The organism is Methylobacterium carpenticola, from assembly GCF_042748905.1.
In the GTDB taxonomy this organism is placed as follows: Bacteria; Pseudomonadota; Alphaproteobacteria; order Rhizobiales; family Beijerinckiaceae; genus Methylobacterium; species Methylobacterium carpenticola.
On the sequence record NZ_JBHZEO010000001.1, the window covers coordinates 2,244,821 to 2,298,499 of the forward strand.

Genomic DNA, 53,679 nt, shown 5'->3' on the forward strand with positions numbered 1-53,679 from the left:
GCCACCTGCCTGATGGCGAGCCTGAACTCGGTCGGCCTCGTCGGCATGATCGAACTCGGCCGCTTCAGCGCGCTGCCGATCCACGCCCACCGCAACGGCTGGGGCGCCCTCGCCCGCCACCCGCTGCTCGGCTGGTCCTACGTGGCGTGGCAGAAGATCTGGCGGCTCGCGGGAGCCGACCACATGCACGTGAACGGCCTCGCCAACAAGTTCGCCGAGGACGATGCGAGCGTCGTCGCCTCGGCGCGCACCTGCCTCACGCCGCTCTTCCCGGACAAACCCTGCCTCGCCATGCCGGTCTTCTCCTCCGGCCAGGGGGTGCGGCAGGCGCCCGGCACCTACGCGGCGCTCGGCTCCACCGACCTGATCGTCACGGCGGGCGGGGGCATCATGGCGCATCCGGGCGGGCCGGCGGCGGGCGTCGCCGCCCTGCGGGAGGCCTGGGAGGCGGCCGTCTCCGGCATCCCCCTCGACACCTACGCGGGCGAGCGCCCGGACCTGCGGGCGGCGCTGGGAGCCGCCGCATGAGCGCCGCGCGCGCGGCGAGCGCGCCGCAACCCTTGCCGGCGGGTCCCCTCGTCGCCTTCTACGGCGACGACCTCACCGGCTCCTCGGCCGCCATGGAGGTGCTGGCCTTCGCGGGGCTCGAGACGGTGCTGTTCCTCCAGCCGCCCTCCCCCGAGCGGCTCGGCGCCTTCCCGGCCGCCAGGGCGGTGGGCATCGCCGGCATGGCCCGCTCGCAGCCGCCGGACTGGATGGACCGCGCATTGCCGCCGGTCTTCCGGCTCCTCGCCGGGCTCGGGGCGCCCGTCCTCCACTACAAGGTCTGTTCGACCTTCGATTCCGCGCCCCATATCGGCTCGATCGGGCGCGCGGCGGAGATCGGCGCGGCGCTCCTCGATCCGGCCTGGATCCCCATGGTGGTGGCCGATCCGGGCATGGGCCGCTACCAGAGCTTCGGCAACCTGTTCGCGATGGACGGCGCGACCGGCCACCGCCTCGACCGCCACCCGACGATGGCGCGCCACCCGATCACGCCGATGGACGAGGCGGATCTCGGCCGTCACCTCGCGCGCCAGACCGCCCTGCGCACCGGCCTCGTCGACTTCGTGGCGATGAAGCGGGGCGAGGCGGCGCACCGCCTCGACCGCGAGCGCGCGGCGGGCGCCCGGATCGTCTCCCTCGACGTCCTCGATCCCGAGACCCTGGCCGAGGCCGGGCGGCTGATCTGGGAGCAAGGCGGCCGGCCGGTCTTCGGCATCGGCTCGCAGGGCTTCGAGGCGGCCCTGGTGGCCCATTGGCGCGCGGCCGGGCTTCTCCCCGCGGAGGCCGCCCTGCCCCGCCCGCCCGCGGTGGCGCGCATCGCCTGCGTGTCCGGCTCGGTCTCGCCGGTCACGGCGGGGCAGATCGCCTTCGCCCTCGATCACGGCTTCGCGGGGATTCCGCTCGACCCGGCCCGCGCCGTCGACGCGGTGGAGTGGGAACGCGAAACGGGGCGTGCGGCGGAGCGCGCGCTCGCCGCCCTCGGCGAGGGCCGCGATCCCCTGGTCTACACCGCCGCGGGCCCCGACGATCCCGCGGTGGCGGCCCTGCGCGCCGCCTTGCCGGGGGCGGGGCTCTCGGGCGACGCGATCAACGACCGGATCGGCGCCGGGCTCGGCACGATCCTGAACCGGGTCGTGCGGGAGGGGCGCCTCACCCGCGCGGTGATCTCCGGCGGCGACACCTCGGGCCGGGCCGCCGCGCGGCTCGGCATCGACGCGCTCACCGCCCTCGCCCCGGTGGCGCCGGGCTCCCCCCTCTGCCGCGCCCACGGGGCGGCGGACGCCCCCGCGGGGCTGGAACTCGCCCTCAAGGGCGGCCAGGTCGGCCGGCCCGACTTCTTCCACGCGGTCAAGCGCGGCGCCTGATCGCTCTCCAACCGGACGGACAGCACGATGAACCAGAGACTTGCGTCCAAGGTCGCCGTCGTCACGGGCAGCGCGCGCGGCATCGGGCTCGCGGTGGCGAAGGCCTTCGCCCGCGAGGGCGCCGCGGTGGTGATCGCCGACGTGAACGCGGGCAGCGCCGAGGAGGCCGCCGCCGGGCTCCGCCGCGACGGCGGGGACGCCATGGCGGTGGCCGTCGACGTCGCCGATCCCGCCTCGATCGCGGCCATGATCGAGGCGATCCTGGCCCGCCACGGGCGCCTCGACATCCTCGTCAACAATGCCGGGGTCGGGGGCAACACGCCCTTCCTGGAGACGCGCCTGGAGGATTGGAACCGCATCATCGGCATCAACCTGACCGGCGCCTTCCTGGTGGCGCAGGCCTGCGCGCGCGAGATGGTCAAGGGCGGCGGCGGCAAGATCGTCAACATCGCCTCGCTGTCGGGCCAGCGCGGCGGCAACGGGCGCGCCGCCTACGGCTCCGCCAAGGCCGGCCTCGAACTGCTCACCAAGGTGATGGCGGTCGAACTCGCCGAGCACAACATCAACGTCAACAACATCGCGCCCGGCGCGATCGAGACCGAGATGGCGAAGTTCGCGCACGACGCCGCGACGCGGGCCGCCTACGGCTACCTGATTCCGATGACGCGCTACGGCACGCCGGAGGAGATCGCCGACGCGGCGGTGTTCCTGTGCTCCGACGAGGCCCGCTACGTCCAGGGCCACACCCTCAACGTCGATGGCGGCTTCCGGGCGGCGGGGCTGATGTTCAAGCGCGACGCGCCCCCGGCCGCCTGAGCCCCCTGCCCTGCGATTGAGGATGCCGAGGATGACCGACATCGCGAGCCGTTTCGCCGACCTCGACGGCGCGACCCTGCACTATCTCGACGCCGGCGCGGGCGATGCGGTCGTTCTCGTGCACGGCATTCCGCAGACCTCGCACGAGTGGCGCCACGTGATGCCGCGGCTCGCGGAGCGCTACCGGGTGATCGCGCCGGACCTGCGGGGCCTCGGCGATTCCTCCCGGCCGGCGACCGGCTACGACAAGAAGACGCTCGCCGACGATCTCTGGCAGCTCCTGCGCGGTCATCTCGGCATCGAGCGCTTCTTCCTGGTCGGGCACGATTGGGGCGGGCCGGTGGCCTTCTCGCTCGCCGCCCAGCACCCGGACGCCGTCGCCCGCCTCGCCATCCTCGACGTGGTCATCCCCGGCGACGGCGCCGATTTCTCGCAGGGCGGGCGGCGCTGGCACCACGCCTTCTTCCGCACCCTCGACCTGCCGGAAGCGCTCTGCGCGGGCCGCGAGGACCTCGTGGTGCGCTGGCTGTTCGACCATTACGGCCACCGGCCGACCAGCATCCCGGAAGCCGATCAGCGCGAGTACCTGCGCACCTACACGACCTTCGGCGCCTTCCGGGCGATGCTGGCCTTCTACCGGGCCCTGCCGGTGGATGCCGAGGACAACCGGGCCCTCATCGCCCGCGGCGGCAAGCTGCGGATGCCGGTGCTGGCGCTCGGCGGCGAGAAGAGCTTCGGGCGCGGAATGGAGTGCATCGAATCCCTGCGGCGGGTGGCCGAGGACGTGCGCGGCGGCATCGTCGAGGATTGCGGCCACTGGATTCCGGAGGAGCAGCCGGAGGTCCTCCTCGACGAACTCTTCCGCTTCTTTGCCGAGGAGGCGGGGTGACCCCGCCCCCGTTCCCGGATCTCCTTCCGCTTCGCGTCATACGGTTTCCGGATGATCGCTTCGCGATGCGGAAACCGGCCTCGCTCAGGCGCCGCGCGGGCTCGTGATACGGTTTCCGAAAGTGATCTTCCGGAAACCGTATCAGTCGTCCGGGAACGGGGTGGCGATGAGCGAGGCGAGTCCTCAGGCGGACCCGAGCGCCTGCCGGATCTCCGCCGCCGTCGCGGGGCGTCCGCCCTCCAGGGCGACCAGCGTCGCCATCTCCTCGACCAGGGCGGCGTTGCTCGTCTGCGTGCCGAAGGGCGCGTCCTCCAGCCCGACCCGCAGGTGCCCGCCCCGCGCGACCGCGAGGGGAACCAGCGGCCGGATGTCGACGCCGAGACCCGCCACCATCCAGGGGCTCCCCGGCGTGGTCGCCTCCATGAGCCGCAGATAGGCCTCGAGGGCGTAGGGCGCCGGCGGGAAGCCGAAGGTGAAGTGGTCCGAGAACATGAAGCGGTAGAGCGGCGGCGGGCAGCCCGGCAGGCTGCGCGCCAGCGCCGCCCCCAGGCGCAGGAAGCCCGGCTCGTAGACGGCGTAGCTCGGCACGAAGCGGTGTTCGACGGCGAGTCGGAGGCCGCGCAGCACGTGCTCGCCCGGGTTGAGATAGACCGAGCCCGGCTCGGCCCGCGCCGCTTCCGCGACGGTCACGAGGTTCGTCGAGCCCGGATCGACCACCGCCCATTCGAGCAGGCCGCGACGGCCCAGCACCTCGACGGCGGCGTAGCGCGCCTCCAGGGCGCCCGGCCGGAAGGCCTCGGCGGATTGCACGAAGGGCAGCGTCGGATAGACGATGACGTCCGCGGCGGCGCGGATGCCCTCGATGATCGCCGCGTAGGTGTCCGGATCGTCGTTCTGCCGGCCCGTGGCCGGGTCGTAGGCGTGGACGTGGATCACGGCGGCCCCAGCCTGCGCGCAGGCGACGCCCTCCGCCACGATCTCCGCGACGGTGAGCGGCATGCGCGGCTGGCGGGCCCGTGTCCAGGGCCCGTTCAGCGCGGCCTCGATCCAGACCTGCATGGGCTCGCTCCCGCGACATCGTCAGGCGCAGTCATGACACCCTTCCGGGGCCGGTCCAAGGTCCGGAACTCGGACCCTCAGCGGCGCTCGGGACGGGGCCCGCCCGCCTCAGCGGGTGTCGCCCGCGATGCCGCCCGCCGGGCCGCCCGTGCCGGGCGGGCCGGCGGTGGGGCTGCCGCCGATCCAGACGCCCGGATTGCTGCCCGGAACCGAATTGCTGCTGGGATGTCCGGGCAGGTTGCGCGGCGGGCGCGAGACGGAGCCGGTCTCGCCCGGTCCCTCGACCCGGCCGCCGCCCGTCCCCGGTCCCGGCGCGCCGAGGGCATCGCTCGGCGGGGGAAGCCGCGCGGTCTGGGCCTCGGCCGCCCCGGCGAGCATCAGGCCGAGGCCCGCGGCGAGGGCGAGCGTGAGACGCGTCATGGGAGTGTCCTGTGCGGTTGCGGTCGGACCCACAACCCCCGGACCCGCCCTCGGGTTCGGCCCCGGCCGGAGACGGGACGGGCGCACCGGCTCCCGGTCCCGGCCCACGCTCACCGTCCCCGCGATCCGGGCCCGGCGCGGCCCGGTCGGGCCGACGGCCGTGTCCGCCCGGTCAGTAGCCGCGGGCGAGATCGACGGTGGGCGGCAAGGTCCCGGTCTCCCGGTAGCGCGCGATGTTCTGCGCCACGATGCCCGCCGCCGTCTCCATGTTGGTGGGCGCGGAGATGTGGGGCAGGACCGTCACCTTCGGATGGTCCCAGTACGGGTCCGAGGCCGGCAGGGGCTCCGTGTCGAACACGTCGAGCACCGCATGCGTGAGCGGGCCGCGATCGAGCGCCGCGATCAGGTCGTCCCGCACGACGATCGGCCCGCGGCCGAAATTGATCAGCGCGGCGCCGGCCCGCATCCGGCCGAAGGCCTCGCCGTCGAGGAGCCCGCGGGTCTGCGGCGTCAGGGGCAGCAGGCAGACGAGGATGTCGGCGGCGCCGAGAACCGATCGGAGCCCGTCCTCGCCGGACGCCGTCTCGATGCCCGCCACGCGCTTCTCGCTGCGGCTCCAGCCGACGACCCGGAAGCCCGCGTGGCGGAGACGCTCGGCCGCGGCGGTGCCGAGTTCGCCGAGCCCGAGGAGGCCGATCGTGGTCTCGCCGGGACGCCGGCAGGGCAGCTGCCGCCAGAGGCGCTGCCGCTGCTGCGCCGCATAGGCCGGCATGTCGCGGAACAGGTAGTAGGTCCAGGCGAGGACCGCCTCCGCCATCGTCCGGCTCAGCTCGGGATCGACGAGGCGCACCAGGGGCAGCCGGGTGACGGCCGGATTGCCCACCAGCCGCTCGACGCCCGCCCAGACGCTGTGGATCCAGCGCAGGCCGGGAAGCTGCCCCAGTTCGTCCGGAGACGGATTGGCGACCACCGCGATGTCGACGGCGGCCCGCGCGCCGGGCGGGATCTCCCGCAGGGCGGCGATGGCCTCGCCGGGCATGGCCGCCCGCAGCGCGCCGAGCCACGGCGCCTCCTCGTCCGGCGCGAGTTGCGAGACGAAAGCGATCCGGCTGCTCATCGTGAGTCCCTTGGTGAAGCCCTCGCCCCGGGGCGCTCCGCGCCGGCACGGTCGGGGCGTTCCGTCCTGCACCGATCCGGACCGGCACGCCATCGTCAAGACGGGCCCGGCCGTGCCGGCGCGGATCGCGGGGAGGCATGCCGCCGCGGTGCTCGACAACCGGGGCGTTCCGCGCACCATGGCGGTCATGCGCGACCGGAGCGGTCGCCGCTTCATGGAGAGCCCATCCCGATGATCGTCGATCTCAACTGCGACATGGGCGAGGGCTTCGGCGTCTACCGCCTCGGCGACGACGCCGAGATGCTGACCATCGCCACCTCGGCCAACATCGCCTGCGGCTTCCACGCGGGCGATCCGCTGGTGATGCACGAGACCCTGAGCCTCGCGGCCCGCAACGGCGTGCAGGCCGGCGCGCATCCGGGCTTCCTCGACCTCTGGGGGTTCGGGCGGCGCCCGATCCATGGCGAGCGCCCGGCCGATGTCGAGAAGCTGATCCTCTACCAGGTCGGCGCGCTGCTCGCCCTGGCGCAGGATGCCGGCTGCCCGGTGCGGCACGTGAAGACGCACGGCGCCCTCGGCAACATGGCGAACGAGGATGCCGACCTCGCCCTCGCGGTGGCGCGGGCGATCCGCACCCTCGACCGCGACCTGATCTTCGTGGTGATGCCGGGCCTGGAGACCGAGCGGGCCGGCGAGGCCCTCGGGCTGACGCTGGTGCGGGAGATCTACGCCGACCGCGCCTACGCGGATAACGGCAACCTCGTCTCGCGCAAGCTCCCCGGGGCGGTGCTGCACGAGCCCGCCATGGTCTCGGAGCGGATCCTGCGGATGCTCGACGACGGGGCCATCACCTGCCTGTCGGGGCGGCGCATCCCGACCCGCATCGATTCGATCTGCGTCCACGGCGATTCCCCCGGCGCCGTCGCGATGGGGGCCCGCCTGCGGTCGGACCTCGCCGCGCGGGGCGTCGCCCTGCGGCCGATGGCCGAGGTCGTCGGTGCCTGAGCCGCCGTCCCGTCGCCCGGTGAGCCGCGCCAGCAACGGCCGCCGATGCGATCGCGTGCGATGAGAGCGTCCGCCGTCGAATATTGTACAACTGGAAATATCGGCGTCCCGAAAGAGCGCGACAGGACCGGTATCGAGTGATAAGATCTTTCACGTCACATTCGAAAGCTTGGCTTTGCGAAGTGGTGATTGGTCGAATTCACGGCCATGTCGCGGGGCTGAGTCTTCCGAGCGGAGGGCCGAGCGATGGCGATGCTGCATGCTGCCACTCCCCATCAGGCGATGGCGCCCCCGCACCTGCGCAGGATCACGGTGCAGGACATCCGGGCCGCCCTGAGGGAGGGGCTCGACGATTTCATGGCGATGCCGACCCACGTGCTGTTCCTGGTCGTCATCTATCCGATCGCCGGCCTGATCATCGCGACGCTGACCTTCGACAACGACCTCATTCCGGTGCTCTTCCCCCTCGCCTCGGGCTTCGCGCTGATCGGGCCCTTCGCGGCGATCGGCCTCTACGAGCTGAGCCGGCGGCGCGAGCAGGGCCTCGACACCGCCTGGACCCACGCCTACGAACTCCTGACCGGCCGGCATGCCGGGGCGATCGCGGCGGTGGGCTTCGTCCTGACGCTGATCTTCGTCGCCTGGATCGTTGCGGCGATGGGGCTGTACTGGGCGCTCTACGGCAGCACCACGCATGATTCGGTGCTCGCCTTCGTCGCGGAGGTGCTCACCACGCCGCGAGGCTGGATGCTGATCCTGTTCGGCAACCTCGTCGGCGCCGCCTTCTCGCTGGTCGCGCTCGCGGTCAGCGCCGTGTCCTTCCCGCTGATCATCGACCGGGGCGCCGATGCCGGCACGGCGATCGAGACCTCGGTCGCGCTGCTGCGGGAGAACCCGCGCACGATGCTCACCTGGGGCCTCGTCGTCGCGGGCCTGCTGGTCGTCGGCATGCTGCCGCTCTTCGTCGGGCTCGCCCTCGTGCTGCCGATCCTCGGCCACGCGACGTGGCACCTCTACCGGCGGGCCGTGGCGCCCTGAGAGAGCCGCCGCCGTCTCGCGAGGCGGCGACCACCGTGACCAGAGTGGAGCGCAGGGGACGGCCATGCCGCTCATCCTCGTGCTGATCGCCTTCGGTTCCGTCGCCTTCCATCTCCTCAGCCCGTGGTGGTGGACGCCGATCGCGTCGAACTGGGGCACGATCGACGTCACGCTCATCATCACGTTCTGGATCACCGGCGCCGTCTTCACGGTGATCCTGCTGTTCATGGCCTATTGCCTCGCCCGCTTCCGGCACCGTCCCGGGCAGCGTGCGGCCTACGAGCCCGAGAGCCGGCGCCTGGAGGGCTGGCTCACCGCGGTCACGGCGCTCGGCGTCGCGGCGATGCTGGCCCCGGGGCTCGCCGTCTGGGCGCAGTTCGTGCGGCCCCCGGCCGAGGCCTCCGCGGTGGAGATCGTCGCCCAGCAATGGCGCTGGAGCTACCGCCTGCCCGGGGCCGACGGGCGCCTCGGCGCCGTCGGCATCGAGTACGTCAGCGACGAGAACCCCCTCGGCCTCGATCCGAAGGATCCGGCCGGGCGGGACGACGTCATCGTCGATGGCGGCGATCTGCACCTCCCGCTCGGGCGGCCCGTGAAGGTGCTGCTGCGCGCCTTCGACGTGGTGCACAATTTCTACGTGCCCGAGTTCCGGGCCAAGATGGACGCCATCCCCGGCATGGTGACCTCGGTCTGGTTCACGCCGACCCGGACGGGCACCTTCGAGGCGATCTGCAACGAGGTCTGCGGGGTCAACCACTACGCCATGCGCGGGCGCGTGGTGGTGGATGCGGAGCCCGCCTACCGCTCCTGGCTCGACCAGCAGAAGACTTTCTCGACCTTCGCCGCCCGCCCGCTGCCGGCGCCGCGCGATGCCGGCCTGCGGCGGCGGCTGGCCGAGGACCGCTGAGAGGACACATCATGGTCGATACGCCCATCGGAACGGCCGCTCCTTTCCCCGGTTCGGAGACGGACGACGCCGAACTGTATCATCCCCACAGCTGGCTGACGCGCTACGTCTTCAGCCAGGACGCCAAGGTCATCGCCATCCAGTATGCCGGCACCGCCCTGGCGATCGGCTTCGTCGCCCTCGTCCTGTCCTGGCTGATCCGGCTCCAGCTCGGCTTCCCGGGCGTCTTCTCGTTCATCGGCCCGTCCGAATACTACCAGTTCATCACCATGCACGGGATGATCATGGTGGTCTACCTGCTGACCGCGGTGTTCCTCGGCGGCTTCGGCAATTACCTGATCCCGCTGATGCTCGGCGCTCGGGACATGGTGTTTCCCTACGTCAACATGCTGAGCTACTGGATCTACCTGCTCGCCGTGATCGTGCTGGTGGCGAGCTTCTTCGCGCCGGGCGGGCCCACTGGCGCCGGCTGGACGCTCTACCCGCCCCAGGCGATCCTGGCGGGCACGCCCGGGCAGGAATGGGGCATCGTCCTGATGCTCGTCTCGCTCATCCTGTTCATCATCGGCTTCACCATGGGCGGGGTGAACTACGTCGTCACGGTGCTGCAGGCCCGGGCGCCGGGCATGACGCTGATGCGCATGCCGCTCACCATCTGGGGCATCTTCACCGCAACGGTCCTGGCGCTGCTCGCCTTCCCGGCCCTGTTCGTCGGCGCCGTGATGATGCTCCTCGACCGGCTGCTCGGCACCAGCTTCTTCATGCCCGCGATCATCGAGGCCGGGCAGCGCCTGAAATACGGGGGCGGCACGCCGATCCTGTTCCAGCACCTGTTCTGGTTCTTCGGCCATCCCGAGGTCTACATCGTCGCGCTGCCCGCCTTCGGCATCGTCTCGGACCTCATCAGCACCCACGCCCGCAAGAACATCTTCGGCTACCGGATGATGGTCTGGGCGATCATCGCGATCGGGGCGCTCAGCTTCGTGGTCTGGGCGCACCACATGTACGTCAGCGGCATGAATCCGTATTTCGGATTCTTCTTCGCCACCACGACGCTGATCATCGCGATCCCGACCGCCATCAAGGTCTACAACTGGGTCCTGACGCTCTGGCGCGGCGACATCCACCTGACGGTGCCGATGCTGTTCGCGATCGGCTTCATCGTGACCTTCCTCAATGGCGGCCTCACCGGCCTGTTCCTCGGCAACGTCGTGGTCGACGTGCCGCTCTCCGACACGATGTTCGTGGTCGCGCATTTCCACATGGTGATGGGCGTCGCCCCGATCCTCGTGATCTTCGGCGGGATCTACCACTGGTATCCGAAGGTCACCGGGCGGATGCTCGACGAGCGCCTCGGCCGGCTGCATTTCTGGGTCACCTTCCTCGGCGCCTACGCGATCTTCTTCCCGATGCACTATCTCGGGCTGCTCGGCGTGCCGCGGCGCTACTTCGAGATCTCGGGTCTCGACTTCATCCCGGCCTCCGTCTCGCCCCTCAACGCCTTCATCAGCGTGGTGGCCTTCGTGGTCGGGGCCGCGCAGGTCGCCTTCCTGGCCAACCTGATCCACAGCATCCGGCACGGCGTGCCGGCCGGCGGCAATCCCTGGCGCGCCACCACGCTCGAATGGCAGACGCCCGAGACGCCGCCGGCCCACGGCAACTGGGGCGCCCACCGGCCCGTCGTCTACCGCTGGCCCTACGATTACAGCGTGCCCGGCGCGGCCGAGGATTTCGTGCCGCAGAACCAGCCCGGGCTGGTGCCGGCGGGGGCGTCGCCGTGAGCCTCGTCCTCCTCTACCTCGCGGCCCTCGCGATCGTGTCGGCGCGCTGGCTCGCGCGCCAGCACCTGACCGCCAAGCCCTGGCTGGGCGCGGGCCCGCCCGCCGCCGTGGCGGGGCCGGAGCGGGGGCCTGCGCCCGCCATGCTCGGCCTCGCGGTGTTCCTGGCGGCCGTGGGCCTGCTGTTCGCGCTGCTCACCGCCTCCTACGGCATGCGGGTGCCGCCGGGCGGCCGCATCGCCCTCGACCCGCGGCTCCTCTGGATCACCACGGGCGCCCTCGCGGTCGCCAGCGTGGCGCTCCACCTCGCCTCTGCGGCGGTCCGGCGCGGCGAGCCGGGCGAGGCGCTGGGCGGGCTCCTCCTCGCGGGCGCCGGCAGCCTCGTCTTCCTCGGCGGGCAGGGGCTCGCGTGGCGGCGGCTCTGGGCGGCGGAGGCCGGCCGCACGGCGGACGCGGCCGGGTCCTTCTTCTACCTGATCACGGTGCTCCACGCCCTGCATCTCGCGGGCGGTCTCGTCGCCCTCGCGCGGACGACGCGCCGCGCCGCCCGGGCGGAGCCGCCCGCGCCGCTGGGCCGGAGCATCGCCCTCTGCACCCTCTACTGGGACGCGCTCCTGGCGATCTGGCTCGTCGTCTTCGGCCTCCTGTTCCGGACGCCGTGGTCGGGGCTGGTCGACGCCCTGTGCCGGCCCGCCTGATCGCCGCGAGGCTCGCATGACCGAGACCGTCTTTCGCCCGCTGCCCTCCACGGATCGGCCCCCGGCCCGGCCGCCGACCCGGTGGCGGCGCCTCTCGGGCGAGTGGGCCGCCGACCGCCAGGCCTTCGCGGGCGCCTCCTGGCGCAAGGCCATGATGTGGATCTTCCTCCTCAGCGACACCTTCGTGTTCGGCTGCTTCCTGATCGGCTACATGACGGTGCGGATGTCGACGGAGGTGCCCTGGCCGAATGCCAGCGAGGTGTTCTCGCTCGAGATCGCCGGCACCAAGCTGCCCCTGATCCTGATCGCCATCATGACCTTCGTGCTGATCTCCAGCAGCGGCACGATGGCGATGGCGGTGGCCTTCGGCTACCGGCACGCCCGGCGCCGGACGGCGCTGCTGATGCTCGTCACTGCGCTCCTCGGCGCCACCTTCGTGGGCATGCAGGCCTTCGAGTGGACGAAGCTGATCCACGAGGGCGTCCGGCCCTGGACGAATCCGTGGGGGGCGCACCAGTTCGGCTCGGCCTTCTTCATGATCACCGGGTTCCACGGCACCCACGTGACCATCGGGGTCATCCTCCTCCTGGTCGTGGCCCGCAAGGTCTGGCGGGGGGATTTCGAGACCGGCCGGCGCGGCTTCTTCACGAGCCAGCGCGGGCGCTACGAGAACGTCGAGATCGCGGGCCTCTACTGGCACTTCGTCGATCTCGTCTGGGTCTTCATCTTCGCCCTGTTCTATCTCTGGTAGGAGGGATCGGATGCACGCGGTCGCGGGCCACGGGCCGACCGAGAGCCACTCGACGGGCGAGAGCCACTCGGTCCGGCTCTATCTCCTCGTCTGGGGCTGGCTGTTCGTGCTGAGCGCCTGCTCCTACCTCGTCGATTTCTTCCACCTCCAGGGCGCCCTGCGCTGGAGCCTCATCCTGCTGTTCATGATCGTGAAGGCGGGGCTGATCGTGGCGGTGTTCATGCACCTCGCCTGGGAACGGCTCGCCCTGATCTACGCGATCCTCGTGCCCCCGGTGGCGATCCTGATCTTCGTCGTCATCATGGCCGCCGAGGCGGATTACACGCTGCTCACCCGGATCGCCTTCTTCGGCGGGCCCTGATCCGCGCGGCCCGGCCGTCACGCCGGCAGGGGCAGCGGCCGGCCGACGGCGAAGCCGCCATCCTGCCAGAGCAGCGGATCGACCGCGGGGGCGACGGCCGCCCCGGCCAGCCGGCCGACGAACAGGGTGTGGCTGCCGTAGGACAATTCGGCATCGACCGCGCAGACGAGGCTCGCCTGCGCGTCCGCCAGGAGCGGCAGCCCCTCCGGCCCGCTCCGCCACCGGCCCTCGGCGAAGCGCTCGGCCGGGGCGCGGGTGAAGGCCAGTGCGAGCGCGTCGTGATGGCTGCGCAGCAGGTTCACGCCGAAGAGCCGCGTGCGCCGGATCGGGTCGTGGATGCTGGCGGACCGGTTCACGCCGACCGTCAGCGCGGGCGGCTCCAGGGAGGCGGCGGCGACGGAGGTCGCGACCATGCCGAACCACGCCCCCTCCTCCGCGCAGGTGAGGATGCAGACGGTCGCGGCGAGGCGGCGCATCGACAGCCGGAAGTCGTCGGCGAGGGAATCGGCCATGACGGGTCCCCCTTCTACCGGACCGGGCGGGCGAGGCCGAGACGGTCGCGCAAGGTCGTGCCCGCGTAGTCCCGGCGAAACAGCCCGCGCTCCTGGAGCCGCGGCACCACGAGATCGACGAAGTCGGAGAAGCCCTCGTGGAAATAGGGCGGCATCACGTTGAAACCGTCGGCGGCTCCGGTCTCGAACCAGTGCTGGAGCGTGTCGGCGACGGTGTCGGCGGAGCCGCACAGCACCCAGTGGCCGCGGGCCGCGGCGGTGAGGTTGTAGAGGTCGCGCAGGGTCATGCCGTCCCGGCGGGCCTTGGCCAGCATCACCCGGGCGAAGCTGTGGTAGCTGTCGGGCAGGGCGATGTCCGGGATCGGCCCGTCGAGGTCGTAGGCCGACATGTCCTGGCCGAGGCGGTCGGAGAGCAGCGCGAGGGCGTTCTGCCCGCTGACGAAGCCCTGGAGCACCGCGAGCTTGTCGAAGGCCTCCCGCTCGGTGCGCCCGACCACCGGCATCACGCCGGGCAGCACGGTCACGTCCTCCGGGCGCCGCCCGTGGCGGGGCAGGCGGGCCTTCAGGCTCGCATAGGCGGCGCGGGCCTCGTCGAGATCCTGCACCACGGAGAAGACCACGTCGGCGGTGCGCGCGGCGAGGTCCTGGCCCGCCTCCGAGCCGCCGGCCTGGAGCACCACCGGGTGACCCTGCGGCGAGCGGCCGATGTTGAGCGGCCCCTTGACCGTGAAGAACGGGCCGTCGTGATCGAGGGCGCGCAGCTTGGCCGGGTCGATGTAGAGGCCGGTTCCGCGGTCGGCCACCACGGCGTCGTCGGCCCAGCAATCCCACAGGCCCCTCACCACGTCGAGGAACTCGCCCGCCCGCTCGTAGCGGCGGGCATGGTCCGGGTGGGTGGTGCCGAAATTGGCGGCGGTGGCCGGGTTCGCCGTGGTCACGGCGTTCCAGGCGGCCCGGCCGCCGCTCAGGTGGTCGAGGGAGGCGAAGGCCCGCGCCACCGTGAACGGGTCGGCGTAGGTGGTCGAGACCGTGGCGCCGAGCCCGATGTGGCGCGTCGTGACCGCGAGCGCCGAGAGCAGGGTCAGGGGTTCGAAGCGCAGGGTGTAGGAGGGGTGCGCCGCCGGATCGGCGTAGAGGTTGTCGCCGATGAAGATCAGGTCGAAGCAGCCGCGCTCGGCGGTGCGGGCGATCTCCTGGATCGCGGCCAGGTCCTGGAAGCTGTCGACGGCGCCGGGATAGCGCCAGCCGGCGACGTGGCTGCCCGTGCCGAGGAGGAACAGGCCGAGATGCATCTGGCGGGGCTGGGTCATGCGGCTTTCCAGAACAGCAGGCGGCGCTCGGCGAGGCTGACGAGGCCGAAGAAGGCGAGGCTCGCGGCGGAGGCGACGACGATCGCCGACCACACCTGCACGAAGTCGATCTGCAGCACCGCCTGGTAGATCACCCAGCCGAGGCCGCCATAGGCGCCGAGCATCTCGGTGACGATCGCCACGATGATGCTGCGCACCGTCGAGACCCGCAGGCCCGCGAGGATCAGCGGCAGGGCGGTGGGCAGGCGCAGGCGCCAGAGCAGGGCGAGGCGCCCGGCCCCGAAGCTGCGCATCAGGTCGACGCTGCGGCGGTCGACCCGGTCGAGCCCGGCGAGGGTCGAGAGGAACACCGTGAAGCTGACGGTGAAGGCCACCATCACCACCTTCGAGGCGACGCCGATGCCGAACCACAGCAGGATCAGCGGCGAATAGGCCACCACCGGCACCGAGTTCACCGCCGTCACCGCCGCGACCACGCCGCCGCGGACCTGCGGCAGCAGCGAGAGGCCGACCGCGAGCCCGATGCCGATCAGGCTGCCGAGGACGTAGCCGAGGAGCGCCTCGGACAGGGTGTAGGCGGCGGCCTCGGTGAGGAGCGCGCGCTGGGACCAGACGCCGGCGAGCACGTCGCTCATCGCCGGCAGCATGTAGGCCGGCAGGGCGAAGCCGCGGGCGACGCCCTCCCACAGGCCCATCAGCAGCAGCGCGCCGAGGATGCCGCGCTGCACGGCGCGGGACGGGGCGGCGCTCATTGCTCGGCTCCCCAGAACACGAGGCGGCGCTCGAGGAACGCCACCGCGGCGTAGAAGCCGGTGCCCAGCAGCGCGCAGACCAGCAGGGCGGCCCAGATCGCCACCACGTTCTCGGTGTACATCGCCTGGAGCAGCAGCACGCCGAGGCCGGTCGTGTCGCCGAACCACTCGCCGACGATGGCGCCGACGAGGCTGAGCGAGGCGGCGAGCCGGAGCGCGACGAAGATCTGCGGCAGGGCGCTCGGCAGTTGCAGCCGCAGCAGGATCTGGCGCGGGGAGGCGCCGAAGCTGCGCATCAGGGCGATCTGGCGCGGATCGACGGATTCGAGGCCGATCAGCGCGTTCACGGTCACGGGGAAGAAGGTGAGGTAGAAGGCGATCACCGCCTTGGCGAGGAGCGTGTTGCCGAACCACAGCACCACCAGCGCCCCGAAGGCGATGACCGGAATGGTCTGCGACACCACGAAGAGCGGGAAGACGAGTTCGCGCACGGTGCGCATCCGCAGGAAGGCGAGGCCGATCAGCACCCCGAAGGCGCCGCCGGCCACGAAGCCGATCAGGGTCTCGGCGAGCGTGCGCAGGAAGCCCGCGGCGTAGGCCCCCGGTGTCGCCGCGATGGCGGCGAGCACGCTCGACAGGCGCGGCAGGTAGAACGGCCGGATGCCGAGGAGGAGCACCAGCCCCTCCCAGGCGAGCGCCACCGCGAGGAGGGCGAGCACCCGCCCGCCGATCCGCCGGGCGAGGAGGCCGCCGCCGGCCGGCGGCGCGACGGCCGCGAGGGCGGGGGCGGCGCTCACAGCTGGCGGTCCGCGGCGGCGAGGCCGTCGATGATGCGGGCGTCGAAGGCCGCCTTGAGATCGACCGGCTTGGCGATGACCTTGGCCTGGAGCAGGAGGTCGTGGGCCTTGGCGATCGCATCCGGGTCGATGGCGAACAGGCCCTTCTCCTTGGCGGCGCCGGCGGTCATCAGGCGCTTCACCTCGGTGAGCATGAAGTCCTGATGCGCCCGGTCGAGGGTCGGGGCGATCGCCATCACGGTGTCGACCGCGCCCTTGGGATCGGCGAAGGCGTCCCTCCAGCCCCTGATCGAGGCGCGCAGGAAGCCCTTCACCAGATCGGGCTTGTCCTTCAGGGTCGCCTCGGAGACGATCAGCGTGTCGCGCGGGAAGGTGATGCCGTAATCCTCGGGCACGAAGGTGCGCAGGTTGTCCCGGCCGACGCGGCTCTGGATCGTGTAGAGTTCGTTGTAGTAGGTGGCGGTGGCGACATCGACGGCCCCGTCCACGAACGGGGTGACGCTGACCTGCTGGGGCTGGATCTTCACCTCGTCGGGCCTGATGCCCTCCTTGGCCAGGACGGCGTTGAGGACGTGGTTGGCCCCCGTGAACCACGTGGTGACGGTGCGGCCCTTGAAGTCGGGAAGCGTCTTCACCGGCCCGTCCTTGCGGGCGACGAAGACGAAGGCCGTGATCTGGTGCGCGACGCCGATGCAGACCACCGGCAGGCCCTTGTCGCGGGAGGCGAGCACGCTGTCGCTGCCGCCCGAGAGGCCGAAGGTGTCGGCCCCGGTGGCGACGAGGTTCTCGGCGAGCAGGTTCGGCCCGCCCGGGTTGATGGTGAGGTCGATCCCCTCCGCCTTGTAGTAGCCTTTCTGGACTGCGACGTAGAACCCGGCGAACTGGGCCTGCGGCAGCCATTTGAGGCGCAGCGACGCCTTGACCGGCTCGGCGGCGGCGGCGGGGCCGGCCAGCATCAGGGCGGCGCAGGCGGCGAGGAGGTGGCGGCGCTTCAGCATCGGGGCTCTCCGGGTCGGTCAGTGGCGGTAGGAGGGATCGGTGCGGTCGAGCTGGCGCATCAGCGCCGGCCATTCGCGCTCGCCGGGGATCAGGATGTCGCCCTTCAGCTCCCAGAACTGGCGGGCGGCCCGCTCGCAGACCTCGTGCGGCGGGATCACCAGGGCGGCGCCGGCCGCGGCCGCGGCCTGCATGGCGAGCTGGATGCGGGCGGCGCGCTCGAAGTAGTAGAGCAGCATGAACGCCTCGCCGGGCGTGCGGCCCACGGTCAGGATGCCGTGGTTGCGCATCAGCATGACCTTGTGGGGCCCGAGATCGCGCACGAGGCGCGTCTGCTCGTCGAGGTCGATCGCCACGCCCTCGTAGTCGTGGAAGGCCTGCCGGTCGTAGAACCGCATGGCGAACTGGCTCAGGGGCAGCAGGCCCTTCTCCTGGCCCGAGACCGCGACGCTCGCATCCGAATGGGTGTGCAGCACGCAGGCCGCGTCGTGGCTCGACTTGTGGATCGCCGCGTGGATCACGAAGGCGGCGAGGTTCACCGTGTGCGGCGTCTCGTCGAGGATCTTGCCGTCGACGTCGATCTTCACGAGGCTCGACGCGGTGATCTCGTCGAACAGGAGGCCGTAGGGGTTGATCAGGAACGCGCCGTCCTGCCCCGGCACGCGCGCCGAGATGTGGTTGTAGATCAGGTCGTCCATCCCGAGCTTCGCCACCATGCGGTAGCAGGCGGCAAGCGCCACCCGGGCTTCCCACTCGGCGGGGGCGCAGCGGCGCGCGGCATCGGACGGGCGGAGGTCGAGACCGGCACTCATCGGGCCTTCTCCTGCGGCATCTGGAAGGATTTCATGCTCTCCTCCTCGATGGCTTCGAGGAGGGTGCGCTTGAGGCGGATGAATTCGGGGGCGGTGACGAGGTCCGCCCGGCGCGGGCGCGGCAGGTCGATGCGCTGTTCGAGCTTCACCGCGCCCGGCCGGGCGGTCATCACCAGCACCCGGTCGCCGAGGAAGATCGCCTCGTCCACGTCGTGGGTGATGAACAGGATGGTGCGGCGGTGGCGCTGCCAGACGTCGAGCAGCCAGCGCTGCATCATCGTGCGGGTGAGCGCGTCGAGCGCGCCGAACGGCTCGTCGAGCAGCATCAGGTCGCGGCGGAACAGGAAGGTGCGCATCAGCGCCACCCGCTGGCGCATGCCGCCGGACAATTGGTGCGGGTACTGCCCCTCGAACCCGGCGAGGCCGAATTCCGGCAGGAGCCGCAGGGCCTCGGCGCGGGCCGCCTTGCGGGGCGTCCCCTCGACCTCCAGGGCCAGGATCGCGTTGTCGATCACCGTGCGCCAGGGCAGCAGCAGGTCGCGCTGGGGCATGAACGAGACCTGCCCCAGGAGGTCGGCGGCGTGGCAGCTCCGCCCCTCGAAGCGCAGCGCTCCGCCGGGATCCGGCTCCTCCAGCCCCGCCACGATGTTGAACAGGGTGCTCTTGCCGCAGCCGCTCGGTCCCACGACGGTGACGAACTCGCCCCGCCCGACCGTGGCCGAGAAGCCCGAGAGCGCCTTGACCGGCCCGAAGGTCTTGCCGACGGCCTTGAGCTCGATCAGCGGCGCGGCCCCGGCCGCCGGGGGCGGCTCGGCGATCAGCGCGTCGTCCTTGTGTCGCAGCATGGCCCGCACGAGAGGCACCTTTCCGCTTCTTGTATAACGAGGGCCGCTTCAGGCATGCCTGACGGGCGGCCGTGCTGGCGCTGTCTCTGCAACGGATGTGCCAGGATGGGGAAAGACGGGCGCGGTACGGTTCTGGCTAGGCGTCCTCGGCGGCCCGCAAGGGCGCGCAAGGGCGGTGGCGGGGGCGGAGACGATCCGGTGATGGCTCCTATGTATACAAACACTGACATAAGAGATGCATGATATGGCACCGCGTGCACAAAATGGCGCCATCCGGATCGAGGAGGGGCGCCAGCCGGCGGCTCCGGTCCCGGGCCTGACCCTGGCCGAGAGCCTGCGCCAGCAGCTCGAAGCCGCCATCGCGGCCGGGCATCTCGAACCCGGCAGCCGCCTCGACGAGCAGGAGATCGCCCTGCGCCACGGGGTGTCGCGCACGCCGGTGCGGGAGGCGTTCCGGCTGCTCGCCGCCAGCAACCTCGTCGAGCTGCGCGGGCGGCAAGGCGCGGTGGTGCGCACCATCGGGGCGCACGCGCTCATCGAGATGTTCCAGGTCATGGCGGAGCTGGAGGGCCTGTGCGCCCGGCTCGCCGCGCGGCGCGTGGCGCCCGGCTGGCGGTCGACGATCGAGCCGATCCATCAACGGCTTGCCGCCCTGGTGGACGGGCAGGACGCCGACGCCTTCTACGACGTGAACCAGGAGTTCCACGAGGCGATCTACGAGGCCTCCCGCAACGCCTTCCTGGCCGACCAGACCCGGCGCCTGCGCAACCAGGTCGCCGCCTATCGCCGCCGCGTCACGCGGATGCCGAACCGGATGGGCGACACGATCCGCGAGCACGAGGCGATCATGCGGGCGATCCTCGCCCACGATCCCGAAGCCGCCCACAAGGCGATGCGCGATCACGTCGCCCTGCTCGGCGACAACCTCCTCGACTTCCTGGCGGCCTTCGAGTGACCGGCGGCACGGTTGGTATGCAAATTGCTGATCTTTGCATACCGAACTCGCGCCCCGGGAGACCCGCGTGCATCTCGACCTCACCGACAAGACCGCCCTGATCACCGGCGCCTCGAAGGGCATCGGCCTCGCCGTCGCCCGGGTGCTCGCCGCGGAGGGGTGTCACCTCCACCTCGCGGCCCGCAACGGCGCCGCCATGGAGGAGGCCAAGCGCGCGCTGGAGGCCGAGCACGGCGTCCGCGTCACCGTCCACGCCCTCGACCTCTCCAGCACGGCGGCGATGGAGGATCTCGCCGCCGCCGTGGGCGACATCGACATCCTGATCAACAATGCCGGCGACATCCCGGCCGGCTCGCTCGAGGTGCTGGACGACGCCGCGTGGCGGCGGGGCTTCGACCTCAAGGTCTTCGGCTACATCACGCTGTCGCGCCTGTACTATCCGCGCCTGAAGGGCCGCGGCGGCGTGATCCTCAACGTGATCGGCAATTCGGGCGAGAACTGGGACGCGAGCTACATCGCCGGCTCCACCGGCAACGCGGCCCTGATGTCCTTCACCAAGGCGCTCGGTGGCCGCAGCCTCGACCACGGCGTGCGCGTGGTGGCGGTCAATCCCGGCCCGGTCGCCACCGACCGCATGCTCAAGATCATGAAGCGCAAGGCGATCGACATGCTCGGCGACGAGGCGCGCTGGCAGGAACTGTTCGACAAGTATCCGGGCAAGCGCCCCGCCACCTCCGAGGAGGTCGCCGACCTCTGCGCCTTCCTGGCCTCGCCGCGGGCCGCCTACATCACCGGCACGGTGGTCACCATCGACGGCGGCATCGCCGCCCGCGGCTCGGTGATCTGAGGGATTCCCGCCGATGTCCGCCGCGCTCACCCGCAACCGCTACTTCGACGCCCTCTCGGCGACGCCCGGCCTGATCTGGCTCGGGCAGAACACCAACCACATCGAGGCCCATCCGGCGGTGCGCGCCGCGATGATCGGGGCGATCGAGGAGGGCGCCTTCAACGCCTACGCGCCGCCCCTCGGCTTCGAGGCCCTGCGCGCCGCGATCGTCGCCGATCTCGGCACGCCCGGGGCCGAGGCCCTGGTCACCGAGGGCGGCGTGAACGCGCTTGCGATGGTCTGCCGGGCCCGCTGCCGCCCCGGCACCACCTTCGTCACCACCGACCCGACCTGGAAATGGCCCTGCCTGTTCGCCGAGCAGCAGGGCGCCACGGTGATCGAGATCCCGATCTACGATCCCGCCTGCAACTACCGGCTCACGCCCGAGGCCCTGCGGGCCAACGTCGATGAGCGCACCGCGATCATCTACCTCGTCGATCCCAACAACCCGCTCGGCATCCGCTACACCCGCGAGGAGATCGAGGCCTTCGCGGCCATCGCCCGCGATTGCGGCGCGCTCCTCGTCCACGACTGCACCTATCGCGACTTCGCCGACGGCCATCATCCGGCGCTCCATGCGGCGCCGGAGGGCGCGGTGGTCTCCTTGAGCTTCTCGAAGTGGCTCGGCCTCGCGGGCCTGCGCATCGGCGCCCTCGTCGCGGCGCCGGCCCTGTTCGAGGAGATCGCCGGGCGCACGACGAGCGTGCTCGGCGCGAGCGTGATCGCCCAGCGCGCCGCCGCGGCGGGGCTCGCGGTGAAGTCCGACTGGATGACCGAGGTGCGCCGCGTCGACCGCGCCAACAAGGCGATGATCCGCGAGGCGGCGGCCCGGGTCGAGGGCTTGGCCCTGCCGGTCTTCCCCTCGCACGGCAACTTCCTGGTGCTGGAGACGGTGGGCGCCGGCATCCGGCCCGAGGCCCTGGTCGAGTGCTACCGCCGCCACGGCATCATGATCCGGCAGGGCACCTATCACACGGCCCGCTTCGGCGACCGCTTCGTGAAGGTCTCGACCTCGGTGCCGACGCCGTGGGTGGAGAAGTTCTGCGATCTCCTGCCCGCGCTCGCGGCCGAGGCCCGCACCCTCAACGACCTGCCACCCCAGTTTTGACGGACCCAGACGACCCATGATCATCACGACCCGGGACGGCGTGGCGCTCCACGTCGAGGAGGCGGGGGAAGGCACCCCGATCCTGTTCATCCACGAATTCGGGGGCAACCACGCGAGCTGGGAGCCGCAATTGCGCTTCTTCAGCCGCCGGCACCGCTGCATCACCTACGCGGCGCGGGGCTATCCGCCGTCCGGCGTGCCGGAGAGCCTGGATTCCTACTCGCAGGCCATCGCCGCCGACGACGCGGTGGCGGTGCTCGACGGGCTCGGCATCGAGAAGGCGCACATCGTCGGCCTCTCGATGGGCGGGTTCTGCACCGTGCATGTCGGCCTGCGCACCCCCGAGCGGGCGCTCTCGCTCACCGTGGCGGGCGCCGGCTACGGCTGCGAGAAGGAGTTCGAGGCGTATTTCCGCGGCGTCTCCCTGGAGGTGGCGGAGAATTTCGAGCGCCGGGGCGCCAAGGAGTTCTCCAAGATCTACGCCCTCGGGGCGAGCCGGGTGCAGTTCCAGAACAAGGACCCGCGCGGCTGGCAGGACTTCGCCGAGCGCCTCGCCACCCACTCGGATCGGGGCGCGGCCCTGACCATGCGCGGCGTCCAGGCCCGCCGGCCCTCGTTCTACGATCTGGAGGACGCGCTGAAGCGCATGGCGGTGCCGACCCTGGTGGTGGTGGGCGACGAGGACGACCACTGCCTCCAGCCCGGCATCTTCCTGAAGAAGACGATTCCCGCCTGCGGCCTCTCGGTCTTCCCCAAGACCGGCCATACCCTGAACCTCGAGGAGCCCGCCGCCTTCAACGCGCTCCTGGCCGAGTTCATCGCCCAGGTCGAGGCCGGGCGCTGGCTGCCGCGCGACCCCCGGGCCCTGCCCGGGCAGATCATGCGGACCGCCTGATGGCGCCCGCGATCGATCCGGACCGGCTCTGGCGGCGCCTGATGGCGCTCGCCGAGATCGGCGCCATCCCGGGCGGCGGCGTCGACCGCCAGGCCCTGACCCCGGGCGAGATCGCGGCGTGGCGCCGGGTGATCGGCTGGGGAGGCGAGGCCGGGCTGGAGCCGGCGACGGATGCGGCCGGCAACCTGTTCCTGACGCTCCCCGGCCGCGACCGGGCGGCCGCCCCGGTGCTCGTCGGCAGCCACCTCGACACCCAGCCGACCGGCGGGCGCTTCGACGGGGCGGCCGGGGTGCTCGCGGCCCTCGAAGCCGCGACGGTGCTGGCGCAAGCCGGCGAACGGCCGGCCCGCGACGTCTCGGTCGTGGCCTGGATGAACGAGGAGGGCAGCCGCTTCGCCCCCGGCATGATGGGTTCGGAGGTGTTCTGCGGAGCGCGCAGCCTCGACGCGATCCGGGCGGTCCGGGACGCGGAGGGAATCAGCGTCGGCGAGGATCTCGACCGGCTCCTCGCCGCCTTCCCCGACCTCCCCCGCCGCCCCTTCGGATCGGCCGGGGCCTATCTCGAACTCCACATCGAGCAGGGGCCGCTTCTCGAGGCCGCCGCCTGCCCGGTCGGGATCGTCACCGGCATCCAGGGCAAGAAGACCTATGTGGTGCGCCTCTCCGGCGCCGAGGGCCATGCCGGCACCCTGCCGATGGCCGAGCGCCGGGACGCGGTCGCGGCCTTCGCCCGCTGCGCGAGCGCCCTCGACCGCGCGGTCGGCGGGATCGACCCGGCGGTCAAGTTCACCATCGGGCGGGTGCAGGTCGCGCCGAACGCTCCCTCGGTGGTGGCCGGCGAGGTGCGCTTCAGCATCGACCTGCGCCACCCGGACAATGCCGTGCTCGCCGCCGCCGGGGCCCGGATCGCGCCGCTCTGCACGCGGGAGGCCGCTCCTTGCGAGGCCGCGGTGACGCCGCTCGTCGATGCGCCCTCGAACGGGTTCGATCCGGCGCTCCAGGCCCGGATCGGGCAGGCGGCCCGGGATCTCGGCATCCGGGCGATGCCGATCCTCTCCGCCGCCGGCCACGATGCCCGCCACCTCGCCGGCCTCTGCCCGAGCGCGATGATCTTCATCCCCTGCCGGGACGGGATCAGCCACGCCCCGGCCGAATGGACCGAGCCCGCCGACCTCGCCGCGGGGGCCGCGGTGCTCGGGCGGGTGCTCGCCGATCTCGCCTTCGCCGACACGCTTCCCCTCGCCGCTTCCGATGGAGCCGCCCGATGACCGCCTCCCCCGCGATCCGCGCCGCCGCGCCGATCGACATGGCCGACCTGCCCGTGCAGCACCCGGCTTCGCCCGCCGGTCCGGCGCAGGCGCGGGCGCGCTTCTTCAACTCGGGCAACGCCTTCAACATCAAGCTGCCGCCGGTGCCCGGCCGGGTCTTCACCGACGAGGCGGCCCGGGCCCTCGCCCCGGACGCGCCGACCGGCTTCATCGCCTGCGACCAGTCGGCGGCGATGGCGAGCCCCTTCCCGGCCACGACGCCGCTGATGCTCGCGCGCTACGCCGCGATCGCGGCGGGCGACGACCTCACCTGCGCCTGGGCCGCGACGGGCTCGATCTGGTTCGTCATCGCCGGAACCGGCGAGACCCGCGTCGGCGGCGAGGTGCTGCGCTGGGGCGCGGGCGACGTGCTGCTGCTGCCCGGCGGCGTCCCGGTGGTGCACGCGGCCGGAACCCGGGCGGTCCTGTGGGTGGTCAGCAACGAGCCGCAGCTCGCCCACGACGCCTCGCAGGCCCCCCGCGCCCCGGTGGCGCCGGTGCATTACCCGGCCGCCGAGATCGAGCGCCAGCTCGCCCTGATCGTCTCCGCGACCGCCAATGCCTCGACCTCGGGCCACGCGCTGATCTTCTCGACGGATGGGCTGGAGGCGAGCCGCAACCTGCTGCCGACCCTCACCCTGTCGCTGAACACGCTGCCGGGCGGCACGCATCAGCGCGCGCACCGGCACAATTCGGCGGCGATCACCCTGGCGGTGGCGGGCGAACGCTGCTTCTCCACCGTCGACGGCGTCCGCTGCGACTGGAGCCCCTGGGCGACGCTGGTCACGCCGCCGGGCGCACCGCATTCCCACCACAACGCGGGCGGCGGCCTCGCCCGGTTCCTGATCGTGCAGGATGGCGGCCTGTACTATCACGCCCGCACGATGGGATTTGCGTTCCTGGAGGAGTGACGAGCTTCCGAAAGGCCGGTTCCGGACGCCGGATCGTCAGGCCCATGGCGCAGGATCGGGCACCGCGCGCTCGAGCGACGCCGAACTCCGCAATCGCGGAGCGTCGATCGGGCATCATAGCGTCCGGGCGTGATGCCCGATCGGCACGGTGCCCCCGGCATCCGCCTCGCTCCTCGATCGAACGCGTCTCCGGCACTTCGATGTTGCTCAGCGACACGTGGCCGTGCCGCGTGGCGCCCGGATCGGACGTCACGGGCCGGACCCATCAGGAAGCCCACGCGCAGCACCATGTTCCGCGCCCGCGCCGGCTTCCCGGAGCCGCCGCGCGCGGATGATGAGCCGCCTCCCGCCCGTTATCCCCAGCTGTTTTTAGAACCGTTCCTCGACCAGCGCATCGGCCTCCGGACGGGCCGGCGCCCGGCGCGCGGCGTCGGTGAGGAGGGGCACGACGTCCTCGGGCTTCTGCGCCACCAGGTAGTGCGGATCGAGCCCCTCGCGGATGAAGCCGGTCTCCCGCATGTGGTCGAGGAGCGCCAGGAACGGCGTCCAGAATCCCGCCACCGACAGGAGCAGGATCGGCTTGGTGTGCTGGCCGAGCTGCGCCCAGGTCATCTGCTCGACGAGTTCCTCCAGGGTGCCGATGCCGCCCGGCAGGGCCACGAAGGCGTCGGAGCGCTCGAACATCAGGCGCTTGCGGGTGTGCATGTCGTGCACGACGATCGTCTCCTGCACGTCGTCGAGCATCCGCTCGCGCGACTTCAGGAAGTCCGGGATGATGCCCGTGACGTGGCCGCCGCCGTCGAGCACCGCGCGGGCCACGGTGCCCATCAGCCCGACATTGCCGCCGCCGTAGACGAGGCCGATGCCGGCCGCGGCGAGGGAGTGGCCGAGCGCCGTCGCGGCATCCCGGAAGATCGGATCGGCGCCGAAGCCCGAGCCGCAATACACGCAAACCGTCCGCATCAATGCTCCGCGCCGTTCCGCTGCGTCCCCCGTCCCCGGCCCGTCCGGAGCGGGACGTCCGCACGGCGCAAGATCCGGTCCAAGGATGAGGGGCACCGCAGTTTGGTGTCTTCTGGACATGCCTGATAATATGGCGGGGATCGACCGAGGTTGTCGACCAGGAGGCGAATGGCCGCGCGCGGGTCCCCCGGATCCGCGCGTTCAGGAGTGGAACGCCATGACGGCGGAGTTGCAGCGGGGCGTGTTCCTCGCGGGCGTCGGGCTCGTGAGCGGTGTGGTGCTCATCGGGGTCGTCACGAGCGGGACCCGCCTCCTGTCCATCGGGACGGCCCCCGCGCCGGCCGCGGTTTCGAAACCGGCCCCGCCGGCCTCGCAGCGCGCGGCCTTGCCCGCGAGTCCCGCGGCGCCGGCCGAACCGGCCCGCGCGCCGAGCTTCGACGTGATCCGGGTGGAGCCGGCGGGCGACAGCGTCGTCGCAGGCCGCGCCGCGCCCGGCACCGAGGTCGAGCTTCTGCGCAACGGCGAGGTCTTCGCCCGCACCACGGCCGACCTGGCGGGCCAGTTCGTGCTGGTGCCCCCGCTCCTGCCGGTGGGCAGCCAGGAGATCAGCCTGCGCAGCGTCGCGCCGGACGGCACCCGCGTGACGGGGCCGGAGAGCGCCGTGGTCTCGGTCTCGCCCGAGCGCACCACCAAGCCGCTGGTGGCGGTGAGCGCGCCGGGCAGGGCGACGGCGGTGTTGTCGCAGCCCGAGGCGGCGGAGGCGGCGAAGCCGCCCATGCCGGTTCCTGAGGCGGTCCCCGCGGTCGCGGTCGTGCCCCCCGCCGCGACGCCGATCCGCATCGCCAGCGTCGACGCCGAGGCCGGCGGCAAGCTCTACGTCAGCGCCCAGGGCGCACCGCAGGCCAATCTGCGGCTCTACCTCAACGACACGCTGGTCGCGCCGGGCCAGGCGGGCGCCGACGGCCGCATCGCCTTCGCGATCGGGCGCGGCGTGCGCCCGGGCGATTACCGGGTGCGGATCGATCAGGTCGATCCGGCGACCGGGACGGTGAAGACCCGCTCGGAGGTCACCTTCGCGGTCCCGTCGACCCTCGACACCGCGCCCGCGGCGGCGGCCGAGGTCAGGAAGGCGCCGCGGGGCTCCGTCGCCACGGTGGCGGCGGCGACGCGCGAGGCCTCGGCGGTCCCCGCCGCGACGACGCCCGCCGTCGATGGAGCCCTCGCCCCGCCGGCCCCGAAGCCGCAGGTCCCCGTCGTCGCGGCGGGCCGCCCCGAACCGACTCAGGGCCCCAGCACGGTGTTCGTGTCCGCGGTGAACACCGCCACCGTCGTGCGCGGCGACAATCTCTGGACCATCAGCCGGAAGGCCTATGGGCGGGGCACGCGCTACACGCTGATCTTCGGCGCCAACCACGCCCAGATCCGCAACCCGAACCGGATCTACCCGGGCCAGATCTTCGTGCTGCCGGGGGAAGCCCCGCCGGCCGCGGGGGCGCCCAAGCGCGGGTAGGGCCGCGGCGGGCTCGGCGGGTCTCCGGAGCCGCCACTCAGAGCGCGAACACCCGGCCCCAGCGGGCGAGCGGCGCCGGATCGGCCCCGGCGCAGCGCAGGGCCGCCCACAGCGTCACGGCGATCGAATCGTAGACGGGGATGCCGAGTTCGGCTTCGAGCGCGGGCGCGAGCGCCGTCCCGTCGACGTTGGTGCAGACGATCGCGGCCGCCTCCGCGCCCTCCCGGGCCACCGCCCGCACCATCTCGGCGACGGCGGCCTCGGGCCATTCCGCGAAGGAGAAATTGTCCTCCCGCCCCGCATGCCGCTCGGCCGTGCAGTCGAATCCGTCCGCGGCCCAGTTCGCCTGGATGCGGGCCTGCACGTCGCCGCGATAGGGCGTCACGAGGCCGATGCGGCGATGGCCGGCCCGGCGGAAGACGTCGCGGAACCCCAGTACCGCCGTGCAGGCCGGGACGCCCGTCGCCGCCGCGATGGCGGCGCAGAGCGCCTCGTCCCGCGCGAAGCCGAGCCACGCCGCCGAGGTTCCGTTCCAGGCGATGGCGTCGACCTTGGCATCGGCGAGCAGGCTCGCCGCCTGGACCACGGGCGCCTCGTCGAACTGGCCGAGATGGGCCTCCGCCAGGGAGATCGCGGTGACGCGGAAGCGCGAGAAATGCGCCGTGACGCCGGGCAGGTCGCCCAGCATCGCCGCCGTCGCCGGTTCGAGCCGGGTGTTCGACGACGGCGTCAGCATGCCGAGCCGCATCAGGCGGCCTGCTTCAGACGGGCCGATCCCTCGCGGATCAGGCCGAGGACGTGGCGCTTCATGTCGTTGAAATCGGGGGCCGTCACGTCCCGGGGCCGGGATGCGTCGAAGGGCAGGATCTCGCGGATCCGGCCCGGCCGGCGGCTCATCACGGCGATGCGGGTGCCGAGCACCAGGGCCTCGTCCACCGCGTGGGTGACGAAGATCACGGTGGCCTTCACCCGCTCCCAGATCGCCACCAGCTCCTCCTGCATCTCGCTCTTGGTCTGAGCGTCGAGGGCCGCGAAGGGCTCGTCCATCAGGATCACGGCCGGGTTCATCAGGAGGGCCCGGGCGATGCCGACCCGCTGGCTCATGCCGCCGGAGAGCTCCGCCGGGTAATGCCGCTCGAAGCCCCTGAGGCCGACGAGGTCGACGTAGTGCTGCGCCCGCTCGCGCCGCTCCGCCTTGGCGACGCCCTTGAGCTTGAGGTGGAAGGCGACGTTGTCGAGGACGGTGAGCCAGGGCATCAGCGTCGGCTGCTGGAACACCACGCCGCGGTCGGCCCCGGGTCGCTCCACGCGCTGGCCCGCCACCCGGATCTCGCCGGAGGTCGGCGCCTCGAACCCGGCGATCAGGTTGAGGAGCGTGGACTTGCCGCAGCCGGAGGGGCCGAGCAGGCAGAGGAACTCGCCCGTCTCGATGGTCATCCGGGTGCGCTCCAGCGCCACGAGGTCGGCGCCCTCGCGATCGCGATAAACCTTGCGGGCGTCGAGGAGTTCGATCGCGCTCATGGCTCAACGCCCCTGCACGGTGGTGGCGCGCTGCCAGTGCAGCACGGAGGCGGCCACGGCCTTGAGGCCGAGATCCGAGAGGTAGCCGAGCAGCCCGATCGAGATCATGGCGGCGAGCACGATGTCGTAGCGCAGGAAGTAGTAGGAATCCCACAGCACGTAGCCGAGGCCGCTCTTCACCGCGACCATCTCGGCGGTGACGGTGAGCATCCAGGCCGAGCCGATGGCGATGCGCAGCCCCGAGACGATCGAGGGCAGTGCGGCCGGGAGCACGATGGCGGTGAGGAGCTGGCGCTCGCTCGCGCCCATCATGGCGCCGGCCCGGATCAGGTTGCGGTCGACCGAGCGCACCCCGTGGATGGCGTTCATCAGGATCGGAAAGAAGGCGCCGAGGAAGACCAGGAAGATCGCCGGCTTGTCGGCGATGCCGAACCAGATGATGGCGAGGGGGATCCACGAGACCGGCGGGATCGGCCGCAGCATCTGCAGGGTCGGCTCCACCGTGCGCTCGATCAGGCGCGACCAGCCGATGGCGACCCCGAGCCCGATCCCCGCGAACGCCGCGATGGCGTAGCCGGCGAGCACCCGCGACAGGCTGGCGAGCGCGTCCTGCAGCCAGTGCCCCGAATAGCTCTGGGTGCTCTCGTCGAAGCCGCCGACCCAGTCGGCCAGCGCGTGCAGCACCGCGGAGGGGGCCGGCAGCAGGGCGGGGGGCAGGGCGCCGGAGCGCGCGAAGGCCTCCCAGCCGGCGACGAGGAGGAGCGGCAGGGCCGCCCGCTCGGCGAAGCCCGTGAGCCGGCGCCGCAGGGCGGACGCGGCCGGCAGGGGCAGGGCGGCGGGCCGCGTCACATCAGTAGCCGAGGCCATCGCGGGTCTTCTTGGTGGCGGCTTCGAGGAAGGAGAAGTCCATGTTCGCCTCGACCTCCTTGGAGACGTCGCGGCTGATGTACTTGAGGTCGCGCATCATCTCGGCGATGGCGAGGGTCTTGGCGCGGTACATGCGGTAATCCGGCTCGGCGTTCTTGAGCGCCTCGGCGGCGACGTCCCGCGACAGGCCGGTCTTCTGGTTGATGACGTCGATCCACACGCTCTTGTCGGCGTCGAGCTTGGCGACGAGGGCGACGTCGGCATCGACCACCGCCTGCACGGCCGCGCGGCGGTTCTTGATCACGTCCGAGCGGGTGACGATCAGGTTCGTCAGCTTGCCGGCCGCTTGGTCGTAGGGGAGGACGAAGTGGTTGGCCGCTCCCGCGAGGCGGATCTGCGAGGCGAAGGGCTCCACCGAGCAGACGAGGTCGACCTCGCCCCGCTGCATCGCCGCGAGGTGGTCGGACGGGTTCGGGATGTTGACGAACTGGATGTCCTTGTTCGGGTTGATGCCGTGCTTGAGCAGGGCGCCGCGCATGTGGATGTCCTGCGCGTTGCCGCGCGAGGCCGCGACCTTGAGCGGCGTGCCCGCGCCCTTGCGGGATTCGACCAGGGACTTGAAGCCCGCCCAATCCTCGGCCGCGAGGGTGAGGCCCTTGGCCGAGAGGCATTCGGAGCCGCCATTCACCTCGCCCGCCACCGCGACCACGTCGAAACCCTTGTCGAGGGCGGTGACGTAGTGGAGGTAGGTCACCTGCGCCACGTCGATGCTCTTCGAGACCAGGGCCGTGAGCACGTCGTTGCCGGAATTGAAGCCGGTCGCGTCGACCGTCACGCCCTTGGCGAGGCCCGGGATCAGGGCCACCGGCAGGCAATGGGCGCATTTGGCGTAGCCGAGCTTCACGGGCGCCGGATCCTGCTGCGCGAGGGCCGGGGAAGCGCCCGCTCCCGCCCACAGGGACGCCGCAAGCACGAGCGCGAATCGATGCCGGATCACGGGACACCTCGGAGCTGCCGCAACGGCTGATCCGCTGCTCCGCAAAGCCTGCGGCGGTCCGCGGAGCCTTGCAATGCATTTTTCCGGCATTGCATGCAATTCGTGCTAAATGACGATGCGGGCGTCAGAACATGCCCGCAATTGGTGCGCCCGCCCGGCACGGCGAGCGGCTATGCTCCTCAGCGGACCTGCGTTGGCGTGCCACCGCTTCGTCCGCGTCGATTCCTGATGTGTCGCAGGTTCTTGTCGCGAAACCGGGGGCCGCCTTCGCGAACCCTGCTTGGAGCCTTGTCCGACGAAGTGGATCCCGGTTCGTCGCGGACAATGCGGTAAAATCAAAGACCGAGAGCGGCGCGCGATCGCCACCTGATCGGGCGCCGCTCTCGCCACCCCAGTCGCGAGATCGCTCATGGATCAGGTTCGGCGCCCGCGCGGACGCCCTCGCAAACCCGTCCTCGTCATGCCCGAGGGCGGCGGCCGGCTCGGCCTGCACGAGCAGGCGATGCGCCGGCTGCGCGACCTCATCGTGGACGGCACCCTGCCGGCGGGCGCGCCTCTCGTGGAGACGGACCTGTCCGAGCGGCTCGGAGTGTCGCGCACGCCGCTGCGGGAGGCGGTGAAGCTGCTCGCGGTCGAGGGTCTGGTGGAGCTGCGGCCCAACCGCTCGCCCCGCGTCGCCGCCCTCGACCCCGCGACGGTGGCGGCCCTGTTCGAGGCCCTGTCCTGGATCGAGCGGGCGAGCGCCGAACTCGCCGCCGCCCGCATGACCGGCGCGGAACTGGAGCGGCTGCGGGCCCTGCAGGAGGCGATCGAGACCCATCACGATGCCGGGGAGCTCGCCCCCTACTTCGCGCTGAACCAGCAGATCCACGCCCTGATCGTCGCCGCCGCCCGCAACGGGCCCCTGCGCGAGGCGCACGAGGGCTTGCACGCGCGGGCCGAGCTGGCCCGGCGGCGGGCGCTCGGCAGCCGGGCGCGCTGGGACGAATCGGTGCAGGAGCACCGGGCGATCCTCGCCGCCCTCGACGCCCGGGACGGCGCCCGCGCCGGGCTGCTCCTCGCCGAGCACGTCGCCCATACGGGCGCGGCGCTCCTCGCCGCCCCTCCCCGCTCCGACGCCGCCTGAACCGCTCCTGGGACCGATAACAACTCTTGGGACCGAAACTCGTGGGACCGAAACTTTTGGGACCGATGCGCCTCCTCCTCCTCAATCCGAACACGACCGAAGCGGTCACGGCCCTGATGCGCGAGAGCGCCGCCGCGGTCGCGGCACCCGGCACCGAGATCCTGACCGCGACGGCGTCCCGGGGCGTGCCCTACATCGCCACCCGGGCGGAGGCGCAGATCGGTGGCGCCATCGCGCTCGAGATGCTGGCGGAGGCGCCCCGGATCGACGCGGCGATCCTGGCGGCCTTCGGGGATCCGGGTCTGCTCGGCGCGCGCGAATTGTTCGACTTCCCGGTGATCGGCCTCGCCGAGGCCGCCATGCTGAGCGCCTGCCTGCTCGGCGGGCGCTTCGGCATCGTCACCTTCGCGCAGGCGCTGGTGCCCTGGTATCGGGAATGCGTGGCGATGCACGGGCTGGAGGCGCGCTGCGCCGCGATCCGCGCCCTCGACGGCCGCTTCGCCTCCCTGGCCGAGGTGCAGGCCGAGAAGGAGGACCAGCTCGTCGCCCTCGCCGAGGCGACGGTGCGGGAGGACGGCGCCGACGTGCTGATCTTCGCGGGGGCGCCGCTCTCGGGCCTCGGCCCGCGGGTGCGCGAGCGGGTGCCCGTGCCGGTGGTCGATCAGGTGGCGGCCGCGGTGAAGCTCGCCGAGGCGGTGGTGGCCCTGCGCCCGCGCAAGGCCACGGCCGGCACCCTGCGCCGCCCCGCCCCGAAGCCGAGCCGCGGCCTGCCGGAGGCGCTCGCGGCCCGGATCGCGCACACGGACTGATTACGGATCGATCCGCCGGAGGCCCGCGGCGTAGCGGCGGCCATTGGCGACGTAACGCTCGGCGGAGAGCCGCAGGCTCTCGACGGCCTTGTCGTCGAGGCTGCGCGCCACCTTGGCGGGCGCGCCGACGATCAGGCTGTTGTCGGGAAATTCCTTGCCCTCGGTGACGAGGGCGTTCGCGCCGACGAGGCAGTTCCGGCCGATCCGGGCGCCGTTGAGGATCGTCGCCCCCATTCCGACCAGGGTGTTCGCTCCGATCGTGCAGCCATGCACGATGGCGCCGTGGCCGACGGTGACGCCCTCGCCGAGATCGAGCGGGAAGCCCGGATCGGTGTGGAGGACGGCCCCGTCCTGAATGTTGGTGCGCGCGCCGAGCCGGATCGGCTCGTTGTCGCCCCGGAGCACCGCTGCGAACCAGATGCTGACATCGGGGCCGATCTCGACCTGCCCGATCACGTGGGCATCGGGCGCGATCCAGACGCGGTCCGGGTCGGCGAGGCGGGGGCGGTGATCGTCGAGGGTGTAGAGCGGCATGGTCAACTCGCGGGAGGGCATCCGTCCGTGACATAGCGCGGATCGCGCGCGGGGCCGACCCGGACCTGCCGGCATGAGGTCCGCTTTGCCGGACGGACGCCGCGGTCAGCGGATGCGCCCCTCACGCCGCCGCCGGGACCAGCCCGCCGAAGCGCCGCTCGCGACCGGAGAAGTCGCGCAGGGCCGCCGCGAGATCCTCGGGCCCGAAATCGGGCCACATCCGGTCGCTGAAATGCAGCTCGGCATAGGCGCATTCCCAGAGCAGGAAGTCCGAGAGCCGTTTCTCCCCGCCGGAGCGGATCAGCAGGTCCACGTCCGGCACCCCGCCCGACAGGCTCCGCCCGAAGGCCTCGCGGCTCGCGGGGATTCCGGCGGCGGCCGCCGCCAGGATGGCGTCGCGGGCCGAGTAATCGACCGCGATGCGCAGGTGCAGCCGCTCCCCGCCCGCCGTCTCCGCCTCGGCCCGGGCCAGGGCGTCGGGCAGGCCCCGGGGCAGCCGGTCGCGGCGGCCGATCACCGTGAGGCGGGTGCCCGTGCGGGCGAGGCGCCCGGTCTCGTGGCGCAGGTAGCGGCGCAGCAGGCTCATCAGTCCCGCCACCTCGGCGGGCGGGCGGCGCCAGTTATCCGCCGAGAAGGCGAAGAGCGTCAGCGCGCCGACCCCGAGGTCGGGTGCCGCCTCCGCCACCCGGCGGATCGCCTCGACCCCCGCCCGGTGCCCCGCCGTGCGCGGCAGGCCGCGGGCGGTGGCCCAGCGCCCGTTGCCGTCCATGATCGCGGCGACATGCAGGCCCGTGGGGGTCTTGCTGGAACTTTGCATCACAAAGCCTCCGGACGGAACGCCCCGAATCAGGGCGCCGTGGGTGAGCACTGGTCAGGATCGCGCGGGATCGAGGATGGCCGGGGTCTCGTCCGCCGTCTGGGCGGCGTCGCGGACCACCTGTTCGAGGACCGCGAGGTAGTCGAGGAAGCGGCGGCGGCCGCTCGGGGTCAGGTGGCAGACCGTCTGCGGCCGGTTCCGGGCGCTGCCCTTGCGCAGCTCGACGAGGCCGGCCTCCTGCAGCACCTGCAGGTGCCGGCTGAGATTGCCGTCGGTGAGGCCGCAGAGCTGCTTCAGGTCGCCGAAGAGCAGCCCGTGCGGATGGGTGGCCAGGGAGGTCAGCACGCTCAGGCGCGCCCGCTCGTGGATCACCCGATCGAGTCCCTCGTAGGAGTAGCGTCCGCTCGGCTCAGACATCGGCGTCCCGCCGGGAGCGATGCAGGATGAGGGCGAGCAGCACCTGCCCGATGCCGAAGGGCAGGCCCATCGCCCAGGGCGAGAGGGTCCGCGCCTCGGCCGCGAGGACGATCCCGGCGAGGCCCGCGAGCAGGTACCACGCCCCGGCGAGCGACACGGCGCGCGGCAGCGTGCGCATCGCCGCGAACAGGCCGAGGCTCACGAAGACCTGCCACAGGCCCGGGAGTAGCCAGAGGCCGTCCGGCGCGACCCGGGCCAGCACCAGACCCACGAGGGCGCCGGCCGCGAGCGCGGGCAGCACCTGCTCCACGGCCGAGACGATCATCGCGTCGGCGAGGCCGGAATGCAGCCGCCGCGAGCGCGTCACCGCCTCGCCGCCGATCAGCAGCACCGCGAGCGCCGCGACGGCGATCCAGAACATGAAGTAGTCGAAGGCCGCATCCCGCGCGACGCCCATGGCCTGGAGGGAGGCGGCCGCGAGGGCGAGGCCGCCCGTCAGCGCGATCGTCGCCGGGCCGAGGCCGCAGAAATGCGTGTCGCGGGCGATCTGGCTGCGGATCGCCACGATGTCGGCGAGCGCCCGATCGAGGTCCCGGTCAGACTGGAGCGGCATCGCGCGGCACGGCCCTGGTCAGGTCCGCCGACGATGCCCGCGAACTTTGCCATGCAAAGTAAGCAGGGAATCGAGACCGGCGCAAGAGTACCGCAGAGCAGGAGTACCGCAGAGCAAGGGCAGCGCGGAGCGGGGCTAGAGCGGCATCCGATCAGGTTGCGTCGTAGCCAGCAGCGGCGAAGTAGGCTCGACACTCAGCCCGGGCGAAGCGCTGCAGGCTGCGCCGAATGGCGTCCCAGAGGTCTGGGATCGTTCGCGCCGCCGCGCTGCGCAGCAGAGCTTTCAGCTTCGCGAAGGCTAGCTCGATGGGGTTGAAGTCAGGCGAGTACGCCGGGAGGTAGAGGAGCTGGGCTCCTGCGGCCTCGATGCGCTCGCGGACACCGCTGACCTTGTGAGCCGGCAGGTTGTCCATGACGACCGTGTCACCGGGCTGGAGGGTGGGGGCGAGCACGTCCGCCACGTAGGTGCGGAAGGCTTGCCCGTTCATCGCGCCGTCGAGCAGCCAGGGTGCGGTGATGCCGCTGGTGCGCAAGCCCGCCGTGATGGTGGTGGTTTTCCAATGACCCCGCGGCACGCTCATCCGGCAGCGCTCGCCGCGCGGCGCGCGCCCGTAGCGGCGGGCCATGGCGGTACTGGCTGCGGTCTCGTCGATGAACACGAGGCGATCCGGATCGAGGTCGAGTTGGCCCTCGAACCACGCCTCGCGCGCGGCCCTCACATCCGGCCGCTCCTGCTCGGCGGCGTGGCCGGTGCTTTTTTTCGCGAGATGCCGTGGCGCTTGAAGAAGCGCGAGAGGCTGCTCTGGGCCACGCCAACGCCGTGCTCGGCCAGAGCCGCACGGAGCTCATGCAGGTAGATGCCGGGCTTCGCCTCGTAGAGCGACAGGATCAGGTCGGCCTGCGCCTCGATCCGGTGCGAGCGCTGATCTCCGCCCATCGGCTTAGGGGCGACGTGACCCTCACGGGCGAACTGCCCGCACCAACGGCTCGCGCTCGCCAGACTGACCCCGAAGCGTTCGGCTGCCTGGTGTCGGGACGCGCCGGCCTCGACGGCATGGACCACGCGCTGACGCAGATCGACGGACAGGGCTGAGGACATCGGCGCTCTCCTTCGCCGACCAACCCATCACCCCGCCAGCTGTTTCAGCCCGCTCGGATAGCGCTCTAGCACAGAAAAAGCCCCGCCGGCGGGGGCACGGCAGGGCTGATCGAAGTTTCGCTTGTGAAGCGCCAGCATGCTACTCCGCACGGGCGTCTTGTCCAGCCTCATCGTGCGGGCGAGGGCAGCGCGGTTCGCGCCCGCGGCCGCTCCCCGTCGATCAGGGTCCAGTGGGCGATCACGGCCGCGAGTTCGGCCTGCTTGAAGGGCTTGGCGATCACGTCGTCCATCCCCGCCTCGCGGCAGGCTTCCAGGTGATGGGACATGACGTTGCCGGTCATGGCGACGATCGGGACGCGGCCGAAGGGGCCTTCCATCTCGCGGATCCGCCGGGTGGCCGTCAGCCCGTCCATGGTCGGCATCTCCACGTCCATCAGGACGAGGCGGTAGGGGCCCGAGCGGATCATCGCCACCGCCTCGGCGCCGTTCGAGGCGGTGTCGACCCCGTAGCCCTCCTCCTCCAGGATCAAGCGCACGAGTTCCTGGTTGGCCGGGGCGTCCTCCACCAGCAGGATGCGGGGCGCCGTCAGGAAATTCTCGGGCGCCGCCCGCGGCGGCGGCGACGGCTCGGCCGGGGCGGCGACCGCGTCGAGGTCGAGGCGGACCCAGAAGGTCGAGCCCTCCCCCACCTGGCTCTCGAAGCCGATCTCGCCGCCCATCAGCGCGACGAGCTTGCGGCAGATCACGAGGCCGAGCCCCGATCCGCCGATCCGGGGGAAACGGGTGCCCTCCCCCGCTTCCGGCCGCAGGAGTGTCGCCTGGCGTCCGGCCGGGATGCCGGCGCCGGTGTCCTTCACCGCGATGGTGATGCGCGCCCGCCCGCTGACCGCCTCCTCGCGGCGCAGCGTCAGCGACACGGAGCCGGCGCTCGTGAACCGGATCGCGTTGCCGAGGAGGTTGAGCAGGATCTGCCGGATGCGATCCTCGTCGCCGCGCACCCGGGCGGGCAGATCGGGGGCGATCTCGGCCGAGAGCGCCAGCCCCTTGCCCTCGGCGAAGGGCCGGACCGCGGCGAGAACCGTCTCGACGAAGTCGCGCAGGCCGAAGGGCTCGTTGTGCAGGGCGGCTTCGCCGCCCGCGATGCGCGAGAAATCGACGATGTCGTCGACGACCGCGAGCAGCGAGGCGCCGGACATCCGGATGATGTCGAGCTTGCGGCGCTCCTCGGGGGTGCGGTTCGCCTCGCCGAGCAGCAGGTCGGTGTAGCCCAGGATGCTGTTGAGCGGGGTGCGGATGTCGTGGCTGATCCGGGCGAGGAACGCGCCCTTGGCGGCGCTCGCGGCCTCGGCCGCGTCGCGCTCGCGGATGCGGGCTCTCAGCTCCCGCCGGACCTGCTGCAGGTCGGCCGGGCTCGGCAGCCGGGCCACGGCCGGCCATTCCCGCCACAGCACCACGGCCGCGGCCGCCGCGGCCAGCGCGGTCGCCAGCTCGACGCCCGCCTCGACCACCTCACGGCCATCCCCGGGCGCCCAGACGGCGAGGCCATGCGTCGCGCCGCAGCCGAGGAGAAAGATCGCGAGGAGCCGGAGGGTGCCGCGAAACGGAAGGTCCCAGCGCCGGATCAGGACGAGCGCGCACGCGGCCGCCATCGCGATGCAGGAGATCCCGATGAGCGCGTCGGCGACGCCATGCGTCCAGACCAGCTCCGCCTGCGAGAGCAGCCCGCCCCCGCGCTGAGCCACGCTGCCGCTCCCCGGGACGCTCCCGAGACCATCCACCATCGCCGTATCCCCGGCACCCGCCGGTCGTGGCAAGTTGCGGCTGGCCGGCCCGCAGGCGCCGGTTGGACAACGCGAGCGGCGGCCAGCGCGCTCAACTTGACTGAACTTCCCGGAAAAGCAACCAGTGCGTGTTGACCGCAGACTTTGCGTTTCCGCAAGCCGAGGCCGCCTCGGCGATGCGGCCGGATCGCGGCGTGTCCGGGTCCGTGGGAGGGGCGCGGTGGCGTGGAGACCTGTGTGTGGCGGCGCACACCCCCCTTGCGCACAGCGTGGCCGTGCGCGCTTGATCCCCCTCCTGCGGCTTCCTACGTTGCCCTCACGCGGGATGAGGCCGGGTCTGCCGCGTCCCGGAAGGAAAGGGTTTTGCGATGGCAACCGTGAAGGTGACCGACGCGAGCTTCAAGCAGGACGTCCTCGACGCCGCCGAGCCCGTCGTGGTCGATTTCTGGGCCGAATGGTGCGGCCCCTGTCGGGCGATCGGCCCGGCTCTGGAGGAGATCGCGACCGAGATGCAGGGCCGCGTGAAGATCGCCAAGGTCAATGTGGACGAGAACCCCGGCATCGCCTCGGAATACGGAATCCGCTCGATCCCGACGCTGATGATCTTCAAGGACGGCAAGCTCGCCAGCCAGAAGGTCGGCGCCGCTCCGAAGGGCGATCTCTCGCGCTGGATCCAGTCGGCGAGCGTCTGACCGCAGCCTCCGCCCGACGTTCGAGAACCCGGCCTCAGTGCCGGGTTTTTTCATGGGATGCGCCCCGAGGGATCCGGCTGGATGACGGCGGGAGGAGCAGCGCTCGCCCCATGATCCCGTGCCGCATGCCGGGTGACCCTCTCATCCGGTTTCCGGATGATCGCTTCGCGATGCGGAAACCGGCCTCGCTCAGGCGCCGCGCGGGCTGGCGATCCGGTGTCCGGACGTGATCGTCCGGAAACCGTATCAAAGCAGAAAAGCCCGGCCTTGCGGCCGGGCTTCTCCGTCACTTGGCTTGCGCCAGGATCCTACCAGGTGCCGAACTTGTAGTTCAGGCCGGCGCGGACTACCGCGAACTCGGTATCGCGACGGGTCTGGCCCGCGTTCACGACGACCACGCCCGGGTTGGCCGTGGTGATGATCGCGCCCGCGTTGTTCACCGCGAAGGCGCCGTTCAGGCCGTTGCCGCGATCGAGGTTCACGTACAGGCCTTCGACCTTCAGCGTCACCGCGCTCGACCGGAAGAAGTTCAGGAACGAGTCGGTGGGCAGGGCGTACTCGACGCCGCCGCCGGCGGTCCAGCCGGTCTGGAAGTCGTCACGGTTGGCCGTGCCGAAGTCGCGACCGCCGCCGCCGCCGTAGGCGAAGCCGCCGGTGCCGTAGAACAGCACGCGGTCGAAGGCGTAGCCGATGCGGCCGCGCACGGTGCCGAAGTAGTCGAGACCCGAGATGCCGGTCGGGTTGAACACCGCCTGGGCGGCCAGCGGGCCGGTGGCCAGGAAGCGGTTCCGGTCACGGCCGAAATCGGCGTACTGGGCGTCGGCCTCGATGCCGATCACCACGCCCGAGCCCGGCGTGAACTGGTAGTTGTAGCCGATCTGGCCGCCGCCGACGAATCCGTCGGTGCTGTTGCGGTTCTGGAAGGCGATCACGGTCGGCGCGAAGACCAGACCGGTGGCCGGGCCGACGCCGAGAACGGTCGGGCCGCTGTTGCTACCGGTGTCGAAGCCGTAGCCGGCGTTGAAACCGGCGTAGAAGCCGGTCCAGGTGAAGACCGGAACCGGCGCGATCACCGGAGGAGCAACGCGACGCGGCAGGTCGGCGGCCGAAGCAGCCGCCGTCAAGGCAGTAAAGGCAGCAAACGCACTCAGAAGCTTCTTCATGATGGTCCCCAGCAGGTTCCCCGATCGCCCGCAAGCTAGACCATTTCGGCCGGTCCTGATGTAGCACATGCGCCACAGGATCGCCCGAATGCCACAACTTCGAGGATCAGCGGGCGCGGCCGGCGATCCCGACAGCGGGCGGGTTTCGCAGGAGTGCTGCGCCGTTTTGCGTCGAAAACCTGCGGTCCATCAAGATGCTGAGCGGGTGGAGCACCGGGTTGCCCACGCGGATCCGCCGGGGCGGATCATCCCGGTCCGGCCCGGAATGCTCCGATCGCAGGTTGCAAAGGCCCCGTCAGACCGGCGGCGTGTCGTTGGCGGAGAGCACCGCGCCCGCGAGGTAGAGCGAGCCGCAGATCAGCACCCGGGGCGGGCGCTCCCAGGCCCGATCCTGCAGCGAGACGAGGGCGGCCTCGACGCTCGGCGCCGTCTCGGCCGGCAGGCCGACCCCGGCGGCGATGGCGGCGACCTCCTCGGCCGGGCGGGCGGCGATCTGGCCGCCGATCGGCACCGCCACGACCGCGCGGGCGAGGCCGACGAAGTTCTTCAGGAAGCCTTCGGCGTCCTTGGTGCCGAGGAGGCCGGTGACGAGGACGAGGGGCGCGTCGCCGCGCTCCTGCAGGTCCGCCATGGCGGCCGCGAGGATCCGCCCGCCATCGACGTTGTGGCCGCCGTCGAGCCAGAGTTCGCTGCCCGCCGGCATCAGCCCGGCGAGGCGGCCCCGGCCGAGGCGTTGCAGGCGCCCCGGCCAGTCGACCTGGGTCAGCCCGGCCTCGAAGGCGGCGGTGCCGAGATCGGCGAAGCCGGCCGCCCGCAGGGCCGCGATGGCGGTGCCCGCATTGACGATCTGGTGGCGCCCGGCGAGGCGCGGCCGCGGCAGGTCGAGGAGACCCTCCTCGTCCTGGTAGACGAGCCGGCCGCGCTCCTCGTGCGCGGAGAAATCCTGATTGCCGACGAGGATCGGAGCCGCCCGCACGGCCTCCGCGCGGGCGCAGAGCACCCGGTCGGCCTCCGGGTAGTCCTGCGGCGCGATCACCGCCGGGCAGCCGCGCTTGAAGATGCCGGCCTTCTCGGTCGCCACCGCCTCGACCGTGTCGCCGAGATACTCGGCATGATCGCGGCCGATGGGCGTCACCACCGCGGCGGCCGGACGGTCGATCACGTTGGTGGCATCGACCCGGCCGCCGAGCCCGACCTCCAGGAGCAGCACGTCCGCCGGGCTCTCGGCGAAGAGCAGCAGGGCGGCGGCGGTGGTGATCTCGAAGACGGTGATCGGCTCGCCGCCATTCGCCGCCTCGCAGCGCGCGAAGGCGTCGGCGAGCCGGTCCTCGGCGACGAAGCGCCCGCCGCCCACCTGCCCGAGCCGGATGCGCTCGTGGAAGCGCACGAGGTGGGGCGAGGTGTAGACATGCGCGGAGAGGCCGCCCGCCTCCAGGATCGCCCGCATGGTGGCGATGGTCGAGCCCTTGCCGTTCGTGCCCGCCACGTGGATGACCGGCGGCAGCCGCCGCTCGGGATGGCCGAGCGCCGCGAGCAGGCGCTCGATCCGCCCGAGGGACAGGTCGATCGTGCGCGGGTGCAGGGCCAGGAAGCGCGCCATCAGCGCGTCGGAGGACTCCATCGGGCGGTCAATCTCGTGTGCGGATCGATGACGAGCGCTATCGGCCTGATCGCGGATCAGGTCCAGAGACGAACCACGCCCAAGCCGTCCCAAGCCGCTTCGAGCGACACCACGGCGAGGGATTCGATCAGGGCCTGCGCAACGATCATGCGATCGAGGGGATCAGAGTTGCCGAAATCCAGCAAGCCCGACTTAAGGGCATGAGCGGCGGAGATCGGCAATTCGGTCATGTGAAAGTGAGACACAATCGCGAACCAGTTCAGAATCAGTTATTCCCCCTGAGGGAGCTTGCCTTTCCGATACTTCGCGGCGATCTCCCAGGCGCGCTGACCAGAACATCGTTGCTGGGGCCGGCGATGATGTCGCGAGCCCGCTGCGGCAGGCGGGAATCGCCGAGCGAGAACCACAGAAGGGCCTGGATGTCGAGCAGGAGCCTCAACGCCCCTCCCATGCGCGCAGGTCCTCCGCGGGGAGCGGTTCGAATAAGTCGTCGCTCACGCCGAACCGTCCGGCGAAGGCCCCGAAGGGACGCGGGGCGGGTCGGCGGGCCGGTGCCGCGACCTGCGGATCGGCCAGGTCATGCCGCACCGCGGCCGTTCCCTGAGCGATGTCGTGCATCGCGACGGCGATCAGGGCGGCTGCCTGATCCTCGCCGGGCCGGGCATCCGCGGCCCTGGCAGCCGATTCCGCGATGCGTTGCCTGTGCCGCGCGATCGCATCCCACTGCGAGCCGGACGCGTCGTCGGAATGAGCGAGATGGTTCTCGTGCATCATCGGCACATCCTGCGCAGGCCTGGGGCGGTTTGCAACGCTCGCCCCCCGGATGCGTCACGCCGGCTGCGGCTCGGCCTCCTCCGGCACCGGGGCGGCGACCGGCGCGGGCGCCTGCATCAGCAGGCCGCAGAGCCGGGCGATCGTCGTCTTCAGCGCCCGCCGATGCACCACTTGGTCGAGCATGCCGTGCTCGCGCAGGTACTCGGAGCGCTGGAAGCCGTCCGGCAGCTTCTCGCGGATGGTCTGCTCGATGACGCGGGGCCCCGCGAAGCCGATCAGCGCCCCCGGCTCGGCGAGGTGGATGTCGCCGAGCATGGCGTAGGACGCCGTCACGCCGCCCGTGGTCGGGTTCGTCATCACCACGATGTAGGGCAGGCGCGCCCGGTTGAGGCGGCGCACCGCCACCGTGGTGCGGGGCATCTGCATCAGCGAGAGGATGCCCTCCTGCATCCGCGCGCCGCCGGAGGCCGCGAACAGCACGTAGGGGGTGCGCTTGTCGAGGGCCGTCTCCGCCCCGCGCACGAAGGCCTCGCCCGCCGCCATGCCGAGCGAGCCGCCCATGAAGCCGAAATCCTGCACCGCCAGGGTCATCGGCAGGCCGCCGACCCGGCCGAACCCGACCTTGAAGGCGTCGGTCATGCCGGTCTTGGCGCGGGCGTCCTTGAGGCGGTCGAGGTAGCGCTTCTCGTCGCGGAACTTCAGCGGATCGACCGGCACCTCGGGGAGCGGCACGTCGAGCCACGTGCCCTCGTCGAACATCATCTTCAGCCGCTGCTGGGCGGTCATGCGCAGATGGTGCTCGGAGCCCGGGATCACGAAGTCGTTGGCCTCCACCTCCTTGTGGAAGACCATCTGCCCGGTCTCCGGGCACTTCACCCAGAGGTTCTCGGGCGTCTCGCGCTTGAACAGGGTCTTGATCCGGGGCCGGACGACCTCCGAGATCCAGTTCATCGTCTCGACCTTCATGGTCCTTCTCCGATCAGGCCCCGGCCGCGGAGCGGATGCCCGCCGCGAGGTCGCGCACCAGGGCGGCGACCGCGGGCACGCTCTGCGGGGTGGCGCGGCCCTCGCCGTCGAGGGTGCGGGCGAGCGCGTCGACCAGGGCGGAGCCCACCACGACCCCGTCCGCGTTGCGGGCGATCGCGGCCGCGTGCTCGCCGGTCTTCACGCCGAAGCCGACCACCACGGGCAGCGCCGTCTGCGCCCGGATGCGACCGACCGCGCCCGCCACCACGCCGAAATCCGGCGTCGCCGACCCGGTGATGCCGGTGATCGACACATAATAGACGAAGCCCGCGGTGTTCGCGAGCACGGCCGGCAGGCGCTTCTCGTCGGTGGTCGGCGTGGCGAGCCGGATGAAGGCGAGGCCCGCCGCCTGCGCCGGCAGGCAGAGCTCGTCGTCCTCCTCCGGCGGCAGGTCGACGACGATGAGCCCGTCGATCCCGGCCGCCGAAGCATCCGCCAGGAAGCGCGCGACGCCGTACGTGTAGATGGGGTTGTAGTAGCCCATCAGGATCACGGGGGTGCGCGGATCCTCGGCGCGGAAGCGGCGCACGAGATCGAGCGTCCTCGTCACGCTCTGGCCGGCCTTGAGGGCGCGCAGGCCCGCCGCCTGGATCGCCGGGCCGTCCGCCATCGGATCGGTGAAGGGCAGCCCGAATTCCACGATGTCGGCCCCGGAGGCCGGCAGGGCGCGCAGCACCGCGAGCGAGGTCTCGGGATCGGGATCGCCCGCCATCACGTAGGTGACGAGGGCGGCGCGGCCCTCCGCGCGGCAGCGGGCGAAGGTGTCGTCGAGGCGGGTCGTCATGCGGTCTCTCGGGCCTCCGGGAGCGGCGGGCAGCGTCTCCGTCACCCTCGGGCTCAGGGCGGGGGCGAAGCCGTCGCGCTACACCATCAGGGGGCGCAGGTGAAGCCACCGGCCGCATCGACCGCGGCCGCCCGCAGGGAGGCGAGCGTCACCGTTCCCTCCCCGGCGAGCGCGACCCGCTCGGCATCCGCCGCGAGCAGGAGGCCGAGCGCGTCCCGCAGGGAGGCGCCTTCGGGCAGGCGCGGGGCGCCCTCGGCGGCGACGGGCTCGCGGGCCGCCGCGGCCGGGATCAGCGCGAGGCGCTTCAGCCAGCGGTCGGAGCCCACGAAGGCCTCCGCGAAGGCGTCGGCCGGCCGGGCGAGCAGGCGCTCGGGCGCGTCGACCTGCACGAGCCGGCCCTCCCGCATCAGCGCGATCCGGTCGCCGAGGCGCAGCGCCTCGTCGATGTCGTGGGTGACGAGCAGCACCGTCTTGCCGAGGCGCCGGAGGATGGCGCCGATCTCCCCCTGCAGCCGCCCCCGCTCCAGGGGATCCACCGCCCCGAAGGGCTCGTCCATCAGCAGCACCGGGGGATCGGCCGCGAGCGCCCGGGCGACGCCGACGCGCTGGCGCTGGCCGCCCGAGAGGGAATCCGGCCGGCGGTCGCGGAAGCGGCCGGCATCGAGCCCGACGAGGTCGAGCATGGCGTCGACCCGTTCGGCGATCCGGCGGCGCGGCCAGCCGAGCAGTTCCGGCACGGTGGCGACGTTCTGGGCGACGCTGCGATGGGGAAACAGCCCGATGCCCTGCAGCACGTAGCCGGTGCGCCGCCGCAGGGCGATCGGGTCGAGGTCCGCCACGTCCGCGCCACCCACGCGCACGCGGCCTTCGCTCGGGGTGACGAGGCGGTTGACCATCCGCAGGGTGGTCGACTTGCCGCAGCCCGAGGGGCCGATCAGGACGCAGGTGGTCCCCTCCGGAACCGCGAGGTCGAGGCCGTCCACGACCGGCCGCGCCTGGCCCGGATAGGTCTTGCCCGCATTCTCGAAGCGGATCATCCGCCGACGGTCAGCAGCCTTTGCAGATCGAGCCGAGGGTGCGCTTCATCCGGGAATCCCAGGCCTTGTCGCGGGCCGCCGCCTTCCGGGTGGCCTCGTCGGGGCTCGGCAGCTTCCCGGCCTCGGACTTGGCCTCGGGCTTGGCATCAGGCTTGGCCAGCGCATCGGGCCGGGGCTGGCGGTGCCCCGGCACCCCGGGAGCGGGCTGGGCGAGGCCGGCCGGGCTCGCCGGCGTCGGCTGCTGGGCGAGGGCGAGGTCCGGCAGGACCGCGAGGCCCAGAGCTGCCGTGGCACGAAGTGCCTTGCCGATGAGGATGCGCATGCGATGTCTTCGACGCTGGAGAATCCGCGGGGCCGTACAGGCTCTTGATCCTAACGGGCGAACCGGCCCGGGGCCAGCCGGTCCGGCGACATCCGCTCGCGCGCGCCGCGGGATCGGCGCCTTGCTCAGCCGTCCGCCCCGGTCGCGGCGACCAGGCCCTCGATCCAGGCCGCCACCGCCCGCACCGGCGGCGCGGCCTCGTCCTCCGGATGCCCGAGCAGGAATACGGGGCGGGTGCAGACCGGGGTGTCGCCGAGGCGCACGAGCGTCGGGTCCCCCGCCGCCATGATGTCCGGCAGCACCGTTCGCACGGCACCGGCCCGTGCGAGCCGCAGCAGCGTCTCCAGCCGCGCGGCCCGCAGGCGCGGCCCGGCGCGCCCTGCCGCCCGCTCGGCGGCGCGCACCTCGGGCAGGTGGGCCATCGCCCCGTCGAGGGCGCCCCAGGGCAGTTCCTCCGCCGCCGTCCCGGCCGCCGCGTAGATGCCGTAGGCGAGCCGCCCGATCTCGCGGGCCGGGGCGCCCCGGCCCGCCGGCGGCCCGAGCCTGAGGGCGAGATCCGCCTCGCGCCGGGTCAGGCTGAGATTGCGGTCGTCGGCGATCAGATCGAGGCCGAGCGCGGGCCGCCCGGCGAGGAGCGCCGGGACGGCCGGGGCGAGGAGATGGTCGCACAGGGCCGCGACCGCCGTGACCCGGACCGTCCGCCATGCGGGCCGTCCGCCTTCCGGGCCGGCGAGGCCGGCTCCGACGCCGCGCAGCGCCCGCTCGGCCGCTTCGAGCTGCGGCATCAGGTCGAGGCAGGCCCGGGTCGGGACGAGATACCCGTCCCGGCGCATGAGCAGCGCCCGGCCGCTCTCCGCCTCCAGCCGCCGCACGCGCCGTCCGGCGGTGGTCGGATCGATGCCGAGCCGCTCGGCCGCCGCCGCGAGGCGTCCGGTCCGCACCACCGCGAGCAGGGTCTGCCACGCGTCCCAGCTCTCCATCCGCCCGCCCTCCATGCGCCCGCTCTCCATCCGCTTCGCCCTCATGCTGCATGGACGCAGCTTTCGGACGGTCTTTTGCCGCTGGTCTGGCGGCGATGCACGTGCGACGCCAGGGATGTCGCGGAGGGCGGCGCCCGCCCGGAGGATGGACACGATGAGCGCACCCAGAACCCTGATGCAGATGGCGGGCCTCGCGCCGGTTCCCGCCCGGATCGAGGAGGCGGTCCTCCTGATCATCGATGCGCAGGCCGAATACGCGGCGGGCGGCGGCCTGCCGCTCGACGGGCTCGACGCGGCGCTGGCCCGGCTCGGCGCCCTCCTCGCGGCGGCGCGGGCGGCGGGCGCGCCGGTGATCCACGTCGCGCATCGCGGGCAGCCCGGCCGCCTGTTCGACCCGGAGGCCGGCGGCGCCATCCTGCCCGCGGCCGCGCCCGCCCCGGGCGAGCCGGTGGTCGAGAAGACCCTCCCGAACGCCTTCACGCGGACCGATCTCGCCGCGCGCCTCGCCGGACTCGGAGGCCGGGACCTGCTGGTGGCCGGCTTCATGACCCATAACTGCGTCAGCGCGACGGCTCGGGCGGGGCTCGATCTCGGATACCGCGTCACGGTCGCGGGGGATGCCACGGCGACGCGTGCCCTGCCCGATCCCCTCGGCGGCGCGGCGCTCGATGCGGCGAGCATCCAGCGCGCCGCCCTGGCGGCGCTGGCGGACCGCACGGCGACCGTCGCGTCCACCGCCGTCATCCTGCGGGACGGGGGGGCCTGAGCGGAGCCGCTCCTGCGCGGTCGCCGCGGACGGCCGCACCGGCCCCCTCAAGCGGAAGCCGTATGATAGGAGAGGGCGACGCGCAGGAGACCCCGCATGAGCGCACGCAGACAGCCAGGCCCCGCGCCTCGCCACGGGCTCGACCGCCGCGCGATGGTGGCGGATGCCCTCGCGCGGCTCGCGCCGCGCGTGCCGGATTTCGAATCCGAGGCGATCGTCGACCGGGCCCTCGCGAGTTCCGGCCTGCGGGGGGCGGCGCCCGAGACGGCGGCGTGGCTCGCCATGGTGGCCTATGCGCGCCACGTCTTCACCGAATACGACGCCCTCCTGGAGGACGGCTACGACCAGGACAGCGCCCGCCACTTCATCCTCGACGATCTCAATGCCGTGCTGGGGGAATGGGGCGTGAAGCGCCGGATCAGCGAGGAGCCGGACGAAGCGTGAGGGCCGGGCAAACCGGCTCGGCCGCCCCTATATTCCGGTTTCGTTCCCCGGAGCCCAGCCCAGCGCGATGAGTGCCGCGACCGCCGACGTCCTGATCCCGCTCGCCCTCGACACGGCCTACAGCTACGCCGTGCCGGCCGGGCTCGACCTCGCCGAGGGCGACGTGGTGCAGATCCCGCTCGGGCCGCGCGAGACGGTCGGCGTGGTCTGGTCCCTGCGCGAGGGCGCCTCGGGGGGCAACCTCAAGCGGGTCAGCGCCAAGATCGCGGATGCCGGCATGAAGCCGCCGCTGCGCCGGCTGGTGGACTGGATCGCCCGCTACACGCTGGCGCCGAAGGGCCTCGCCCTCGCCATGGCGCTGCGCCTGCCCGACGAGGGCCCGCGCACGGAGGTGGCGCGCATCGGCGTGCGCGCCACCGGGATGCCGCCGAGCCGGGCGACGCCGGCCCGCGCCAAGGTGCTGGCGGTGGCCGCCGACGGGGCGGTGCGCGGCAAGCGGGCGCTCAGCCTGGAGGCGGGAGTGAGCGCGAGCGTGGTCGACGGGCTCATCGACGACGGCGTGCTGGAGACGGTGGCGCTGGCCCCCGAGCCCGTCGCCGAGAGGCCCGATCCCGACCATCCGCACGCGGTGCTCTCCGGCCCGCAGGCCGAGGCGGCCCGGGCGCTCATCGCCACCCTGACCGTGCCGCCCCGCGACGGCGGGCCCGCCGGCGAGGGCGGCGTGACGCTTCTCGAAGGCGTCACCGGCTCGGGCAAGACCGAGGTCTATTTCGAGGCGGTGGCGGAGGCGATGCGCCGGGGCGTCCAGTCCCTGGTGCTGATGCCCGAGATCGCGCTCACCGCGCAGTTCCTCGACCGCTTCGCGGCGCGCTTCGGCGTGCGGCCCGCCGCTTGGCATTCCGGGGTCGGCGGACGGCGGCGCGAGCGCATCCGCGCGGGCGTCGCGGCGGGCGAGATCCCCGTGGTGGTCGGTGCGCGCTCGGCCCTGTTCCTGCCCTTCGGGACGCTCGGCCTCATCGTGGTCGATGAGGAGCACGAGGCCGCCTACAAGCAGGAGGACGGCGTCTGCTACCACGCCCGCGACATGGCGGTGGTGCGCGCCAAGCTGGAGAACGCCGCCGTCGTGCTGGCCTCGGCCACCCCGTCGATCGAGACGCGGGTCAACGCCGCGCGGGGCCGCTACCGGCGGGTGGTGATGCCCGAGCGCTTCGGCGGCCGGCGCCTGCCGGAGATCCAGGCCATCGACATGCGCCGGGAGACGATCCCGCGCGGGCGCTACCTCTCGCCGAGCCTCACCGCCGCGGTCGCGGAGACCAACGGGCGCGGCGAGCAGGCGCTCCTGTTCCTCAACCGCCGGGGCTACGCGCCCCTCACCCTCTGCCGGGCCTGCGGCCACCGCTACCAATGCCCGAACTGCTCGACCTGGCTCGTGGAGCACCGCTTCCGCCGGGCCCTGGTCTGCCATCATTGCGGGCATGCGGAGCGGCGGCCGGAGGCCTGCGTGGCCTGCGGCACCTTCGACAACCTCACGGCCTGCGGTCCGGGGGTCGAGCGCATCGCGGAGGAGGTGGCGGCGACCTTCCCCGACCGGCGGGTGATCGTGCTGTCCAGCGACTTCCCCGGCGGCGCCGAGCGCCTGCGGGCCGAACTCCAGACCGTGGCGGAGGGCGGCTGCGACATCGTCGTGGGCACGCAGCTCGTGGCCAAGGGCCACAACTTTCCGCACCTGACGCTGGTGGGCGTGCTCGACGCCGATATCGGGCTCGCCTCGGGCGATCCGCGGGCGGCGGAGCGCACCTTCCAGCTCCTGCAGCAGGTGACCGGCCGGGCCGGCCGCGGCGAGAAGCCGGGCCGCGCCCTCGTGCAGACCTACCAGCCGGAGCACCCGGTGATCGCGGCCCTGATCTCGGGGGATGCGGAGCGCTTCTACGAGGAGGAGACGGCGGCCCGCGAGGTGGCGGGGCTGCCGCCCTTCGGGCGCTTGGCCGCCCTCATCGTCTCGGCCGCCGAGCGGGAGGCGGCGGAGGCGCACGGACGGGCGCTGGCGCAGGTGGCCGATCCGCCGCCGGGCGTGATGGTGCTCGGCCCGGCCGAGGCGCCCCTCGCCCTGGTGCGCGGCCGCCACCGCTTCCGGCTGCTCGTCAAGACCGAGCGCGAGATCGACATCCAGAGCTACCTGCGCGACTGGCTCGCCCGGGGGCCGAAGCCCCGCGGCAGCGTGCGCGTCGGCATCGACGTCGACCCGCAGAGCTTCCTGTAGGACCCGGTGGACGGTCGCAGGTCTCGCCGACATCGCCGGCCTGTCACGGTCGAGCTTCGCGGAGCGCTTCCGCGCGGTCGTGGGCCGGTCGCCGCTGGATTACCTCGGCGCTTGGCGCATGGCGATCGCCGCCGATCGCCGCCGTCGCGGAGGCGGTCGGCTACGGGTCGGAAGCCGCGTTCGGCACCCGCTTCCGGCGCCGAATGGGGTATCCGCCCGGCCAGTACCGGAACTGGGGCGGGTGATCCGGTGTCCGGACGATCCGTTCGGACATCGAATCGCCAACCGGCGCGGCCAGCCGGCGCAGACCAAAGCTCTGCGCCGGCTGGCAATCCGGCTTCCGGGACCCGTCGTTCGGAAAGCGAATCACTCCGCGAGCGGGCGCGCCTCCTCCGGCAGCATGATCGGGATGCCGTCGCGGATCGGGTAGGCGAGCTTGGCCGAGCGGCTGATCAGCTCCTGGCGGGCGGAATCGTATTCGAGCCGGCCCTTGGTGAGCGGGCAGACCAAGAGTTCGAGGAGCTTGGGGTCGATGCGGGTCGGTTCGACGGAGGGCGTGTCGGCCATGGGGTGATCCTCGGTGAGGTCGTCGCCCCTCCCTAGAGCAGCGCCCGATCGCGTTGCAATCGGCCGCAGCTCGAGATCTCGGAGTGAACGCGCGTCCTTGCCGAACCGGGATCCGCTTCCGCGGGACCGGGCGCGGCCCCGCCCACGCCGGCCCGATCGCGACAATTGCGCGGATTTCCGGAAAGCGGCCTTAGGCGGCGGAGCCTTATCAACGTTGCCGCAGAGGAATTGTCCTCTGGACGGATCTCCGGCACGCTGCCACCTATCGCGGACTTGCCCGCCTTGCCCGTTCCCGAATCCCGCGCCACCTTCCCTCGACGGAGCATCGGACGATGACCAGCCTGATCACGAACGGCGCGGCGATTGCCACGCTCCAGACCTTGCGATCCGGCACCCGGGACACGGACAAGACCCGGACGCGCGTTGTCGGCGGCAGGACCGTCGTGGCCCGCACGGGCACCGCCGAGAGCGCCGTCCCGGCGATGGCCGACGCGGATGCGGCCGGAGCGGCGGCGGAGATCCTCGACGCCGGGTCGGCGAACCGGAAGGCCCACGAGGTCAAGCTGCAACTCGCCGAGCAGAGCCTCCCGATCGCCAATGCCGGCTCGGGCGAGAGCCTCGCCTCCCTGCTCTCGGCCTGATCCGGCAGGCGGCGTCAGCGCGTCGGGATCGTCGCCAAAGCCGCGGCGCAGTCGGCCTCGCTCAGGCGCCGGATCACCGGCCCGGTGGTCCAGACGAGGAGCGGCACCACCCGGCGCTCCGGATGGATGCGCGCGAGGAGGGCGGCATAGAGCGCGACCTGCGCGGCCATGCCCGCGGGGACCGGCGCGTCGGCCCCGGGCGGACGCCCGGTCTTGAAGTCGCAGAGCCAGACCGTGTCGTCCGTCACCGCGAGCCGGTCGATCCGGCCGTGCACCGGCCATTCGCCGCCGCGCAGCGCGATCCGCCCGGCGATGGTCACCTCGGCCCGCGCCTGCGCCCCGAACAAAACCGCGAGATCCGGATCGGCGAGGAGGCGCATCACCGCGGCCACGATGGCGGCCCGATCGGGCGCGGGCAGGCCCGGGGCGCGGGCCGCCACGAAGGCCGTCGCCGCCGCCTCGCGCCGCTCCGGCGCCACCGCCGGCAGGTGTTCCAGCAGGGCGTGGATCAGCACGCCGCGGCGGCGGGCCGCCGGATCGCTGGAGCGCGCGTCCGAGCGCCGCGGCTCGTCGGCGGCGCCGAGGCCCGAGGGGCGCAGGGGCGGCAGCGGCTCGGCCTCGGGCGCCACCGGCCGGAACAGCCAGCCCGGCGCCTCCGCGGCCTCCGGCGTCGGGACGGGAGCGGCCGGGGCGGCGGGCAAGGCCGCGCCCTCGCGCCAGGTCTCGGCCGGGCCGTAGGGCATCTCGGCCAGCTCGACGCCGCCGAAGGCCGCGACGAGGCCGCGGCGCACCATCTCGCACCACGCCTCCGGGGTCTCTTTCTCGCTGCCCCGGTAGGGGGCGATGACGAGGCGGTCCTTGGCCCGCGTCATGGCGACGTAGAGCAGGCGGTTGTGCTCCTGGCGGGCGCGCTCGTGCAGGGCGTCGCGGGCCGCCGCGAGGGTCGGGCAATCGTGCCCCTTCGATGGGGACCAGACCGGGATCACGCCGTCCTCGACCGGCACGGGCAGCAGCGGCGGGTCGTTGCGGCCGAGGGGCTCGCAGCCGTCGATCAGCACGACGAGGCCGGCCTCCAGGCCCTTGGCCCCGTGCACGGTCATCACCCGCACCTCGTCGCGGACCGATTCGAGGTCGCGCTTCACCGTGTGGCCGCCCGCATCCCGCCCGCCGCTCGGCGCATAGCGGGACAGGAAGCCGGTGAGCGAGGGCGCGTCCGGGCCCTGCTCGGCCTGGGCGGCGGCGGTGAGGAAGACGTCGATGGCGTCCCCCGCCTCGCCGCCGAGGCGCGCCACCAGCCGCGTGCGTCCGCCCCGCGGCCCGAGCAGGTCCGCGTAGAAGCCGAACGGGCCGGTGGCCCGCGCGAGGGCCCGCCATTCCGCCAGGGCCGCGGCCCCCCGCCGCGCCGCCGGATCGCCGGCCTCGGCATGGCGGGCGAGGGCCGCGGCGAGGGATTCGCCCTCCTCGCGCCGGGCGGCGAGGCGCACCAGATCCTCGTCCGACAGGCCGATCAGGGGCGTCTTGAGGGCGGTGGCGAGGGTGAGGTCGTCCTCGGGCAGCAGCGCCGCGCGCCCCGCCGCCACGAGGTCCATCACCGCGATGTGGGCGGCGATGTCGAGCCGGTCCTGGCCGGCCACCGGCACGCCCTCGGCCTTGAGGGCGCGGATCACCCCCTCGAAGGCCGCCGAGCGCTTGCGCACCAGGATCAGGATCTCGCCCGGCCGCCAGACCCTGCCTGATTCGTCGCCCCGCGTGGTCCAGCACCGCACCGCCCGGGCGACCCGGCGGGCCACCACCAGGGCCGGCGCCCCGGCCTCGACGGCGTCCACCGGCTGCACCCAGGCGTCGGGCTCCGGCTCCGGCGAGGGCGTCTCGGCCGGCCACAGCTCCACCTGCCCGGGCGCGCCGAGGCGCACCGTCTCGTGCACGGTGCCGACCGCCTCGTCCCCGAAGGACAATCCGCGAAAATGCTCCGCCAGCGCGAAGGTGGCGTCGACCCCCCGCAGCACGCCCTTGGCGGAGCGGAACGACAGGGTGAGCCCGACATCCTCGAAGGCGAGCCCGGCCCCGAGCGCCGCCCTGCGCCACGCCTGCCGGGTGGTCTCGAACTGCTCGGGCGCCGCGCCCTGGAAGCTGTAGATCGACTGTTTGGGATCACCGACCGCGAAGCGGGTGCGGGGCAGGTCCCCGATCCGCGCGCCCTCGCCGGCGCAGAAATCCTCGGTGATCCGGCGCAGGATCTCCCACTGCTCGGGATTGGTGTCCTGCGCCTCGTCGATCAGGACGTGGTCGACGCCGCGGTCGAGCTTGTAGAGCACCCAGGCCGAATCGACCCGGGTGAGCAGGTCGAGGGTCTTGTGGATCAGGTCGTCGAAGTCGAGGGCGCCGAGGCGGGCCTTCTGCAGCTCGACCCGCCGGTGGATCTCGGCCCCCAGGGTGAACAGGGCGCAGGTGCGGGCATAGGCGCGGGCGGCCTTCAGCCGCTCGCGGAGCCCGAGGAGCCGCGCCTGCTCGTCGAGGAGCGCCCGCTTGGCCGCCTCCGGCACGGATTTGGTGCCGAGCGTCGCGGCGGCATACGGATCCCCCTCCCCCTCGTCCTTGAAGAACACCCCGAGATAGAGCGGCAGGCGCTGGGGCATCTCCGCCGCGGCGGCGAGCGCGAGGGCGTCGGCGCGCTTCTCGTCGGTGGCCTTGCCGGTGCGCAGGGACGCGGCGAG

The 53,679-nt window shown here is 72.5% G+C and carries 57 protein-coding genes and 1 pseudogene (2 of these 58 only partly in view); 26 read left to right on the forward strand and 32 right to left on the reverse strand.

Annotated features, from left to right (window positions below; translation table 11 throughout):
* The 4 genes in view from ACE101_RS10615 to ACE101_RS10630 are tightly spaced (at most 31 nt apart) and all read left to right on the forward strand, a layout consistent with a single transcriptional unit that may run on beyond the window.
* A protein-coding gene (locus tag ACE101_RS10615; protein WP_379128920.1) for a ribulose-bisphosphate carboxylase large subunit family protein crosses the window boundary here: on the forward strand, positions 1-528 show its 3' end. 747 nt of this gene lie to the left of the window's left edge; only the last 528 of its 1,275 coding nucleotides appear in the window; its start codon lies off the left edge, out of view; it ends in the stop codon at positions 526-528.
* The gene (locus ACE101_RS10620; RefSeq protein ID WP_379128922.1) at positions 525-1,910 is read left to right on the forward strand and encodes a four-carbon acid sugar kinase family protein; all 1,386 of its coding nucleotides are present in this window, start codon (positions 525-527) and stop codon (positions 1,908-1,910) included. The genes ACE101_RS10615 and ACE101_RS10620 overlap by 4 nt, the downstream gene beginning before the upstream one ends.
* Before the next feature lie 27 nt (positions 1,911-1,937).
* A complete protein-coding gene (locus tag ACE101_RS10625; protein ID WP_379128924.1) occupies positions 1,938-2,726 on the forward strand; it encodes an SDR family NAD(P)-dependent oxidoreductase in 789 nt (262 codons plus the stop codon).
* 31 nt (positions 2,727-2,757) lie between these two features.
* A complete protein-coding gene (locus ACE101_RS10630) occupies positions 2,758-3,615 on the forward strand; it encodes an alpha/beta fold hydrolase (RefSeq protein ID WP_379128926.1) in 858 nt (285 codons plus the stop codon).
* Positions 3,616-3,798: 183 nt separating this feature from the next.
* On the opposite strand, the gene ACE101_RS10635 is transcribed toward ACE101_RS10630, so the two are convergent.
* The 3 genes from ACE101_RS10635 to ACE101_RS10645 form a co-directional block, all read right to left on the reverse strand.
* A complete protein-coding gene (locus tag ACE101_RS10635) occupies positions 3,799-4,674 on the reverse strand; it encodes a beta-keto acid cleavage family enzyme (RefSeq protein WP_379128929.1) in 876 nt (291 codons plus the stop codon).
* Between the two features lie 108 nt (positions 4,675-4,782).
* Positions 4,783-5,094 carry a hypothetical protein gene (locus ACE101_RS10640; RefSeq protein WP_379128931.1) on the reverse strand — a complete coding sequence of 104 codons (312 nt, stop codon included), beginning with the start codon at positions 5,092-5,094 and terminating at the stop codon, positions 4,783-4,785.
* Between the two features lie 172 nt (positions 5,095-5,266).
* The gene (locus ACE101_RS10645; protein WP_379128933.1) at positions 5,267-6,211 is read right to left on the reverse strand and encodes a 2-hydroxyacid dehydrogenase; all 945 of its coding nucleotides are present in this window, start codon (positions 6,209-6,211) and stop codon (positions 5,267-5,269) included.
* Between the two features lie 231 nt (positions 6,212-6,442).
* Here ACE101_RS10645 and ACE101_RS10650 point away from each other — a divergent pair, with 231 nt between their 5' ends.
* From ACE101_RS10650 to ACE101_RS10680, 7 genes are all read left to right on the forward strand, one after another.
* The gene (locus ACE101_RS10650) at positions 6,443-7,216 is read left to right on the forward strand and encodes a LamB/YcsF family protein (protein ID WP_379128936.1); all 774 of its coding nucleotides are present in this window, start codon (positions 6,443-6,445) and stop codon (positions 7,214-7,216) included.
* A gap of 246 nt (positions 7,217-7,462) precedes the next feature.
* Positions 7,463-8,254: a DUF2189 domain-containing protein gene (locus tag ACE101_RS10655; protein ID WP_379128939.1), complete on the forward strand. Its 792-nt coding sequence runs from the start codon at positions 7,463-7,465 to the stop codon at positions 8,252-8,254.
* Positions 8,255-8,318: 64 nt separating this feature from the next.
* The gene (locus ACE101_RS10660; protein ID WP_379128940.1) at positions 8,319-9,161 is read left to right on the forward strand and encodes a cytochrome c oxidase subunit II; all 843 of its coding nucleotides are present in this window, start codon (positions 8,319-8,321) and stop codon (positions 9,159-9,161) included.
* A gap of 11 nt (positions 9,162-9,172) precedes the next feature.
* Positions 9,173-10,942 carry a cytochrome c oxidase subunit I gene (locus tag ACE101_RS10665; RefSeq protein ID WP_379128943.1) on the forward strand — a complete coding sequence of 590 codons (1,770 nt, stop codon included), beginning with the start codon at positions 9,173-9,175 and terminating at the stop codon, positions 10,940-10,942.
* Positions 10,939-11,637: a cytochrome c oxidase subunit 3 gene (locus tag ACE101_RS10670; RefSeq protein ID WP_379128946.1), complete on the forward strand. Its 699-nt coding sequence runs from the start codon at positions 10,939-10,941 to the stop codon at positions 11,635-11,637. Before ACE101_RS10665 ends, ACE101_RS10670 begins: the two co-directional genes overlap by 4 nt.
* A 16-nt stretch (positions 11,638-11,653) precedes the next feature.
* On the forward strand, positions 11,654-12,388 hold the full coding sequence (locus ACE101_RS10675) for a heme-copper oxidase subunit III family protein (protein ID WP_379128949.1): 735 nt from the start codon (positions 11,654-11,656) through the stop codon (positions 12,386-12,388).
* A 10-nt stretch (positions 12,389-12,398) separates the two neighbouring features.
* Positions 12,399-12,749, forward strand: a complete 351-nt coding sequence (locus tag ACE101_RS10680; RefSeq protein WP_379128951.1) for a cytochrome C oxidase subunit IV family protein — start codon at positions 12,399-12,401, stop codon at positions 12,747-12,749.
* A 17-nt stretch (positions 12,750-12,766) separates the two neighbouring features.
* On the opposite strand, the gene ACE101_RS10685 is transcribed toward ACE101_RS10680, so the two are convergent.
* Genes ACE101_RS10685 through ACE101_RS10715 form a run of 7 tightly spaced genes read right to left on the reverse strand, consistent with a single transcriptional unit; the run spans position 12,767 to position 18,773 of the window.
* Positions 12,767-13,261, reverse strand: a complete 495-nt coding sequence (locus ACE101_RS10685; protein ID WP_379128954.1) for a flavin reductase family protein — start codon at positions 13,259-13,261, stop codon at positions 12,767-12,769.
* Positions 13,262-13,275: 14 nt separating this feature from the next.
* Positions 13,276-14,571: an LLM class flavin-dependent oxidoreductase gene (locus tag ACE101_RS10690; protein ID WP_379128957.1), complete on the reverse strand. Its 1,296-nt coding sequence runs from the start codon at positions 14,569-14,571 to the stop codon at positions 13,276-13,278.
* The gene (locus ACE101_RS10695; RefSeq protein ID WP_379128960.1) at positions 14,568-15,323 is read right to left on the reverse strand and encodes an ABC transporter permease; all 756 of its coding nucleotides are present in this window, start codon (positions 15,321-15,323) and stop codon (positions 14,568-14,570) included. Before ACE101_RS10695 ends, ACE101_RS10690 begins: the two co-directional genes overlap by 4 nt.
* Positions 15,320-16,120, reverse strand: coding sequence for an ABC transporter permease (locus ACE101_RS10700; protein WP_379128963.1), 801 nt, complete (start codon positions 16,118-16,120; stop codon positions 15,320-15,322). The genes ACE101_RS10695 and ACE101_RS10700 overlap by 4 nt, the downstream gene beginning before the upstream one ends.
* Positions 16,117-17,118 carry an ABC transporter substrate-binding protein gene (locus ACE101_RS10705; protein WP_379128966.1) on the reverse strand — a complete coding sequence of 334 codons (1,002 nt, stop codon included), beginning with the start codon at positions 17,116-17,118 and terminating at the stop codon, positions 16,117-16,119. Before ACE101_RS10705 ends, ACE101_RS10700 begins: the two co-directional genes overlap by 4 nt.
* An 18-nt stretch (positions 17,119-17,136) precedes the next feature.
* Positions 17,137-17,928: a class II aldolase/adducin family protein gene (locus ACE101_RS10710; protein ID WP_379128969.1), complete on the reverse strand. Its 792-nt coding sequence runs from the start codon at positions 17,926-17,928 to the stop codon at positions 17,137-17,139.
* Positions 17,925-18,773 (reverse strand): ABC transporter ATP-binding protein, encoded by an 849-nt coding sequence (locus ACE101_RS10715; protein ID WP_379128971.1) that lies wholly within the window; start codon positions 18,771-18,773, stop codon positions 17,925-17,927. The genes ACE101_RS10710 and ACE101_RS10715 overlap by 4 nt, the downstream gene beginning before the upstream one ends.
* 244 nt (positions 18,774-19,017) lie before the next feature.
* Here ACE101_RS10715 and ACE101_RS10720 point away from each other — a divergent pair, with 244 nt between their 5' ends.
* From ACE101_RS10720 to ACE101_RS10745, 6 genes are all read left to right on the forward strand, one after another.
* The gene (locus ACE101_RS10720; RefSeq protein WP_379128973.1) at positions 19,018-19,728 is read left to right on the forward strand and encodes a GntR family transcriptional regulator; all 711 of its coding nucleotides are present in this window, start codon (positions 19,018-19,020) and stop codon (positions 19,726-19,728) included.
* 67 nt (positions 19,729-19,795) lie between these two features.
* Positions 19,796-20,575 carry an SDR family oxidoreductase gene (locus tag ACE101_RS10725; protein WP_379128976.1) on the forward strand — a complete coding sequence of 260 codons (780 nt, stop codon included), beginning with the start codon at positions 19,796-19,798 and terminating at the stop codon, positions 20,573-20,575.
* Positions 20,576-20,588: 13 nt separating this feature from the next.
* Positions 20,589-21,722 (forward strand): pyridoxal phosphate-dependent aminotransferase, encoded by a 1,134-nt coding sequence (locus ACE101_RS10730; protein ID WP_379128979.1) that lies wholly within the window; start codon positions 20,589-20,591, stop codon positions 21,720-21,722.
* Between the two features lie 16 nt (positions 21,723-21,738).
* Positions 21,739-22,617, forward strand: a complete 879-nt coding sequence (locus tag ACE101_RS10735; RefSeq protein WP_379128981.1) for an alpha/beta fold hydrolase — start codon at positions 21,739-21,741, stop codon at positions 22,615-22,617.
* Positions 22,617-23,885: a Zn-dependent hydrolase gene (locus ACE101_RS10740; RefSeq protein WP_379128985.1), complete on the forward strand. Its 1,269-nt coding sequence runs from the start codon at positions 22,617-22,619 to the stop codon at positions 23,883-23,885. Before ACE101_RS10735 ends, ACE101_RS10740 begins: the two co-directional genes overlap by 1 nt.
* Positions 23,882-24,835 (forward strand): cupin domain-containing protein, encoded by a 954-nt coding sequence (locus ACE101_RS10745; RefSeq protein WP_379128988.1) that lies wholly within the window; start codon positions 23,882-23,884, stop codon positions 24,833-24,835. The genes ACE101_RS10740 and ACE101_RS10745 overlap by 4 nt, the downstream gene beginning before the upstream one ends.
* A 369-nt stretch (positions 24,836-25,204) precedes the next feature.
* On the opposite strand, the gene ACE101_RS10750 is transcribed toward ACE101_RS10745, so the two are convergent.
* Positions 25,205-25,798, reverse strand: coding sequence for an LOG family protein (locus tag ACE101_RS10750; protein ID WP_379128991.1), 594 nt, complete (start codon positions 25,796-25,798; stop codon positions 25,205-25,207).
* A gap of 217 nt (positions 25,799-26,015) precedes the next feature.
* On the opposite strand from ACE101_RS10750, the gene ACE101_RS10755 reads away from it, so the two are divergent.
* Complete coding sequence (locus ACE101_RS10755) at positions 26,016-27,308, forward strand: LysM peptidoglycan-binding domain-containing protein (protein WP_379128993.1); 1,293 nt, start codon at positions 26,016-26,018, stop codon at positions 27,306-27,308.
* A 37-nt stretch (positions 27,309-27,345) separates the two neighbouring features.
* Here ACE101_RS10755 and ACE101_RS10760 read toward each other — a convergent pair whose 3' ends face one another.
* The 4 genes from ACE101_RS10760 to ACE101_RS10775 are packed head-to-tail and all read right to left on the reverse strand — an operon-like array spanning position 27,346 to position 30,693.
* Positions 27,346-28,056, reverse strand: a complete 711-nt coding sequence (locus tag ACE101_RS10760; protein WP_379128996.1) for a maleate cis-trans isomerase family protein — start codon at positions 28,054-28,056, stop codon at positions 27,346-27,348.
* Complete coding sequence (locus ACE101_RS10765) at positions 28,056-28,829, reverse strand: ABC transporter ATP-binding protein (RefSeq protein WP_379128999.1); 774 nt, start codon at positions 28,827-28,829, stop codon at positions 28,056-28,058. Before ACE101_RS10765 ends, ACE101_RS10760 begins: the two co-directional genes overlap by 1 nt.
* Positions 28,830-28,832: 3 nt before the next feature.
* Positions 28,833-29,696 carry an ABC transporter permease gene (locus ACE101_RS10770; RefSeq protein WP_379129002.1) on the reverse strand — a complete coding sequence of 288 codons (864 nt, stop codon included), beginning with the start codon at positions 29,694-29,696 and terminating at the stop codon, positions 28,833-28,835.
* A complete protein-coding gene (locus ACE101_RS10775) occupies positions 29,680-30,693 on the reverse strand; it encodes an ABC transporter substrate-binding protein (protein WP_379129004.1) in 1,014 nt (337 codons plus the stop codon). The genes ACE101_RS10770 and ACE101_RS10775 overlap by 17 nt, the downstream gene beginning before the upstream one ends.
* A gap of 409 nt (positions 30,694-31,102) precedes the next feature.
* Between ACE101_RS10775 and ACE101_RS10780 the strand changes: the two genes are divergently transcribed.
* A complete protein-coding gene (locus ACE101_RS10780) occupies positions 31,103-31,819 on the forward strand; it encodes a GntR family transcriptional regulator (protein ID WP_379129006.1) in 717 nt (238 codons plus the stop codon).
* A gap of 65 nt (positions 31,820-31,884) precedes the next feature.
* Positions 31,885-32,628, forward strand: a complete 744-nt coding sequence (locus tag ACE101_RS10785; RefSeq protein ID WP_379129008.1) for an aspartate/glutamate racemase family protein — start codon at positions 31,885-31,887, stop codon at positions 32,626-32,628.
* On the opposite strand, the gene ACE101_RS10790 is transcribed toward ACE101_RS10785, so the two are convergent.
* The 6 genes from ACE101_RS10790 to ACE101_RS10815 all read right to left on the reverse strand — a co-directional run bounded on the left by ACE101_RS10790 (position 32,629) and on the right by ACE101_RS10815 (position 37,888).
* Positions 32,629-33,162: a gamma carbonic anhydrase family protein gene (locus ACE101_RS10790; RefSeq protein ID WP_379129010.1), complete on the reverse strand. Its 534-nt coding sequence runs from the start codon at positions 33,160-33,162 to the stop codon at positions 32,629-32,631. It lies immediately after the preceding gene.
* Between the two features lie 121 nt (positions 33,163-33,283).
* Positions 33,284-33,979 carry a di-trans,poly-cis-decaprenylcistransferase gene (locus ACE101_RS10795; RefSeq protein WP_379129013.1) on the reverse strand — a complete coding sequence of 232 codons (696 nt, stop codon included), beginning with the start codon at positions 33,977-33,979 and terminating at the stop codon, positions 33,284-33,286.
* A 54-nt stretch (positions 33,980-34,033) separates the two neighbouring features.
* Positions 34,034-34,396 (reverse strand): transcriptional regulator, encoded by a 363-nt coding sequence (locus ACE101_RS10800; protein WP_379129016.1) that lies wholly within the window; start codon positions 34,394-34,396, stop codon positions 34,034-34,036.
* On the reverse strand, positions 34,389-35,009 hold the full coding sequence (locus tag ACE101_RS10805; protein WP_379129018.1) for a hypothetical protein: 621 nt from the start codon (positions 35,007-35,009) through the stop codon (positions 34,389-34,391). Before ACE101_RS10805 ends, ACE101_RS10800 begins: the two co-directional genes overlap by 8 nt.
* Before the next feature lie 151 nt (positions 35,010-35,160).
* Positions 35,161-36,107 (reverse strand): IS630 family transposase gene (locus tag ACE101_RS10810; RefSeq protein ID WP_379129020.1). Its coding sequence is split into 2 segments (ribosomal slippage): positions 35,161-35,771 and positions 35,771-36,107, totalling 948 coding nucleotides; the frame shifts between segments, so codons are not numbered across the junction.
* A gap of 167 nt (positions 36,108-36,274) precedes the next feature.
* Positions 36,275-37,888 carry a response regulator gene (locus ACE101_RS10815; protein WP_379129022.1) on the reverse strand — a complete coding sequence of 538 codons (1,614 nt, stop codon included), beginning with the start codon at positions 37,886-37,888 and terminating at the stop codon, positions 36,275-36,277.
* Between the two features lie 368 nt (positions 37,889-38,256).
* On the opposite strand from ACE101_RS10815, the gene trxA reads away from it, so the two are divergent.
* On the forward strand, positions 38,257-38,580 hold the full coding sequence (trxA, locus tag ACE101_RS10820) for a thioredoxin (protein ID WP_379129024.1): 324 nt from the start codon (positions 38,257-38,259) through the stop codon (positions 38,578-38,580).
* Positions 38,581-38,888: 308 nt separating this feature from the next.
* Here trxA and ACE101_RS10825 read toward each other — a convergent pair whose 3' ends face one another.
* The 9 genes from ACE101_RS10825 to ACE101_RS10865 all read right to left on the reverse strand — a co-directional run bounded on the left by ACE101_RS10825 (position 38,889) and on the right by ACE101_RS10865 (position 46,317).
* Positions 38,889-39,743 carry an outer membrane protein gene (locus ACE101_RS10825; RefSeq protein ID WP_379138589.1) on the reverse strand — a complete coding sequence of 285 codons (855 nt, stop codon included), beginning with the start codon at positions 39,741-39,743 and terminating at the stop codon, positions 38,889-38,891.
* Between the two features lie 295 nt (positions 39,744-40,038).
* Positions 40,039-41,364, reverse strand: coding sequence for a bifunctional folylpolyglutamate synthase/dihydrofolate synthase (locus tag ACE101_RS10830; RefSeq protein ID WP_379129026.1), 1,326 nt, complete (start codon positions 41,362-41,364; stop codon positions 40,039-40,041).
* 56 nt (positions 41,365-41,420) lie between these two features.
* Positions 41,421-41,594, reverse strand: a complete 174-nt coding sequence (locus ACE101_RS10835) for a PIN domain-containing protein (protein ID WP_379129028.1) — start codon at positions 41,592-41,594, stop codon at positions 41,421-41,423.
* Positions 41,595-41,799: 205 nt separating this feature from the next.
* The gene (locus ACE101_RS10840) at positions 41,800-42,138 is read right to left on the reverse strand and encodes a hypothetical protein (RefSeq protein WP_379129031.1); all 339 of its coding nucleotides are present in this window, start codon (positions 42,136-42,138) and stop codon (positions 41,800-41,802) included.
* A 54-nt stretch (positions 42,139-42,192) separates the two neighbouring features.
* Positions 42,193-43,104 carry an acetyl-CoA carboxylase, carboxyltransferase subunit beta gene (accD, locus tag ACE101_RS10845; RefSeq protein ID WP_379129034.1) on the reverse strand — a complete coding sequence of 304 codons (912 nt, stop codon included), beginning with the start codon at positions 43,102-43,104 and terminating at the stop codon, positions 42,193-42,195.
* A 13-nt stretch (positions 43,105-43,117) separates the two neighbouring features.
* On the reverse strand, positions 43,118-43,948 hold the full coding sequence (gene trpA, locus ACE101_RS10850) for a tryptophan synthase subunit alpha (RefSeq protein ID WP_379129036.1): 831 nt from the start codon (positions 43,946-43,948) through the stop codon (positions 43,118-43,120).
* A gap of 86 nt (positions 43,949-44,034) precedes the next feature.
* Positions 44,035-44,985, reverse strand: a complete 951-nt coding sequence (locus ACE101_RS10855; RefSeq protein ID WP_379129039.1) for an ABC transporter ATP-binding protein — start codon at positions 44,983-44,985, stop codon at positions 44,035-44,037.
* Positions 44,986-44,995: 10 nt separating this feature from the next.
* Positions 44,996-45,307 carry a hypothetical protein gene (locus ACE101_RS10860; protein WP_379129041.1) on the reverse strand — a complete coding sequence of 104 codons (312 nt, stop codon included), beginning with the start codon at positions 45,305-45,307 and terminating at the stop codon, positions 44,996-44,998.
* A gap of 125 nt (positions 45,308-45,432) precedes the next feature.
* A complete protein-coding gene (locus ACE101_RS10865) occupies positions 45,433-46,317 on the reverse strand; it encodes a LysR family transcriptional regulator (RefSeq protein WP_379129043.1) in 885 nt (294 codons plus the stop codon).
* A 124-nt stretch (positions 46,318-46,441) separates the two neighbouring features.
* Here ACE101_RS10865 and ACE101_RS10870 point away from each other — a divergent pair, with 124 nt between their 5' ends.
* From ACE101_RS10870 to ACE101_RS10885, 4 genes and pseudogenes are all read left to right on the forward strand, one after another.
* A complete protein-coding gene (locus ACE101_RS10870) occupies positions 46,442-47,053 on the forward strand; it encodes an isochorismatase family protein (protein ID WP_379129046.1) in 612 nt (203 codons plus the stop codon).
* A 96-nt stretch (positions 47,054-47,149) separates the two neighbouring features.
* Positions 47,150-47,497, forward strand: coding sequence for a DUF2293 domain-containing protein (locus ACE101_RS10875; protein WP_379129048.1), 348 nt, complete (start codon positions 47,150-47,152; stop codon positions 47,495-47,497).
* A 67-nt stretch (positions 47,498-47,564) separates the two neighbouring features.
* Positions 47,565-49,757: a primosomal protein N' gene (locus ACE101_RS10880; protein ID WP_379129050.1), complete on the forward strand. Its 2,193-nt coding sequence runs from the start codon at positions 47,565-47,567 to the stop codon at positions 49,755-49,757.
* Positions 49,758-49,770: 13 nt separating this feature from the next.
* Positions 49,771-50,187: pseudogene (locus ACE101_RS10885) on the forward strand (helix-turn-helix transcriptional regulator); the annotation flags it as partial.
* Here the strand turns inward: ACE101_RS10885 and ACE101_RS10890 are convergent.
* Complete coding sequence (locus ACE101_RS10890) at positions 50,124-50,324, reverse strand: Trm112 family protein (RefSeq protein ID WP_012330467.1); 201 nt, start codon at positions 50,322-50,324, stop codon at positions 50,124-50,126. The pseudogene ACE101_RS10885 and the gene ACE101_RS10890 sit on opposite strands and share 64 nt — an antisense overlap.
* A 332-nt stretch (positions 50,325-50,656) precedes the next feature.
* On the opposite strand from ACE101_RS10890, the gene ACE101_RS10895 reads away from it, so the two are divergent.
* Positions 50,657-50,965: a hypothetical protein gene (locus ACE101_RS10895; protein WP_379129054.1), complete on the forward strand. Its 309-nt coding sequence runs from the start codon at positions 50,657-50,659 to the stop codon at positions 50,963-50,965.
* 14 nt (positions 50,966-50,979) lie between these two features.
* On the opposite strand, the gene addA is transcribed toward ACE101_RS10895, so the two are convergent.
* Positions 50,980-53,679 carry the 3' portion of a double-strand break repair helicase AddA gene (gene addA, locus ACE101_RS10900; protein WP_379129057.1) on the reverse strand. The gene runs 756 nt beyond the window's last position, so the window shows 2,700 of its 3,456 coding nt (coding positions 757-3,456); its start codon lies off the right edge, out of view; the stop codon is at positions 50,980-50,982.

Coding starts and splice junctions, on each gene's coding strand:
- ACE101_RS10620 (WP_379128922.1), top strand. CDS start 525: ATGAGCGCCGCGCGCGCGGCGAGCGCGCCGCAACCCTTGCCGGCGGGT.
- ACE101_RS10625 (WP_379128924.1), top strand. CDS start 1,938: ATGAACCAGAGACTTGCGTCCAAGGTCGCCGTCGTCACGGGCAGCGCG.
- ACE101_RS10630 (WP_379128926.1), top strand. CDS start 2,758: ATGACCGACATCGCGAGCCGTTTCGCCGACCTCGACGGCGCGACCCTG.
- ACE101_RS10635 (WP_379128929.1), bottom strand. CDS start 4,674: ATGCAGGTCTGGATCGAGGCCGCGCTGAACGGGCCCTGGACACGGGCC.
- ACE101_RS10640 (WP_379128931.1), bottom strand. CDS start 5,094: ATGACGCGTCTCACGCTCGCCCTCGCCGCGGGCCTCGGCCTGATGCTC.
- ACE101_RS10645 (WP_379128933.1), bottom strand. CDS start 6,211: ATGAGCAGCCGGATCGCTTTCGTCTCGCAACTCGCGCCGGACGAGGAG.
- ACE101_RS10650 (WP_379128936.1), top strand. CDS start 6,443: ATGATCGTCGATCTCAACTGCGACATGGGCGAGGGCTTCGGCGTCTAC.
- ACE101_RS10655 (WP_379128939.1), top strand. CDS start 7,463: ATGGCGATGCTGCATGCTGCCACTCCCCATCAGGCGATGGCGCCCCCG.
- ACE101_RS10660 (WP_379128940.1), top strand. CDS start 8,319: ATGCCGCTCATCCTCGTGCTGATCGCCTTCGGTTCCGTCGCCTTCCAT.
- ACE101_RS10665 (WP_379128943.1), top strand. CDS start 9,173: ATGGTCGATACGCCCATCGGAACGGCCGCTCCTTTCCCCGGTTCGGAG.
- ACE101_RS10675 (WP_379128949.1), top strand. CDS start 11,654: ATGACCGAGACCGTCTTTCGCCCGCTGCCCTCCACGGATCGGCCCCCG.
- ACE101_RS10680 (WP_379128951.1), top strand. CDS start 12,399: ATGCACGCGGTCGCGGGCCACGGGCCGACCGAGAGCCACTCGACGGGC.
- ACE101_RS10685 (WP_379128954.1), bottom strand. CDS start 13,261: ATGGCCGATTCCCTCGCCGACGACTTCCGGCTGTCGATGCGCCGCCTC.
- ACE101_RS10690 (WP_379128957.1), bottom strand. CDS start 14,571: ATGACCCAGCCCCGCCAGATGCATCTCGGCCTGTTCCTCCTCGGCACG.
- ACE101_RS10695 (WP_379128960.1), bottom strand. CDS start 15,323: ATGAGCGCCGCCCCGTCCCGCGCCGTGCAGCGCGGCATCCTCGGCGCG.
- ACE101_RS10705 (WP_379128966.1), bottom strand. CDS start 17,118: ATGCTGAAGCGCCGCCACCTCCTCGCCGCCTGCGCCGCCCTGATGCTG.
- ACE101_RS10710 (WP_379128969.1), bottom strand. CDS start 17,928: ATGAGTGCCGGTCTCGACCTCCGCCCGTCCGATGCCGCGCGCCGCTGC.
- ACE101_RS10715 (WP_379128971.1), bottom strand. CDS start 18,773: ATGCTGCGACACAAGGACGACGCGCTGATCGCCGAGCCGCCCCCGGCG.
- ACE101_RS10720 (WP_379128973.1), top strand. CDS start 19,018: ATGGCACCGCGTGCACAAAATGGCGCCATCCGGATCGAGGAGGGGCGC.
- ACE101_RS10730 (WP_379128979.1), top strand. CDS start 20,589: ATGTCCGCCGCGCTCACCCGCAACCGCTACTTCGACGCCCTCTCGGCG.
- ACE101_RS10735 (WP_379128981.1), top strand. CDS start 21,739: ATGATCATCACGACCCGGGACGGCGTGGCGCTCCACGTCGAGGAGGCG.
- ACE101_RS10740 (WP_379128985.1), top strand. CDS start 22,617: ATGGCGCCCGCGATCGATCCGGACCGGCTCTGGCGGCGCCTGATGGCG.
- ACE101_RS10745 (WP_379128988.1), top strand. CDS start 23,882: ATGACCGCCTCCCCCGCGATCCGCGCCGCCGCGCCGATCGACATGGCC.
- ACE101_RS10750 (WP_379128991.1), bottom strand. CDS start 25,798: ATGCGGACGGTTTGCGTGTATTGCGGCTCGGGCTTCGGCGCCGATCCG.
- ACE101_RS10755 (WP_379128993.1), top strand. CDS start 26,016: ATGACGGCGGAGTTGCAGCGGGGCGTGTTCCTCGCGGGCGTCGGGCTC.
- ACE101_RS10760 (WP_379128996.1), bottom strand. CDS start 28,056: ATGCGGCTCGGCATGCTGACGCCGTCGTCGAACACCCGGCTCGAACCG.
- ACE101_RS10765 (WP_379128999.1), bottom strand. CDS start 28,829: ATGAGCGCGATCGAACTCCTCGACGCCCGCAAGGTTTATCGCGATCGC.
- ACE101_RS10770 (WP_379129002.1), bottom strand. CDS start 29,696: ATGGCCTCGGCTACTGATGTGACGCGGCCCGCCGCCCTGCCCCTGCCG.
- ACE101_RS10780 (WP_379129006.1), top strand. CDS start 31,103: ATGGATCAGGTTCGGCGCCCGCGCGGACGCCCTCGCAAACCCGTCCTC.
- ACE101_RS10785 (WP_379129008.1), top strand. CDS start 31,885: ATGCGCCTCCTCCTCCTCAATCCGAACACGACCGAAGCGGTCACGGCC.
- ACE101_RS10790 (WP_379129010.1), bottom strand. CDS start 33,162: ATGCCGCTCTACACCCTCGACGATCACCGCCCCCGCCTCGCCGACCCG.
- ACE101_RS10795 (WP_379129013.1), bottom strand. CDS start 33,979: ATGCAAAGTTCCAGCAAGACCCCCACGGGCCTGCATGTCGCCGCGATC.
- ACE101_RS10800 (WP_379129016.1), bottom strand. CDS start 34,396: ATGTCTGAGCCGAGCGGACGCTACTCCTACGAGGGACTCGATCGGGTG.
- ACE101_RS10805 (WP_379129018.1), bottom strand. CDS start 35,009: ATGCCGCTCCAGTCTGACCGGGACCTCGATCGGGCGCTCGCCGACATC.
- ACE101_RS10815 (WP_379129022.1), bottom strand. CDS start 37,888: ATGGTGGATGGTCTCGGGAGCGTCCCGGGGAGCGGCAGCGTGGCTCAG.
- trxA (WP_379129024.1), top strand. CDS start 38,257: ATGGCAACCGTGAAGGTGACCGACGCGAGCTTCAAGCAGGACGTCCTC.
- ACE101_RS10825 (WP_379138589.1), bottom strand. CDS start 39,743: ATGAAGAAGCTTCTGAGTGCGTTTGCTGCCTTTACTGCCTTGACGGCG.
- ACE101_RS10830 (WP_379129026.1), bottom strand. CDS start 41,364: ATGGAGTCCTCCGACGCGCTGATGGCGCGCTTCCTGGCCCTGCACCCG.
- ACE101_RS10835 (WP_379129028.1), bottom strand. CDS start 41,594: ATGACCGAATTGCCGATCTCCGCCGCTCATGCCCTTAAGTCGGGCTTG.
- ACE101_RS10840 (WP_379129031.1), bottom strand. CDS start 42,138: ATGATGCACGAGAACCATCTCGCTCATTCCGACGACGCGTCCGGCTCG.
- accD (WP_379129034.1), bottom strand. CDS start 43,104: ATGAAGGTCGAGACGATGAACTGGATCTCGGAGGTCGTCCGGCCCCGG.
- trpA (WP_379129036.1), bottom strand. CDS start 43,948: ATGACGACCCGCCTCGACGACACCTTCGCCCGCTGCCGCGCGGAGGGC.
- ACE101_RS10855 (WP_379129039.1), bottom strand. CDS start 44,985: ATGATCCGCTTCGAGAATGCGGGCAAGACCTATCCGGGCCAGGCGCGG.
- ACE101_RS10860 (WP_379129041.1), bottom strand. CDS start 45,307: ATGCGCATCCTCATCGGCAAGGCACTTCGTGCCACGGCAGCTCTGGGC.
- ACE101_RS10865 (WP_379129043.1), bottom strand. CDS start 46,317: ATGGAGAGCGGGCGCATGGAGGGCGGGCGGATGGAGAGCTGGGACGCG.
- ACE101_RS10870 (WP_379129046.1), top strand. CDS start 46,442: ATGAGCGCACCCAGAACCCTGATGCAGATGGCGGGCCTCGCGCCGGTT.
- ACE101_RS10875 (WP_379129048.1), top strand. CDS start 47,150: ATGAGCGCACGCAGACAGCCAGGCCCCGCGCCTCGCCACGGGCTCGAC.
- ACE101_RS10880 (WP_379129050.1), top strand. CDS start 47,565: ATGAGTGCCGCGACCGCCGACGTCCTGATCCCGCTCGCCCTCGACACG.
- ACE101_RS10890 (WP_012330467.1), bottom strand. CDS start 50,324: ATGGCCGACACGCCCTCCGTCGAACCGACCCGCATCGACCCCAAGCTC.
- ACE101_RS10895 (WP_379129054.1), top strand. CDS start 50,657: ATGACCAGCCTGATCACGAACGGCGCGGCGATTGCCACGCTCCAGACC.